The following is a 57,278-nucleotide window of genomic DNA, read 5'->3' as shown; positions in this document are numbered from 1 at the left end:
CGATCGCCGGCCGCTCCGCCCGGCCGAAGAGGCGGGCGGCCGCGACGATGTCGCCGGCGGGGACGCCGGTGACGGCGGCGGCCCGCTCCGGCGAGTAGTCCTCCAGCAGCGCGGTGAGCTCGGGCAGGCCGCTCGCCCGATGGCGCAGGAACTCCTCGTCGACCAGGCCCTCGGCGAGCAAGACGTGGGCCAGCCCGTGGAAGAGCGCGACGTTGGTGCCGGGCCGGGGCCGCAGGTGCACGTCGGCGTAGCGGGCCAGGCCGACCGCCCGGGGGTCCGCCACGACGAGCCGTGCCCCGCGCAGGGTCCGCTGGAGCAGCCGCGCGCCGACCACCGGATGCGCCTCGGCCGGGTTGGCGCCCACCAGCAGCAGGCAGTCCGCGGTCTCCACGTCGTCGAAGCCGTCGGTGCCGCCGGACAGGCCGAACGTCGCGGTCAGCCCGGCGGCCGAGGGGGAGTGGCACAGCCTTGAGCAGTTGTCGACGTTGCTGGTGCCGATCACGACCCGCATGAACTTCTGGAGCAGGTAGTTCTCCTCGTTGGTCGCCCTGGCCGAGGAGATCGCCGCCACCGCGCCGGGGCCGCCCGCGGCGACCGCGGCCCGTAGCCCCCGGGCGACGTGGTCGAGCGCCTCGCGCCAGCTCACCGGCCGCAGCCGGCCGGCGTGGCGCAGCAGCGGCCCGGTGAGACGCTCGGGCGAGCGGAGGAAGCCGTGGGCGAAACGTCCTTTGACGCACGCGTGCCCGCGGTTGACCGGGCCGTCGTGGGCGGGCGACACCGCGATCACCTCGCCGTCGCGCGTGAGCACGTCCAGCGAGCAGCCCACCCCGCAGTAGCCGCACGTGGTGCGGGTGCGGGCCGCCTCCGGCGCTCGGCCGCCGCCGGGCAGGCCGGGCTCGGTGAGCGCCCCGGTGGGGCAGGTGTCGACGCAGCCGCCGCAGGAGACGCAGTCGGACTCCGCCCACGGCCCTCCCGTGCCGGGCGCCACCACCGTGTCGGAGCCCCGTCCGGTCAGGGTGAGGGCGAAGGTGCCCTGCACCTCGGCGCACATGCGCACGCACCGGCCGCAGGCGATGCACAGGTCGCGGTCGAGGTGGACGTACGGGTGGCTGTCGTCACGTCCCCGGCCGCCGGTTCCCCGGGCCAGGTCCGGGGCTATCCCCAGCGAGTGACAGAGTGTGGCCAGCTCGCTGCCGCCGTCGAGAGCGTACGGCGGCAGCGCCGAGACGATCAGTTCGACCGCCTCGCGGCGCGATGTCCGCAGATCCTCGGCGGCGACCTCGATGCGGGCGCCGTCGGCGGCCGGAGTGACGCAGGCGGCCACCACCGAGCCGCCGGATCTGACCAGGCAGGTGCGGCAGGAGCCCACGGAGGTCAGCCGGTCGTCGTCGCACAACGTGGGCAGCTCGCCGCCGGCCGCGCGCACGGCGTCGAGCATCGAGGCGCCGTCCGCCACGTGCGCGGTCACCCCGTCGACCAGAACCCTCACCGGTCCCACCCCGCCAGCCGGTCGCCGTAGGCGCGGGCGAGGCTGCGCACCGCCGCCGGCACGCGACGTCCGAAAGCACACAGGCTGGCCTCGCCCATGACGCGCAGCAGCCGCGCGTACTCGTCGCCCGCCCGCGCGGCGGTCCGGGCGATCTCCAGACCCCGGCGGGACCCCACCCGGCACGGCGAGCACGCCCCGCAGCTCTCCGCGGCGGCGAACTCCCACACGTGCCGCAGCACGTCCTCGGGCTCGACGTGCTGGTCGAAGGCGACGAGCCCGGCGTGTCCGAGCGCCGCGCCGCGACCGGCCAGGGCCGCCTCCGACAGCGGCACGTCGAGTTCGCCGGCGGCGAGGAAGCCGCCGAGAGGCCCGCCGACCTGCACCACGGCCAGCTCCGAGCCCTCGCGCAGGCCGCCGCCCAGTTCCTCGACGATCGCGAGCACGGACGTGCCGAGTTCGACCTCGTAGCAGCCGGGCCGGGCGAACCGCTCGGACAGGCAGACCAGCTTCGTGCCGGTCTCCGAGCGCGTGCCGCGCGCGGCGTAGGCGTCTCCGCCCCGCTGGACGATCCACGGGACCGCGGCCAGCGTCTCCACGTTGTTCACCACGGTCGGGGCGTCCCACAGGCCCTTCCTGGTCGGGTACGGCGGGCGCGGCCGGGCGCAGCCACGCCCGCCTTCGAGCCCAGCGACGAGGGCGGTCTCCTCGCCCGCGACATAGGAGCCCGCGCCCTCGGCCACCTCGATGTCGAGATCGACGCCGGTGCCGTGGATCCGCCGTCCCAGATGCCCGTCGGCGCGTGCCCGCTCCACCGCGGCCCGCATGCGGGCCAGCGCCCGCGGATACTCCGACCGGACCAGCACCACGCCGCGGCGGCCTCCGGCCGCGTGACAAGCCAGCGCCAGCCCTTCCAGCACCCGTCCCGGATCGGCCTCCATCAGCAGCCGGTCGGCGTACGAGCCCGGGTCGCCCTCGTCGCCGTTGGCCACCACCACGGTGTCGGGCGAGCCTTGGGCTGCGGCCCACTTGGCGGCCACCGGGAAACCGGCTCCTCCGCGCCCGCGCAGCCCGGAGGCCGCCACCTCGGCGAGGACCCGGTCCGGGGCGAGCGTCCGCACCACGCGGGGCCACACCTCCCAGGGATCCTCTCTCCCGACGACGCCGGCCAGCACCACGGGGGCGCCGGTGGCGTCGGCGGAGGGTATCGGGGGAGCGTGGGCCCGCGCGCGGCCGGAGAGCTGGGCGGCCGGCTCCGGGCCGGTGCACGGCGTGTCGCCGTCGAGGCAGGCCGGGCCCGCGTAGCAGTAGCCGAGGCACCGGACGCTCTGCAGCGAGACCCGCGCCTGTGCGTCCACGTGGTCCGCCGCGACGCCGAGCGCCTCCTCCACCTCCTGGACGTGGCGGCCCGACCCGGCCGCGAAGCAGGCGGCGGCGGTGCAGACCCGGACGTGACGGCGACCGCGGGGAGCGGCCAGATCGGCGTAGAAGGTGGCCGGTCCGAGCCCCGCCGCGGCCGGCAGGCCGAGTCGCCGGGCCACTTCGGGCGCCCGCTCCTCGGCGGATCCTTGTCCGGCTCTCGCCGCCTCCGACAGGGAATCCAGCATCCGCGGACGCCCGCGACGCTCGGCCAGCGCGCGAAAAGCGTCGAATCTGCTGGTTGAACCCACATTCCCATCATGAACCCGTGCCGGTGACTGTCCTACGAAGGCGCTGGTCATCATTGGGCAAGGGCACATTCACGGAACCGCCGCGAGGCCGATCACAGCGGCTGGGCCTCCCGGCGGCGCAGCAGCCACCGGCGGATCTCGTCGGCGCCCCAGACGATCAACGGGAACGGGGCGACGAAGGCGAGCATGTCCACTGTCAGGGCGGCGGTGCCCAGCAGCGCCTGGAACGGCGGGGTGTAGATGAGCACGGCGGCCAGGGCCAGCTCGAAGGCGATGCCCCACAGCAGCAAGGGGTTGGAGGTGACGCCGACCGAGCGCAGGGAGGCGCGTTCGGTGCGGGCCGCGAACGCGGTGCCGATCTGGCACGTGATCATGCCGAGGAAGGTCATGGTGGTCGCCTGCCGGTAGGCGTGGTGCAGCGGGCTCCCGGGACCGGTCGGATCGCCCGGGTGCCAACCGGCTTTCAGGAGTACGTAGAAGAACCCGGACATGGACAGGACGGCGCAGATCACGCCGAGGAACAGCCAGGCGCGCAGCAGCATCGAGGTGCGGATCACGCTCTCCGAGCGCTCGCGCGGCGGGCGCCGCATGAGGCCGGGCTCGGCGGGTTCGCGGCCGAGCGCCAGCGCGGGCAGGGTCTCGGTGCCGACGTCGAAGGCGAGCAGCTGCAGCACCGTGAGCGGGAGCGGGACGGCCCCGCCCGCCAGAGCGAACACCAGAAACGGGACGATCTCGGGGGTGGTGTGGGCGAAGATGTAACAGATGAACTTGCGGATGTTGTCGTAGACCTGCCGGCCTGACCTGATGGCGGCCACGATGGTGGCGAAGTTGTCGTCGGTGAGCACCATCGTGGAGGCTTCCTTGGCCACGTCGGTGCCCGAGCGCCCCATGGCGACGCCGATGTCGGCGCGGCGCAGCGCCGGCGCGTCGTTGACCCCGTCACCGGTCATCGCCACCACGTGCCCCTCGGCGCGCAGCGCGTCGGCGATCCGCAGCTTGGCCTCGGGCGAGCTGCGCGCGAAGATCAGCTGACGGTGCTCGCGCAGCAGCGCGTCGAGGTCGTGCTCGCTCATGGCGTCGAGCCGCTCACCGGTGACGACCACCGGGTGCTCGCCGGCGATGCCCACCTGCTGGGCGATCGCCGCCGCGGTCAGCGCGTGGTCACCGGTGACCACGATGATGCGGATGCCGGCGGCATGGCAGTACGCGACGGCCTCGGCGACTTCGGCGCGCGGCGGGTCGTGCATCGCCACCAGGCCCAGCAGGGTCAGTTCGCGTTCGGCGTCCACACGCTCCTGGGGCGCGGGCCCTGCCGGATCGAGGCGGCGTGCGGCCAGGGCGAGCACGCGCAGGCCCCGGCGGGCGTGGGCGTCCACGACCTGTTCGACGTCGTGGCGCCGGGCCGCGGTGAAAGGCCGGACCTCGCCGCCCTCCATGATCGCGGTGCAGAGCGGCAGGACCGTCTCGGGAGCTCCCTTGGTGTCCACCCACGTGCCGCCGTCACGTTCGTCGACGGTCGACATCCGCTTCAGCACCGGGTCGAAGTGGAACAGGCGCAGCCGCCCGCCGGACCGGCCGGGTGCGCCGAGCCGGTCGGCGGCCGCGAGCATCGCCATCTCGGTCGGGTCGCCCGTCAGGGTCCCGGCGAGGTCGCGCTGGGCGTTGTTGCACGCCACCATGACGGAGAGCAGCCCTCCGAGCGCCGGGTCTCGGGCGTCCCCGGCCGCCGGGCCGTCCTCCGGTTCGTAGGTCCCGGCGGCGGTCCAGATCACGGTGACGCGCATGCGGTTCTCCGTGAGCGTGCCGGTCTTGTCGGTGCAGATCACCCCCGTCGCCCCCAGCGTCTCCACCGCGCTCAGCCGCTTGACCACCGCTCCCCGCCGCGCCAGGTCGCGCACGCCCAGGGCCAGCGCCAGGGTGATCACCGGCAGCAGACCCTCCGGCACGTTGCCCACCAGCAGCCCCACGGCGAACACCGCGGCCTCCGGCACCGGCAGGTGCGCGCCGAAGGTCGCCAGCGGGACGAAGGCCGCCCCGGTGACCACCGCGATCGCCGCGATCAGCCACGCCACCTTGCGGACCTGCCGCTCCAGCGGGCTCTCCTCGCGCTGGACGCGTTCCGACAGCGCCGCGATCCGTCCCAGCTCGGTCCGCATCCCGGTGGCGAACACCACGGCCCGCGCCCGGCCCTCGGTGCACATCGTCCCGGAGAACACCAGGTCGCGAGCCCGCAGCAGGCTCACCCCGGTATCGAGCAGCTCCGCGGACCGGAAGACCGGCATGGCCTCGCCGGTCAGCATCGACAGGTCGATCTCGACACCGCCCTCGACCAACCGGGCGTCCGCCGAGATCCGGTCCCCCTCGTCGATCACCAGGACGTCGCCGGGCACCAGCTCGGCGGCGGGCACCACCGCCGGACGCCCGTCGCGCAGCACTTTCGCCTGCACCGGCAGGTACGCGGCCAGCGCCTCGACCGCCCGCTCGGCCTGCAACTCCTGGACGAACGCGAACGCCGCGTTGATGACGATCACCACCACGATCGCCACCGCCACCGGGATGATCCCCGCCACCCACGCCAGAGCCGCGGCCGCCCAGAGCAGCAGCGCCAGCGGGTGGGTGAACTGCCGCACCAGCTCCCCAGGCCACCGATGACCACCACGGCGGTGGAGCTCGTTCGGGCCGTACTGGACCAGCCGCCGCTCCGCCTCCCGCGAGGTCAGACCGGACCGGGCGCTGCGCAGATCACGCAGCAGCAGCTCCAGCCGCTCAGTCGGATCGACCTCCCGGCCCTGGGCCGGCTGCTCCGCCTGGCTCATCGATCACATCCCCCGCACTGGATCGCCTTCCCGGCTCCTTCCAGGGGCGGTTGATACCCAGAACGTGCGGGGCGGGGGTCTGGAGAAGGCAATCCGCGGGGCGGCCCTTGGGACGGAATCAACCGCATCAACCTGGGGAGATACGGAGAGGGGCAGCACGGTGGCCGGCTGAAGGGGAGGGCGTGTCATGGCGGGAAAGATCATGGCCGGAGTGGACGGTTCCGTACCGGCGACCGCGGCCGTCGAGTGGGCGGCCGCCGACGCGCACCGCCGCGGGCGCTCGCTCCACCTCGTGCACGTGCACGAGCACTGGCCGCTCGTCCTGGACGAGGCCGAGTCGCGGTACGGCGCCGATGCGCTGCGGGCCGCCGCCGCCCGGGCACACGAGGTGGCGTCAGACGTGGAGGTGACCACGGAGGTGCGGAGCGGCAACGTCGTCGAGCAGCTGATCACCGAGTCGGCCTCGGCCGAGTGCGTGGTCCTGGGCAGCCGGGGACGGGGCGGCTTCGCCGCGATGTTGCTCGGCTCGGTCAGCGCGGCCGTGGCGGGATACGCCGCCGTGCCCGTCGTCGTCGTGCGCGGCAGGGCCGAGGCGACGTACGGGCGGGTCGTGGTCGGCTACGACGGCTCGAAGTGCTCCCGGACGGCGATGAGGTACACCATCGAGCAGGCGCGCGCCCGCCGGGCCCGTGTCCACGCGGTGTTCGCCTGGCAGGTGCCGATGTCCGTGCCGTACGCCGCCGCCTACGTCGGTGTCCTGGACAGCGCCTTCGAGGAGCAGCAGCGCAAGGCCCGCGAAGCGGTGACGCCGTGGCGGGAGGAGAACCCGGACGTCGAGATCACCGACGAGCAGGTGTGCGAGCATCCCGTCGCCGCCCTCATGAAGGCCTCGGCTTCGGCCGATCTGGTCGTGGTGGGCTCGCGGGGGATGGGCGGCTTCGCCTCGGCCGTGCTCGGCTCGGTGAGCCGCGGCGTGCTGAACCACGTCACCTGCCCGGTGGCGGTCGTCCGGCCCTCGGCGGCGGACGACAGGTGACACGGCCGGTCACAGCTGCTGACCGGTCTTCGGGTCGTACTGCACCTCCACCGCCACCACCTGGTCGGTGGGCAGCACCTCGACCCATTGGTCGAAGACCTCGTACGGCTTCGCCGGGCGGAAGCCGCCGGCGAGGGGGTCGAAACCGGTCTCGAAGACCTCCTCCGCGGCGAGGGTGTTGCCGGTGAGCGTGTTGGACGTCTGCAACTGGGACGCGAGGATGTCCAGGACTTCTCCCACCTTCTTGCCCTGATAGGCCGGGGGGTCGCCTTCCTGGAACTCGTACGGGAGGTCGAGTGCCGCCTCTCCCTCGACGTTCGCCTGCCGGAGCCACTCCAGTGCGGCGCTCTCGCGTCCGGGCCGTACGGGCAGGACCGCCTTGGCCCACGCGGCGTTGAGGAACTCGTTGCGGCGGGCGTCGCCGTCGATCTGGATCAGCCAGCCGAGTGAGCTCCCCAAGGGCGCGGGCTGTGTCTGCTCGGTGATGAGGTAGTCGACCCGCCACTCGTCGGTGGCGTGGCCGCCCGGATCGATCGCGTTGGTGCGGTCGGTGTGGGAGTACCAGCCCGGGGCCACGAAGTACAGCATCTCGTCCACGTCGAAGATCTGCCGGAGCAGCTCCGACCCCAGATACTGGTTCTCGAACAGCTCGAACGGCTTGAGCTTGTGGATCAGGCTGCCGTAGATCACCTGGCGTTCCTCGCCGCGCAGGTCCTGCGACGCGGCGCTCAGGCCGAGCCCCTACGACGCGCACCACACGGTGCCCGCCATCGCCTTCGGGCACGCCGCGCGGTTCGCCCTTCCCTGACTCCGGTGGCAGTCAGTGGACGGCTTCGGGCACGGGCTCGCGGTGCAGGATGCGGTCCAGCCGGGCGGCGGCGTAACCGAGGACCGACAGCGCGGTCACGACGAGCAGGTCTCCGGCGGCGAGGGGTTCGGTGCTGAGCAGGTCGCGGAGCAGCGGCACGTACAGGCCGGCGAGCTGCAGCAGCAGCGCTCCGGCCACGGCGACCAGCAGCGCCGGGTTGGCGAGGGAGCCGGGGCGCGCGCGGGACCCGAGCGCGACGCCGAGCTGGACGGCGCCCAGGGTGAAGAACGCCATGCTCTGCCAGGGACGTCCGGTGTGCAGGGCCCAGACGGCGACGCCGAGCGTGACGACGGTCAGGACGACCGCGATGCGGATCACCCGCTGCCACAGGCCCGCGCCGAGGATGCTCTGGTCCGGCGGGCGCGGCGGGCGGCGCATCGCGGCCGGTTCGGCGGGCTCGCCGCCGAGCGCGACGCCGGGCAGGCCGTGGGTGAGCAGGTTGACCCAGAGGATCTGGGCGGGCAGCAGCGGCAGCGCGAGCCCGAACGCCGGGCCGATCAGCATGACGGCGATCTCGGTGGCGCCACCGGACAGGCCGTAGACCAGGAAGCGGCGGATGTTGGCGTAGACGCGGCGGCCCTCGTCGACGGCGGCGACCACGGTGTCCAGGTCGTCGTCGGCCAGGACCAGATCCGCGGCCTGGCGGGCGACCTCGGTGCCGCGTCCCCCCATGGCGACGCCGATGTCGGCGCGGCGCAGGGCGGGGCCGTCGTTGACGCCGTCGCCGGTCATCGCGACCACCTCGCCGTCCGCCCGCATGTCCTCGATGAGGGCGAGCTTCTGCTCGGGGGTGGCGCGCGCGTACACGGAGGCGCCGGAGTGTCCGTCGGAGGTGGCGAGGGCGCGGCAGTCGACGACCGGCTCGCCGGGTGTGATGATGCCGAGTTCGGTGGCGATGGCGCCGGCGGTGCCCGGATGGTCGCCGGTGATCAGGATCGGCCGGATGCCGGCGCGCCGGCAGGCGGCCATGGTGCCGGCGGCGGCCCGGCGGGGCGGGTCCAGGATGGCGACCAGGCCGAGGAGCCGCAGCCCTTCCTCCGGCACCTCCTCGGGGATGCCGGGCAGGTCGGCCTCGGCCACGGCCAGGACCCGGTAACCCTCGAGGGCGAGGCGCGCCGCCTCGGCGGCGGCGTCGTCCAGGAGCGCACGGTCGTCGGCGAGGGCCGGCGCGCGCAGCAGCACCTCAGGCGCGCCCTTGCAGATCACCTTCGACCGGCCCTCGGGCAGCCGGTGCAGGGTGCTCATCCGCTTGCGGGCGCTGTCGAAGGGCCGTTCGGCGAGGCGGGGGTAACGGCGGTTCAGCTCGCCGCGGTCCAGGCCGAACTTGGTGGCCGCGGTCAGCAGCGCGGCCTCGGTCGGGTCGCCCAGGGCCCGCCACTCCTCGCCGTCGCCCCGTATCAGCCGCGCGTCGTTGCACAGCGCGGCGGCCGTCAGCAGGCCGGCGAACGCCTCGGGCGCCGCGTCGCCCTCGACCTCCCCGTCCGGCCCGTAGCCGGTCCCGGTGAGCGCCGCGCGCGCGGCGGGTGTCCACAGCCGGCGCACGACCATCTGTCCCTCGGTGAGGGTGCCGGTCTTGTCGGTGGCCAGGACGGTGACCGAGCCGAGCGTCTCGACGGCGTGCAGGCGGCGTACGAGGGCGCGCCGCGCGGCCATCCGCCGGGCACCCAGCGCCAGGCTGAGAGTGACCACGGCGGGCAGCGACTCCGGCACGGCCGCCACCACCAGGCTGATCGCGGTGATCACCATCAGCTCCAGCGGCTGCCCGCGCACCAGGCCCAGCGCCCCGACCACCACGCACAGGAACACCGTCGCCCCGGCCAGCAGCCGCCCCACCCCGACCAGCCGCCGCTGCAGGGGCGTCAGCCCGGCCGCCGCCACCATCAACGCCGCGATCCGCCCGGTCGCGCTGGCCGCGCCGGTCGCGCTCACCTCGCCCCGGCCGCGCCCGCGCAGCACCACTGTGCCCGCGGCGATCTCGTCACCGGGGTTCTTGTCCACCGGCACCGACTCGCCGGTCAGCGCGGACTCGTCGATCAGCAGGGCCGCGGCCTCTCCCAGGCGGGCGTCGGCCGGGACGATGTCGCCTTCGGCCAGCACCAGCACGTCGCCCTGGACGACCTCGGCCGCGGGCACCTCCCGCTGGGCGCCGTCCCTGACGACCCGGGCCGTGGGCGCGGTGAGCGTGGACAGCGCGGTTATGGCCCTGTCGGCGCGCACCTCCTGGGTCACGCCGACGCCGGTGTTGACGACGATCACCAGGAGGATGACGGTCATGTCCGTCCAGTCGCCGGTGAACGCGGTCAGCGCGGTGGCCACCAGCAGCACGACGATCAGCGGGTCACGGAGCTGCCCGGCCACCCGCCGCCACAGCGGCGTGGGCGGCTTGGCGGGCAGCAGGTTGGGCCCGTCGCGGTCCAGCCGTACGGCCGCCTCCTCCGACGTCAGCCCCGGTGATGCCAGCGTCATCGGTTCACCCATCTCTCCCGGCTCGCACGACCTCTCCCTCATCTTCGCTGGTCACAGTCGGGTGGCCAGGGCCGAAGGTCACACAGTCCGGCCTCGATGACCTATTCCCAGGACCCCCGGGACCTACGTGCCCGAGCCCGATTTGCGGAGAAGGGTACCCCTAGGGGTATGCTGCGGGCATGGAGCTGAACGAGAGCATGGTGGGCGACGCGCTGACTCGACTGAAGCGGGCGCACGGCCAGCTCGCCGGGGTGATCGCGATGATCGAGGCGGGGGAGGACTGCACGAAGGTGCTCACCCAGCTCGCCGCCGTTTCCAAGGCGCTCGACCGCGCCGGGTTCAAGATCGTCGCCTCCGGTCTGCGGCACTGCCAGGACGCGCAGAACCGCGGCGACCAGCCGCCCATGAGCGTGGCGGAGCTGGAGAAGCTCTTCCTCGCGCTCGCCTGAGACCCGCGGCCACGTCGTGGCCGCGTTTTTCTGACTCTCCTATACCCCCAGGGGTATTTGATGGGAATGGACGCACGATGGACATCACCTCTTTCCGGACGCCCGGCCTGGGCGACCAGACCTACCTGCTGACGTACGAGGGCAAGGGCGTCCTCGTCGACCCGCAGCGCGACATCGGCCGCTTCCTGGACGCCGCCGCCGAGCGCGACGTCGAGCTGCGGTTCGTGCTGGAAACCCACATCCACAACGACTACGTCTCCGGCGGCGAGCAGGCCGCGCTGCGCACCGGCGCCGAGCTGGTGCTGCCGGCCGCCGCGACGCCCGCCTACCGGCACACGCCCGCCTTCCACCTGGAGGACATCGACGGCGGCGCCGGCCTGACCCTCCGGCCCATCCACACGCCCGGCCACACGCCCGAGCACACCAGCTACCTGGTGCTCGTCGACGGCGAGCCGGTGGCGCTCTTCTCCGGCGGCAGCCTGCTGGTCGCCTCGGCGGGCCGGCCCGACCTGCTCGGCCCCGAGCGCGCCCGCTCCCTGGCCCGCCTGCAGCACGGCTCGCTGCACCGCCTGGCCGCGCTGCCTCCCGGCGTCGGGCTGTACCCGACCCATGGCGAGGGCTCGTTCTGCACCGCCAGCGGCGCCGGCCGGTTGACGTCGACCATCGGAGCCGAGCGCGAGGGCAACCCGATGCTGGCCATCGACGACCCGGAGGAGTTCGCCGACGCCATGCTCACCGCTCCCATGCCCATCCCGGCCTTCTACCGGCACATGGGCCCGGCCAACACGCTCGGCGCCCCGCCCATGCCGGCCGTGCGCGTCCCCGAGCTCGACGCCGCGCCGGAGGGCTCCCACGTCGTGGACATCCGCCCGCGCGGGGTGCAGGCCCGCGGCATGCTGCCCGGCTCGACCGGCATCGAGCTGGACGAGGACTTCGGCAGCTGGACCGGCTGGCTGCTGCCGTACGCCGAGCCGATCACGCTGGTCGCCGAGCCCGGGCAGGACGTCACCGAAGCCGTCACGCAGCTCGCCCAGATCGGCATCGACACCGTGCGGGGCGTCGTCCGGCATCCCGGCCCGGACGCCACGCAGACCTACGAGCTCGCCGGGCTCGACGTCTTCGTCAAGCGGCTCGCCCAGCCGCGCGCGCAGCTGCTGGACGTCCGGATGCCCAGCGAGCGGGAGCAGGTCCGGCTGCCGGGCACGGTGGAGCGCTTCCTGCCCGACCTGTTCGTCCAGGGCGTGCCCGCCGAACTCGACCCGGAGCGACCCGTACTCGTCGCCTGCGCCTCCGGGCGCCGCGCGGCCATCGCCGCCGGCTTCCTCGCCGGCCGTGGCTACCGGCCGGTCGCGCTCAACGGCGCGGGCATCGCCGAGGTCGCCGACGCCCTCCGCCAGCACCACACCGCCTGACAACCTTCCCAGGAGAGAACCTTCGTGTCCCACATCGACACCGCCACCGCCCGCGCACTGATCACGACCGACCCCGGCGTCCTCGTCGTGGACGTCCGCACCCCGTCCGAGTTCGAGTCCGCCCACATCGACGGCGCCGTCAACCTGCCGCTCGACCAGGTGGACGCCCACCTGCGACGCATCGTCCAGGACGCCGGCGGCCGCATGGTGCTCGTCTGCCAGTCCGGCGGCCGGGCCGAGCGGGCCCGCAAAGCGCTCAGCGAGGCCGGACTGCCCGGCGTGGCGGTGCTGGACGGCGGCATGAACGCCTGGATCGCCTCCGGAGCACCCGTCAACCGCGGCCGGCCGCGCTGGCCGCTGGAGCGGCAGGTCCGGCTCGTCGCCGGGAGCATCGTGCTCGTCTCGGCCGTGACCAGCCTGTGGGTCCCGGCCGCCGTGTTCGTCGCCGCGTTCGTCGGCGCGGGCCTTACGGTCGCGGCGCTCACCGGCACCTGCGCCATGGGCATGCTGCTGGCCAGGCTGCCCTACAACCGCGCCGGCGAGGTGGACGTCGAAGCCGCCGTCGCCCGTCTGCGCGGGCCTTCGGCCCCTTGACCAGGCGCTTTCTCGTATCCTTTACATACCCCCGGGGGTATTCGTGATCGCCTTGACCCTCGCCGCCGCCGTCGTGGTGGGCATGACGCTTGGACTCTTCGGCGGCGGAGGGTCCATCCTCACCGTTCCCCTGCTGGTCTACCTGGCGGGTGTCCCGGTCAAGCAGGCCATCGCCATGTCGCTGTTCGTCGTGGCCGTCACCAGCGCCGTCAGCGCCGTCGGCCACGCCAGGGCCGGGCGCGTCCGCTGGCGCACCGGGCTGATCTTCGGCGCCGCGGGCATGGCGGGCGCGTACGGGGGCGGCCTGATCGGCCCGCACCTGCCCGAGACGCTGCTCATGGTGGCCTTCGCGGCCATGATGCTCGCCACCGCCGTGGCCATGATCCGTGGCCGTCGTGTCACCCGTGCGGTCCCGCGAGAGCTGCCCGTCCCGCACGTGGTCGCCGAAGGCGCCGTGGTCGGCCTGGTGACCGGGCTCGTCGGCGCGGGCGGCGGCTTCCTGGTCGTGCCCGCGCTGGTGCTGCTCGGCGGCCTGCCCATGGGCGCGGCGGTGGGCACCTCACTGGTCGTCATCGCCATGAAGTCGCTGGCCGGCCTGGCCGGATACCTGCACTCCACGCCCGTCGACTGGTCCCTGGCGCTGTGGGTGACCGCGGCGGCCGTGGCCGGCGGGCTCGTCGGCGGCGCCCTCGCGGGCCGCCTCGACGCCGACCGGCTGCGCAGCGGGTTCGGCTGGTTCGTCCTGGTGACGGGCGTCGTCGTCCTCGTCCAGCAGGCGCCGCTGTAGGCGGATGGAGCACCCTGGCGCCGGCGCCGGGTGGCTGCTTCTATAGAGACGAAACCCCTGGTACGGCGACCGTATCCGCTCGGGTCGGCCGGATAATATAGCCGATCGGGGTGTCGTGCGGGACGCTGCACGTCTAGGATCTTCAGCGCGACACGCGCCGGGGGAGCCGAGACGAGAGGTGGTGCGATGGGCGCCAGGGCGGCAGAGGCGGGGCGGCCGCAGCTCAGCGACGACGCCGCCGCCTACGTGCGAAGCATGATCATGTCGGGGCAGTGGCGCCCGGGCGACTCCGTCCGGCCTGAGGCGGTTGGCCAAGCGCTGAGCATCTCCGCCACCCCGGCCCGCGAGGCGCTGCACGTGCTGCGCGTGGAGGGCTTCCTGGAGCTGCTGCCCCGGCGTGGGTTCCAGGTGGCGCGGCTGACGGGGCAGGACATCCGCGACCTGTTCGAGGCGCACGCGCTGATCTCGGGGGAGCTGGCCGCCCGGGCGGCGGTCCGGGCGACCCCTGACGAGCTCGACGAGCTCGACGCCCTGCATCACGAGCTGCTCGCGGCGGCGTACCGTAAGGACCTGGCGCTGCTGGAGGAGAAGAACCACGCCTTCCACCGCCTGATCAACCTGGTCGCGGACGCCCGCAAGATCACGTGGGTGCTGACCCTGACCGGGCGGTACATCCCCACCCGCTTCTACTCGGAGATCGAGGGGTGGCCGCAGGCCACCCTGCACGACCATTCGAAGATCCTGGAGGGCCTGCGCGCCCGGGACGCGGAGGCGGCGCGGGCGGCGATGCACGATCACATCGCCAACGCCGGGGATCTGCTGGCCAGGCAGTTCGACAAGCGCGCGGCGGGCGAGCAGGACCCCGCCTAGCCCGTTCATGGAGCCAGGTGTCGGCCGGGCTCTATAGAGTTTCGCGCCCTCGTGTGTGGGCGGAACTCCTGCTCAGCTACGAGATTCATGAGACATCTGGTGATTCGAGCATAAATAATATATTTTATATCGGGACGAAAGGGGAGACGTGCTGCCACTTACAGGGATCACCGTGGTCGCGCTCGAACACGCGGTGGCCGCGCCGTTCGCGACGCGCCAGCTCGCCGACCTCGGCGCCCGGGTGATCAAGATCGAGCGGCCCGGCTCCGGCGACTTCGCCCGGCGCTACGACGAGTCGATCAACGGACAGTCCAGCTACTTCGTCTGGCTCAACCGTTCCAAGGAGTCGGTGACGCTGGACGTGAAGTCGCCGCGCGGCCGGGAGATCCTGCACGAGCTGGTCGGCCGGTCCGACGTGCTGGTGCAGAACCTCGGGCCGGGCGCGGCCGACCGGCTCGGCCTGTCGGCCGCCGCCGTGCGGGCACGGGACCCCCGCAAGATCGTGCTCGGCATCACCGGGTGGGGCAGCGACGGCCCGTGGGCCGGCCGCAAGGCGTACGACCTGCTCGCCCAGTGCGAGGCCGGCCTGGTCTCGCTGACCGGGTCGGCGGACGAGCCCGCCCGGGTCGGCATCTCGGTCGCCGACATCGCCGCCGGGATGTACGGCTTCAGCGCCGTCCTCGCCGCCCTCTACCAGCGGCGGCTCACGGGCGAGGGCGCCACCCTGGAGGTCTCGCTGTTCGAGGCCCTGGCCGAGTGGATGGGCCAGCCGGCCTACTACACCGCCGGGAGCGGCCGCCAGCAACCGCGCGCGGGCGCCCGGCACGCCACCATCGCCCCGTACGGGCCGTTCACCGCGGGAGACGGGCGCACGGTCCTGATCTCGATCCAGAACGAGACCGAGTGGGTGCGGTTCTGCGCGGAGTTCCTCGGCGCGCCCGAGCTCGCCACCGACCCGCGCTTCGCCACCAACACGCTGCGCGTGGCCAACCGCGACACCCTGGAGGCGATCGTGGACGCCCGCTTCGCCGCTTTCGGCGCGGCCGAGGCCTCCGCCCTGCTCGACCGGGCCGGGATCGCGAACGCCGGCGTCAACACGGTCGGCGACTTCCTGGACCACCCGGTGCTGCGGGAGCGCAAGCGGTGGCGGGACGTCGACACCCCCGGCGGCGCCATCCGCGCGCTGCTCCCCCCGATCTCCCTCGGCGACGAGGAGCCGCGGATGGACCCGGTGCCGGCCGTCGGCGAGCACACCGCCGCCGTCCTCGCCGAGCTGGGCCGCTCACCGGGGGAGATCGCCGGCCTGGCCGACGAGAAGATCATCTGACGCGGGGCGGCACCGCGAGATCAGCGAAGGAGTACCGATGACGTTGAACGCCGAAGAGACGGCCATGGTCGAGGCGGTGCGCGACTTCGTCGACCGCGAGGTACGGCCGGTCGCGAGGGAGCTGGAGCACGCCAACGCCTATCCGGGCGAGCTCATCGACCAGATGAAGCGGATGGGCGTCTACGGTCTCGCCATCCCCGAGCCGTACGGCGACGTCCAGGTCTCCACCCCGTGCTTCGCGATGATCACCGAAGAGCTGGCACGTGGATGGATGAGCCTCGCCGGGGCCATGGGCGGGCACACCGTGGTGGCCAGGCTCATCCTCGCGTACGGCACCCAGGAGCAGAAGGACCGCTACCTGCCGCGGATGGCGACGGGCGAGCTGCGCGCCACGATGGCGCTCACCGAGCCGGGCGGCGGCTCCGACCTGCAGGCGATGCGCACCGTGGCCAGGCGCGACGGCGACGGGTACGTGATCGACGGCACCAAGACCTGGATCAGCAACGCCCGCATGTCGGGTCTGGTGGCGCTGCTGTGCAAGACCGACCCCGCGGCCGAGCCCCGGCACCGCGGCATCTCCGTCCTGCTGGTGGAGAAGGTGCCGGGGGTCACCGTCACCGCCGACCTGCCCAAGCTCGGCTACAAGGGCGTGGAGAGCTGTGAGGTGGTCTTCGACGGCGCGCGGGTCCCGGCGGACGCGCTGCTCGGCGGCGTGGAGGGCGCCGGGTTCACGCAGATGATGCGCGGCCTGGAGATCGGCCGCATCCAGGTGGCGGCGCGGGCGACCGGGGTGGCCAGGGCCGCGTTCGACGACGCGCTCGCCTACGCCCAGCAGCGGGAGTCGTTCGGCAGGCCGATCTGGCGGCACCAGGCCGTCGGCAACCACCTCGCCGAGATGGGCACCAAACTGACCGCCGCCCGCAGGCTGCTGCTGTACGCGGCCGAGCGCTACGACTCGGGTGAGCGCAGCGACATGGAGGCGGGCATGGCGAAGCTGTTCTGCTCGGAGGTCGCGATGGAGATCGCCCTCAACGCGATCCGGGTGCACGGCGGCTACGGCTACTCCACCGAGTTCGACGTCGAGCGCTACTTCCGCGACGCCCCGCTGATGATCGTGGGCGAGGGCACCAACGAGATCCAGCGCGACGTCATCGCCCGGCAACTCGTCGAGCGCGGCGGCCTGCCCTTCTGACGGCGGCGCCGTACGGGCCGGGTAACGCCGGGCCGTCATCCGGCGCACGCCGGGATAACGCCGCGCTCGTAGCCTCCCGGCATGGCTGAAGCTTTCATCATCGATGCCGTCCGTACCCCGGTGACCAAGCGGGGCGGGCCGCTGAGCACCGTCCATCCCGCCGACCTCGGCGCCCACAGCATCCGCGCCCTGGTCGAGCGGACCGGGATCGACCCGGGACTCGTCGACGACGTCGTGTTCGGCAACGTGGACTCGGTGGGTCCGCAGTCGTTCGACATCGCCCGCACCTGCTGGCTCGCGGCGGGGTTCCCGTTGCACGTGCCGGGGGTGACGATCGACCGGCAGTGCGGATCGGCCCAGCAGGCCGTGCACTTCGCCGCGCAGGCCGTGATGAGCGGCACGATGGACCTCGTCGTCGCCGGCGGCGTGCAGAACATGAGCATGGTGCCGCTGATGTCGGCGGCGAACGCGGGCCGGGCACTCGGCTTCGACGACCCGTTCTCCACCTCGCCGGCGTGGACCGGCCGGTTCGGGGACGGCGAGGTCAGCCAGTTCCGTGGCGCGGAGATGATGGCCACCCACTGGGACATCTCCCGCGAGCAGATGGAGGAGTTCGCCGTCGAGTCGCACGAGCGGGCGCTGCGGGCGAACGCCGACAAGCTCTTCGAACCGGAGATCGCGCCGCTCGACGGCGTCGGCGCCGACGACGGCCCGCGCGAGCCGAACTGGGAGAAGATCAGGTCGCTGCCCACGCTGCTGCCCGGCGGGCGCATCACCGCGGCCTGCGCGAGCCAGATCAGCGACGGCTCCGCAGCCCTGCTGATCGCCGGCGAGCGCGCGGTGAAGCACCTCGGGCTGACCCCCCGGGCGCGCATCCACCACATGAGCGTGATGGCCGACGATCCGATCATGATGCTGTCCGCCCCGATCCCCGCGACGGAGCGGGCGCTGCGGCGGGCCAAGATGACGCCGGACGACATCGACGCCGTCGAGATCAACGAGGCGTTCGCGCCCGTGGTGCTCGCCTGGCTGAAGGAGACCGGCTTCGACCCGGCCAGGGTCAACCCCAACGGCGGGGCGATCGCGCTGGGCCACCCGCTCGGCGCGACCGGCGCGCGGCTGATGACGACGCTGCTCAACCACCTGGAGCGCACCGGCGGCCGCTACGGCCTGCAGACGATGTGCGAGGGCGGCGGCCAGGCCAACGTCACCATCATCGAACGCCTCTGAAGCAGAGCGAGGAACGAAACGGCCGGGCCGGCGGGATCACCGCCGGCCCGGCCGTTCCCACCTGGCCACCTGAGGTCGCGTCAGGCCAGGTAGGTCTCCAGCAGCCGGTTCTCGTCGAGGTCGGCGCTGTTGCCGGAGGTCACGACGTCACCGACGACCATCACGTAGGCCCGGTCCGCCACCTCCAGCGCCAGCCCGGCGTTCTGCTCCGCCACCAGCACGGCGGTGCCGGTGGCCACGACCCGCTTCAGCGCCTCCAGCACGTCCCCGACGATGCGCGGCGCGAGCCCCATCGACGGCTCGTCGATCATGAGCAGGCGCGGCTTGGCCATGAGCCCGCGCGCGATCGCCAGCATCTGCTGCTCGCCGCCGGAGAGCACGCCGCCGAGGTCGTCGAGCTTGCGCCCGAGCACCGGGAACAGGTCGATCATCTCGGCCATGCGCTCCTCGACCCCGCCGCCGGGCAGCCGGTAGCCGCCCATCAGCAGGTTGTCCCGCACGGTGAGCGTGGACAGGATGGCCCGTCCCTCGGGCACGTGGCTGACGCCGAGCCGGGCGATCCGGTGCGCGGCCGTGCGCCCCATCACCCGGCCGTCGATCTCGACGGTGCCGGCGGCGGGCCGTACCAGGCCGGAGATGGTCCGCAGCAGGGTGGTCTTGCCGGCGCCGTTCGGGCCGACGATGGCGACGGCCTCGCCGGTGCCGACCGTGAGGCTCACCCCGTGCAGCGCCTCCACCGCGCCGTAGCGGGTGACGAGGGATTCAACGACCAGCATCGGGTGCCTCCACTGCGTTACGGTCGTGGGTGCCGAGATAGGCCGTCTTGACCCGTTGGTCCTGCCACACCTCGGTGGGCCCGGCCTCGGTGAGGACGCGGCCCCAGTCGAGCACGACGACGCGGTGGCAGACCTCGGTGACGAGCCGGACGTTGTGGTCGACGAGCAGTACGGTCACGCCCTCGTCGTTGATCGAGCGGATGAGCTCGCCGATCTCGTCGGACTCGGTGCGGTTCATCCCGGCGGTGGGCTCGTCGAGCAGCAGCAGCCGGGGTTCGGTGGCCATCGCGCGGGCGATCTCGACGCGCCGCCGCATGCCGTAGGAGAGCTCGGCCACGTCGGCGTCGATCACGCCGGTGAGTCCGACGCGGTCGATGAGCCGCCGGGCCACCTCGTGCTGCTCGGCCTCCTCCCGCCTGCGGGTCCTGCCCATCTGCCAGCGGCGGCCCTTGAAGGACAGGTGACGGCCGATGAGGACGTTCTCCAGGACCGTGCTCTCCTCGAAGAGCTGCAGGTTCTGGTACGTGCGGGCGACGCCCGCGGCGGCGAGGCGGTGCGGGCGCAGGTCGGCCACGTCCGCCCCGGCGAGCCGGATGGTCCCGGTCGTCGGCTTGAGATAGCCGCTGATGAGGTTGACGACGGTCGTCTTGCCGGCGCCGTTGGGCCCGATGAGGCCGCAGATGGCGCCCTGCCGCACGGTGAACGAGACGTCGTCCACGGCCTTCATGCCGCCGAAGTGCTTGCTGACCCCGGACAGTTCCAGGAGTGCGGTCATGGGCTCGCCACCTTCTCCGCAGGTTCGTCGATCTTGGGAGACGGCGGGTTCCCACGGTCCCGCCATCGTCGTCGCAACCCCCGGTAGAGCGACCGGTCGGACAGGCCGTTCGGCGCCACCAGCAGCACCACCACGAGCAGCACGCCGTAGACGATGTCCTCCCAGTGGCCGCCGGCGACCTGCAACAGGTCGCGCAGGATCGTCAGCCCCCAGGTCAGCAGGACCGGCCCTGCCCAGTGCCCGTTGCCGCCGACGAGCACGTACGTGAACACGATCACCAGCGTGGCGAAGCCGTACTGGTCGGGGCTGATCACCATGGTCCGGTGCGCCTCCAGCGCCCCCGCGCAGCCGGCGATCGCGCCGGCGGCGGTGAAGGCCACGAACCGCACCCGGAACACGTTGATGCCCAGGCCCTCGGCGGTGCGCTCGTCCAGCCGCACCGCCTTGGCGGCCCGGCCGAAGTGGGAGCGGTGACCGAGCTCCAGCACGAGGAAGGCCACGGCCAGGGCGATGATGAGGTACTCCGTTTTCACCTCGACCGGGATGCCGGCGATGCCGTTCGGCCCGTTGGTGAAGTCGCTGATCCGGATCAGCACGACGATGGCCTGCGCGAGCGCGAGGCTCCCGAGCGCCATGTAGATGCCGCGCAGCCGCAGCACCGGCGGCGCGAACAGCGCGCCGATCGCCCCCGCGAGCAGCGTCGCGGCGAGGAGCCCGACGGCGAACGGCAGCTCGGTCTTGGTGGAGACGAGGGCGGCCGTGTAGCCGCCGACGGCGGCGAATCCCATCGGGGCCAGCGACATGATGCCGACCCGGAACGTGACGTGCACGCTCACCACGAGCAGGGTGAGGATGAGCGCGGTGTCCAGCCGGAAGAGCTGGAGCGGTTCGAGCCAGTCAAACACGTGCGGCCTCCTTCTTGCCGAAGAACCCGGACGGCCGCGCGACCAGCACCGCGAGGATGGTCGCGAACGCGATGATCTCCCGGAACACGCTGGACACGTACGAGGTCGCGTACACCTCGATGACGCCGAGCACCAGGCCGCCGACGATCGCGCCCTTCACCGAGCCCATGCCGCCGAGGATGATCACCGCGAAGGCGACCAGCAGGAGGCCGTCACCCGATGAGTAGGACACCTGAGCCGCCGACGCCGCGACGAAGATGCCGGCCACGGCGGCGAGGCCGCCGGCGACGAAGAAGCAGATCGAGAAGACGAGCTGGCTGTTCACGCCGAGCAGTTCGGCGGTCTCCCGGTTGTGGGCGACCGCCCGCACCGCCCGCCCCGACTTGGTGCGGTTCAGCCAGAAGGCGAGTCCGGCCATCGCCACGATCGCGATCGCCAGCATGACGACCTGGAGCCGCGGCACGTTCTGCCCCGCCACCTCGAAGGCCCCCACCGGGAAGCCCTGCCGGGGGAACGCCTCGGTCTGCGCGTCGGTGTAGGTGCGCAGGATCGTGGTGAGCACGAGCGAGACGCCGATCGTCGCGACGACGAAGGAGAACTCGGGCGCCTTGCGGGCCCGGAGCGGGGCGAGGACGGCCAGGTCGAGGAGCACCGACAGCACGCCGGCCGCCACCATGCCCACCAGGATGGCGAGCGGCACCGGCACTCCCAGGTGCAGGGCCGCCAGGGCGGCGAAGCTGCCCCAGGTCAGGATCTGCGCATGCGCGAAATTCAGGATGCCGAGGACACCCCACACCAAGGTGACGCCTACGCCCAGCAGGGCGTAGGTACTTCCCAAGGCCAAGCCGTTAATGGTCTGCTGCACACCATCCTCCGCTCCCTCTCACAGCCTTGGGGGACCAGGCTGACTTCGGTGTGACGAGATAGGTGCCCAGCGTTCCGTCAGCTCGTTAACGCCACCGTTACGTCCCGATACGGGCGTTAACCACGGCCGGATCCGAGCTCCGGGAACTCCATGAGGTTCAGCATGGTTCCGTCCGGGTCGCGGATCGTGAGCACGTGGCGGTGCCGGCCCGGCATGGGGGTGAGCGTGACCGGCCCGGCCACCACGGGCACGTCGTGCTCGCGGATCCGGGCGAGGGTGGCCGTCATGTCGCGGACGCGCAGGCCCAGCCGGGCCAGGCCGGGCTGCTTGGCCGTACGGGGGACGGGCTCGCCGCGCTCGTCGGCGAAGCACAGCAGGTCGAGGTAGGTCGCGGCGTCGTCGTCGCTCCAGGTCAGCAGCGCGGCCTTGCAGCGCACCGAGCCCGTGACGTCGAGGATCGCCTGGAAGTCCGCGGCGGCGTCGAACTCGAAGACCTGCCCGATCAGGCGGGCGCCGAGCACGCGGGTGTAGAAGTCGAACGACCGGTCGAAGTCCGCGCAGACCACGTTGGCGTGGACGAGGTGGGTGATGCCCAGGGTCATGGTGGAGGTCCTCTCTCCGTGCGAGTGACGACGCCGCCCCGGCACGCTGGTGGCGTGCCGGGGCGGCGGCTTCTCTGAAGGGACGGGTTATTTGCAGGCGGCGGCCGTCTGCGGGTCGAAGAGCGTGATCTTGCTGTCCACGATCTGCAGCTTGGTGCCCTTGACGCTGGCGGTGCGGTTGTCGGTGAAGCCGATCTTGCCGAACGGCGTGTCGATGTCGCTCAGCCCGGCGAGCGTGTCCCGGACGGTCTTCTTGTCCGTGGTGCCCGCCTCCTTGAACGCGTGCGCCATCGACCAGAGCGACGCGTAGCCGGCCGCCTCGAACACGGTGGCGGAGCGCTTCTCGCCGTGCTGCTTCCAGTAGTCGAGGAAGTGCGCGTTGTTCCCCTCGGTGCTCTGGCCGTTCCAGGCGGTCACGTACACGAAGCACTGCATGGCCTGGCCCGCCTGCTCCATGGTGGCGTCGCTCACGTCCGGCGCCATGAACACCGGGCCGTCGTAGCCGATCTCGTCGAGCTGCAGGTAGATCGTGCTCATCATGCCGGGCAGGGGCATGGTCACCAGCACGTCAGGGTTCGCCTGCTTGAGCTTGGTGAGCTGGGCCCGCACGTCGGTGTCGGTGCCGACGAAGGTCTCCTCGCCGACGGTGGTGATGCCCGCGGCCTCCAGCGTCTCCTTGCGCTTGCCGATGACGATCTTGGCCGCCTCGGAGTCGCTCTGGTACAGGTACGCCGCGGTCTTGAGCCCGGTGAACGTCTCGGCGAACTCCTTGTCGGCGGGCGGCATCACGTTCGCCATGTCCGGATAGAGACGGAACATGTAGTCGCCGACCTCGGTGACGCCGGCCGCGGAGAGCCCGACCGCCATCGTCGGGATGCCGTTCTGCTGGAGCTGCGGCCCCGCGGCGAGGAACGACGGGGTGAGGGTGAAGCCCACGACCGCGTCGACCTTGTCCGCCGCGAGCTTGAGCACCGCCTGCACGGCCTCCTGCTTGTCCGCCTTGGTGTCGATCTCCACGAGCTCGATCTTCGAGCCGCCGAGGAAGCCGGTGTCGTTGATCTCCTTGGCGGCGAGCCGCACGCCGTCGCGCTCGCTGGTCCCCACGCCCGCGATGCCGGCCGCACCGCTCAGGTCGAGCGGGACGCCGATCTTGATGGTGGAGGGCAGCCCGGCCGCCTGCGCGGTGTCGCCGCCCTCGTCACCGCCGGAGCCGCAGGCCGCCGCCAGCAGTGCCGCACAGAGGATTATCCCGAGTTTGCTCTTTCGCATATCAACCTTCCGGGGGGTCGACGACTCCGGCGGAGTCACCAGCATGTGACGGCGATGCGTCAGGGGGACCTGATCCTGCGGAGACCTCGTTAACGGGTCCGTTACGCTCGGTCGCCGCAGGGCGGGTTCACAGGCCGAGCAGGTTCTCGGCCGGCCGGTTCGCGGTCGCCAGGATCTCCGCGGCGCGGGCGAGGGTCTCGTCGTCCAGGTCGGCGGACAGCCCGCTGAGGCCGTCCGCCACCTCCGCCGCGTCGCGGCAGCCGAACAGCGCGACATCGGAGTACGGCTGGCGCACCGTCAGGGCCAGGACGAACGCGGCGAGCGAGAGCCCCAGCGGGTCGGCGAGCGCGCGCAGCCGCCGGGCGATCGCCAGATTGGCGGCGAACGCGTCACCGGCGAAGAACACGTTGCCCGACGTGCCGGAACGCCCCTCGCGGCGGCTGCGGCCCCGCCAGTCGTCGGGGTCGAACTCGTGGTCGTCGGTGAAGTCCTCCGACAGCAGGCCGTGCACGTACGAGCCATAGGTGATGCGCAGGCCGCCGCGCTCGCCCGAGGCGGCGAGCTCGTTCAGGTAACGGTGGTCGAGCAGGCTGAAGCTGTACTCGACGGCGGTCGGGATGCCGGTGGCCAGCGCCCGCCTGGCCGCCTCGGCGCCGAAGTTGCAGAAGCCGACGTCGCGGGCGAGCCCTTCCTCCTTGAGGCGCAGCAGGTTCTCCATCTGCTGCTCGGGGGTGAGGGCCGGATCGAACTGGTGCAGCAGGTAGACGTCGACGTGGTCGGTGCGCAGCCGGGTCAGCGACTCCTCCATGAACCGGCGCAGCGCGTCGTAGGAGGAGTCGCAGACCAGGGTCAGCAGGTTCGTCGGGTCGGTGTAGCGCACGCCGCCCTTGGTGCACAGCCGCACCTCGTCGCGCCGGCCCTGGAGGATCTCGCCGACGATCGCCTCCGACCGGCCCGAGCCGTAGAAGTGCGCCGTGTCGTAGAAGCGCACCCCCGCCTGGTAGGCGGCCTCGACCGCGCCCCGGGCCGCGTCCTCGTCCACCTGTCCGTACCCTTGCGCGATCATGGTGCCGCTGCCGAATCCGACACGGCCGATCAGCGGGTTTTCATCCGGCATGACAACGTCTCCTCGATCCGCGGAGGTCATTTCGCTTCTGCGGACGCGCGCACGACGGCGTTCCCCGTCATCACCACCGCGTCCTGCCCGTCGGTCACGGTCAGCGCGACCGCGGCCGTCCCGTCGCCGTGCACCGACTCCACCCGGGCGCGGGCGGTGAGCGTCGCCCCCGGGAACACCTGGGCGCGGAACCGCGCCTCGTACCGCAGCAGCGACTCGGGCCCGAACCAGTCGGTCAGCACCCGGCCCGCCATGCCCATCGTGAGCATCCCGTGCGCGAACACCGACGGGTAACCGGCGGCCTCCACCGCGAACCGCTCGTCGGTGTGCACCGGGTTGAAGTCGCCCGAAGCTCCCGCGTACTGGACTATCTGTGTCCTCGTCAGATCGCGGACGAGCACCAGCTCCCTGGTGTCGCCCGCCGCCACGGCCGTCATCCGCCCGCCCCCACCGTGGTGGAGGTGGTCACCGTCACCATCGTCGCGGTTACGACGGGCTCGCCCTCCTGGTCGCGGTACTCCGTGATCTTCTCGGTGAAGGTGAGCGCGCCGCCCCGCCGTCCCTCCTTCCGCCAGGTCCTGCCCGGACGGTCCACCGCGCTGAGCACGTCACCCTCGCGCACCGGCCGGTGGTACTCGTACCGCTGCTCGGCGTGGAGGCCGAGACCCGCGCCGTCGGCGGGGGGCGCTCCGGAGGGCGTCGCGCCCGAGCCCAGCCAGGGCTCGTCAGGCTTCGGCCGGACGGCGCTGTCCGGGTCGTAGTGGTCGGCCGCCCAGACGAACGTGGGCGGGGCGATCGCCGGAGTGCCGGTGATCGCGCCGTGGTAGGCCGGGTGGGGATCCCCGACGGCCCGCGCGAACATCATGATGTGGCCCCCCTCGACCGGGAACCGCTCGACTGCCATGCTCGTGCCTCCTGGTTGTCGGCCGTGACTCTCCCGCCTCGCCGTTCGCCCCGGGGTTACGAGCCCGGTTCGTAACGTCGCAGGTAACGGCGCGCCCGGCACGCTGGCGGCCCTCTGTCCGCGACGGCGACGCCCTCGCCGAGGAGGTCCACGTGCCCGCCGCCCCACGCCCGCGCATCGGGCTCAACCTGCCGCTGAGCTTCGCCGGCGCCGCCCCCGCCGCCATCGCCGCCTGGTTCGGCGGCGTCGAGGCCACGTCCGTCGACGCGCTGTGGACCCTCGACCAGCTCGCCGGGCGCATGCCCACTCCGGAGCCGATCGCGCTGCTGGGCTTCGCCGCCGCGCACACGACCCGCGTACGGCTCGGCATCGCCGTCCTCGTCGCCCCCGGCCGGGGCCCGATCGCGGCGGCCAAGCAGCTCGCCTCGCTCGACCACCTCACCGGCGGCCGGCTCGTGGTCGGCGTCGGCAGTGGTGACCGCCGTCTGTTCCCCGCGCTCCGGCTGGGCGACTGGGAGGACCGGCCTGGCGCGGTCCTGGACGAGTTCCTGACGGCGGTGCACCGCCTGTGGACCGGGACCGGCGTCACCCACGACGGCCCCATCTGGCCCTTCGCCGACGTCACGGTGACCCCGCGCCCGGTCGCGCCGCCCCCGCTGTGGGTCGGCGGCGGTTCGGTCCCGGCGCTGCGCCGGGCGCTGCGCCTCGGGTCCGGCTGGGTGGCGGCCGGTCGGCAGCCCACCGCCCGCTTCGCGGAGCTGGCCGTCCGCCTGGACGAGGTCGCCGAGCAGGAAGGCCGAGCCCGCGACTCCTTCAGCGTCGCCAAGCGCGTGTACCTGCTGGTCGAGCCCGACCGCGCCCGCGCCCACCGGACGATCGACGCCTGGTTCGGCGCCTTCTACGGCACCCCAGACCACGGCCGCGAGGCCACCGTCCACGGCGACGTGGCGACCTGCGCGGAACAACTCGCCGAGCTGGCCGGCCTCGGCGTCACCGACCTGATCCTGCACCCGCTGGACGAGTCGCCGCGGCACCAGGCCGCCGTGCTCGGCGGGCTCCTGCCCGCGATCACGGCGGCCTCGACCGGCTAACCGGCTGGCCGGCGCGCCGCCGAACGGGCGAAGTCCCAGCTCGCCCAGCGGTCGGCATGCACGACGATGCCGACCCGCGCGCCCGACAGCGCCATCTCCCGATAGTCGGGCCTGCCCCGCTCCGGGAAGTTGCGCGAGACGATCGCCTCACCGATGCGCAGCATCCCTTCGTCGTGCTCGACGAGCTCCGCGCGGCCGGTCACCGACAGGCCCTTCAGGCTGCCGTAATCCTCTCCCGAATCCACCAGGCACGCCACGCGCGGGTCGTTGCGCAGGTTGCGCGCCTTCACCGACGTACGCTGCGTCCACATCACGATCTCGCCGTCGAGCACCCCGAACCACATCGTGGCCAGATGCGGCGCCCCGTCCGGATCCAGCGTCGCGAGCTGCAGACTCTTACGCGACAGCAGGTAGTCCAGCCGTTCACCCGGCTCGATCGGCAGCGGCCTGTCACCCATGGCGGGCTCCTTTCTCCCGCGCCCACTACAGCCGCCAGGGCATACCCCGGGGCGGCGGCACACGGCGTAACGCGGGAGGTAATGGGGGATCGCGTTACGTGTCAGCGGTGAGCCCCGAATCCATGAGCCCCATGTTGATCAGCCCCGCTCTGACCCGGACGGGAGCCCTGCCACGATGATCGTCCCGGCCGACAACGAGATCCGGCTCGACCTCCCGGACGGTCCGCGGGTCGACACCGAGATCGTGCACTTCTACAGCGACGGCCTAAGGCTGACTGGCGTCCTGGTCACGCCGCGGGAGCGGGCGGGGGCCATGCCCGCCCTCATCGCCAGCCACGGCTGGAGCGGCGCGGTGAACTTCCGCGTCCTGCCGCTCGCCGGCCGCCTCGCGCGGCGTGGCTACGCCGTGCTCGCCCTCGACCATCGCGGCTTCGGCCGCAGCGAGGGCGCCCGGCTGCGCTGCGACCCGTACGAGCAGGTCCGCGACGTCTCCAACGCCGCCACCTACCTGGCGGGCCGGCCGGAGATCGACGGCTCCGCGCTGGGCGTGATCGGCGCCAGCTTCGGCGGGGCCATCGCGGTCGCCGCCGCGGCCGCCGACGAACGCCTCCGCGCCTGCGTCGCCCTCGTCCCGCTCGCCGACGGCCGCCGCTGGCTACGCGACCTGCACGCGGGCCCGCATGGCGGCCCGCACGGCGACCTGCACGGCGGCCCGCACGGCGGCCCGCACGGCCCGGGATCCTGGCCCGCCTTCCTGGACCGGGTCGCCCGGGACGAGGCGGAACGGGTGCGCACCGGCCTCGGCGAGCGGGTGCCGCTCGGCACGCTCATGCCGCTGCCGCCGAGCCCGGCCGCCGACGCCGAGGCCGCGCTCATCGCCACCGCCTATCCCGAGGGCTACCCGCTGGAGAACGCCCGGCTCGCCCTCGGCTTCTCTCCCGAGCAGCTGGTCTCCGCGATCGCCCCCCGCGCCCTGTGCCTGATCACCCCCGGCGACGACACGGTCATCCCGGCCGAGCACTCCCTCGCCCTGCACGCCCGCGCCGGCGAGCCCAAGGCGCTGCACCTGCTGCCGCACGGCGGTCACGGCGGCCCCATGGGCGAACTGGTCGACACCACCGCCGACCTGGCCGGCGCGTTCCTCGCCGAGCACCTGCCGCCCGGGGCGGCGTCATGACCGGCCCCCTCGACGGCCGGGTGGCCGTGGTCACCGGCGGCGGCTCCGGCATCGGCCGCGCCACCGTCGAACGCTTCGTGGCCGACGGCGCGCGCGTGGTGCTCGCCGATTACGCGGACTCCGCGGCCGGAGCGGCCGCCGAGATCGACCCCTCCGGTGCGCGGGTGGTCTTCCAGCGCACCGACGTCCGCCACGCCGACCAGGTGGACCGCGCGTTCCAGGTCGCGATGGACCGCTTCGGCCGCTGCGACATCGCGGTGAACAACGCCGGCGTGATCGCCGGCGGATCCCTCCACGAGGACGACGCCGACGACGAGTTCGACCAGGTCTGGCGCGTCTGCGTCGCCGGCGTCTGGCACGGCTGCCGGTCCGCCGTGGCCCGCATGCGCCCCAACGGCGGCGGCGTCATCCTCAACACCGCGTCGACGGCCGCGCTCTGGCCCACCCCGGCCTTCCCCGCGTACGGCCTGGCCAAGGCCGCGGTCGTCCACCTGACCCGCTCACTCGCCGCCGCGTACGGCCGCGACGGCATCCGCGTCAACGCCGTCCTGCCCGGCCCCACCCGCACCGGCATCTTCGCCGCCGCGACCGGTGACCTTGACATGGCGGACCTGGCGGACCTGGAACAGCGGTACACCGCGACGATGTCGCTCGGCCGCATGATCGAGCCGGAAGAGACCGCGTCCGCCTTCGCCTACCTCGCCTCCGACGCGGCGCGGTCGGTCACCGGCGCCGCCCTGCAGATCGACGGCGGTTTCCGGCCCGGCGGCTGACGCCCGGCCACCCCAGCATCCCGCGTTCCCCCGCCTCACCCATCAGGAGACCCGCAATGACCTATCTGGTCACCGGCGCCACCGGATTCATCGGCTCGTACGTCGTCGACCGGCTGCTGCGCGACGGCCACCCGGTGATCGCGCTCGACCGCCGCCCCGACTGGGCCCGCGAGCCGGCCGCCCCCGACCCGTCCGCTCTCACCTTCGTCGAAGGCGACGTCACCGACTTCTCCCTCGTCGCCGACCTGGTGAGCACCCACCGCGTGGACCGGATCATCCACCTGGCCGCCGAACTCCACGACCGCTCCGCCGGCCAGCGCGGCCAGTGCATCCAGTCCAACGTCGTCGGCACCTACAACGTCCTGGAAGCCGCCCGCCTGCTCGGCGTGTCACGCACCGTCCTGGCGAGCAGCGCGGCCCTCTTCAGCCCGGCACACCACGACCCCGCCCGCCCCATCGCCGAGGACGCCCGCATCCACGGGGGCGACGTGTACGAAGGCAGCAAGATCTTCGGCGAGACCATGGGCGAGTACTACCTGCGCACTCTCGGCGTCACCAACACCTCCATCCGCATCGGCCTCGCGTACGGCGCCGCCTGCCTCATCGGCACCGCCCGCCGGCTCGTCGACGAACTGGTCACCAAGCCGCTCGCCGGCGAGCCGGGCAGGCCCGCCTACCACGGCGGCTCGATGATGAACATGGTCTACATCCACGACACCGCCGACGCGTTCGTCCGCGCGAGCGAGGGCCCGGTCCCGTCGAGCCACGTCTACCACGTACGCGGCGACTACCGCAGCATCGGCGACATGGTGGAGGTCGCACGCAAGCTCATCCCCGGCGCCACCATCGAACCCGGCGACGCCGACCACCGCTGGCCCATGAACTTCGACGACTCCCTCTTCCGCCGGGAGTACGGCTACACGACCCGCTGGTCCCTGGAGGACGCGCTCGCCGACATCGTCAAGGAGAAGCGCTCCGAGACCGCCTGACCACGAGACGAACCCCGCGTCGCCCGAACGGCGGCGCGGGGTTCGTTGTCGAGGATCAGGCCCTGTTCAGACGCTGTCCCGGCGCGGGAAGCCGGTCAGCGGTTCCCGGCTCTCCAGGGCGGTGACGTCGCCGGGATCGGCGCCGATGTAGACGGCGCGGGCGACGCGGCGCATCACCTTGCCGTTGCGGGTCTTCGGCAGGGCCGCGACCGCGTGGACGGCCTTGGGACGGGTGGCCTTGCCCTCGCGGGCCACGATCGACTGCTCCAGGCGCGGGAGGACCTCGGCCGGGTCGGCGTCCCCGGTGAGGACGACGAAGCAGACGAGGGCCTCGCCCTTGAGGTCGTCGGGGACGCCCACCGCGGCGGCCTCCACGACGGCGGGGTCGTCGACGAGGAGGGACTCGATCTCGGCGGGGCCCACGCGCTTGCCGGCGAGCATGATGGTGTCGTCGGAGCGGCCGAGCAGGAACCAGTGGCCGTCGGGGTCGACGTAGGCGAAGTCGCCCTGCTGCCAGTTGCCGGGGAAGCGGCTCCAGTAGGTGGACAGGTAGCGTTCCGGGCCGTCCCACAGGCCCTTGGTCATGCCGGGCCAGGGGGCGCGGACGACGAGTTCGCCGACCTGGCCGCGGACGGGGCGGCCGTCCGGGTCGAAGACGTCGGCGGCCATGCCGAGCGAGGGGGCGGAGAAGCCCGCCGGCTTGATCGGGCGGTGCACGGAGCCGCTCACGATGGAGGCGCCGCATTCGGTGCCGCCGCTCATGTTGACGATGGGGGTGCGGCCCTTGCCGACGTGGCGGAAGCACCACCACCAGGGCTCCAGGTTCCACGGCTCCCCGGTGCTGCAGATGACCCGCAGGTCGGGGAGCGCGTGGGCGTCCGGCCACCGGTCACCGAGACCGGCGAGGACCCGGATGAGGGTGGGGGAGACGCCGAGCGCGGTGACGCGGTGACGCTCGACGACCGACCAGAGGCGGTCGGGGGTGGGATGGTCGGGCGTGCCCTCGTACAGGACGGCGGTGCCGCCGTTGGTGAACGCGGCCGTCACCACGTAGGCGCCCATGACCCAGCCCATGTCGGTGACCCACATGAGGCGCTCGCCGACGTCCATGCCGAAGCCGTGCCGGGCCTCCTGCGCGAACTTGAACGGCAGCCCGGCATGGGTGTGCAGGCAGCCCTTGGGCCGGCCGGTGCTGCCGGACGAGTACAGCAGGACGCAGGGGGTCTCGGCGTCGAAGACCGGGGTCTCGGTCATCGGCTCGGCGGCGGCCGTCGCCTCGTCCCACCACTCGTCGCGGCCGGGCACGAGCGGGATGTCGCGGCCGAGACGGCGGACCACGAGCACGGTGCGCAGGCCGGGGGCGTCGGCGGCGGCCTCGTCGGCGGTCTCCTTGAGCGGCACGAGCTTGCCGCGCCGCTCGAACCCGTCGGCCGTGACCATGAGCTTCGCCCCCGAGTCGAGCAGCCGCTCGCGGACGGGTCCGGGGCCGAACCCGCTGAAGAACGGGGCCACGACGGCGCCGATCTTCGCGGCGGCGAGCATGACGACGGCGGCCTCCGGCACCATCGGCAGGAACAGCGCGACCACGTCGCCGACGCCGACCCCGCGCGCGGCGAACGCGCCGGCGGCGCGGTCGATCTGCTCCTTCAGCTCGCCGTAGGTGAGGGTGCGCACCGCGCCGTCGTCGCCCTCCCAGACGATCGCCTCGGCGCCGGCGCGGCCCTCGTCGATCCAGCGGTCGACGGCGTAGTCGGCCCAGTTGAGTCCGCCGCCCTTGAACCAGTGCGGGAACTCGGGGCCGTCGGACAGGTCGAGGACCTTCTCGTACGGTCGCCGCCAGCGCAGCCCGACGTCGTCCGCGGCGGCGGCCCAGAACCATTCGGGATCGGCGGCGGCGCGGTCGGCGACCTCGTCGACCGAGGTGAGGCCGTGCCGGGCGGCCATCCGGCCGAGCGGGGTGCCGGGGAAGGCGGCGGGGTCGGGCTCCCACGCGATGGGGAGCCGGTTCAGCTCGTCGACGTTCACGGGAATCTCCGGAAGGCGGGCGGGGTCATTTGATCGCCAGCGGGTTCAGCGGGGACCCGACCGCCTTGGTGAACGGCAGCGGCCCGGCGGCGAACATGAACTCGTAGACGCCGTCGGCGGCGCAGTCGTCGGCGAGCTTCTCCAGGTCGAAGATCTCGCCGATCAGCAGGCCGGCGTTGACGAGCAGCACGATGTGCACCGGCTGGAAGATCTCGTCGGTCTCGTTGGGCCGGACCTCCATGCCCCAGGTGTCGGTGGCGACGCCGGCGATCTCGTTGCCGCAGATCCAGTGCGCGGAGTCCAGCGAGAGGCCGGGGGCGTCGCCGGCCGCGTAGTCGCCCCACGAGCCCCGCGCCCGGCACATGGCGATGTGCCCGGTGCGGACCAGGACGAAGTCGCCGCGGCCGACGGTGACGCCCTGCGCCTCGGCGCAGGCGGCGAGTTCGGCGCTGTCGATGCCCTGACCGGGCTCCAGCCACGGCACGCCGCGGTGGCGGGGGATGTCGAGCAGCACCCCCCGGCCGACGACCTTCTCGGTGGTCAGCTCGATGCCGCACTTGCCCGCTCCGGTGCTGGAGACGTGCTCCTGGCCGAAGCCGTTGTACATCTTGCCCTCGTAGAACACGTGCGACAGGGCGTCCCACTGGGTGCCTGACTGCAACGGCATGTAGACGGCGTCGTCGGCGTAGCGGAGCCTGGCCATGTGGTCCTGGGCGCCGATGGCGGCGTCGCCGCCGTCCTGCAGCATGAGGTGGATCGGGTTCACCCGGCCGCCCCAGCCGTTCTGCGGGCCGTCGCCGTCGTACGGCAGCGCGCAGGAGATCACCTTGCCCTGGCGGACGAGCGCGGAGGCGGCGACGACCATCTCCGGCTCGATGTAGTTGAGCGTGCCGATCTGGTCGTCGGGGCCCCACTTGCCCCAGTTGCGGTATCGCTCGCACAGGGCGTGGACGTCGTCCAGCGTCACCTTTCCGCGGCCGTCCCCGGCGGTGCCGGTGCTCACGTCAGTGTCGGTGCTCACGTCAATGTCTCCCCATCGTCGCGGAACGGGACTCAGGACTGCGCGGGCAGCGTGCCGAAGCGCTGGGCGAACCAGTCGGCGATGAGCTGCCGGGCGGGGTCTGGCTCGTCGGTCTGGCAGTGCTCGGCGCCGCCTTCCGCGACGGTGAAGATCCGCAGGGTCTTGTCGGCCGAGCCGGCCGCCTCGTACGCCTTGTGCGCGTCCTCGACGGCGACCTGGCGGTCGTTCTCGCCGTGCACGATCAGCAGCGGCTGGGTGAGCTTGGGCAGCACGTCGACGAGCGTCCACTGCCGCACCCGCTCCAGGCCGGCCTCCATCGTGTCGGTGCCCATCACCCAGGGGAGCTGGAACCACGGCACCGAGACTGTCTTGGACCGGGTGGCCCAGCGCTTCTCCCAGGTGGCGCCCCAGTCCCAGATGCCGCCCCAGGCCGCGCACGCCTTGATCCGCGGCTCGAACGCGGCCGACCGCGGCGCGTAGTAGCCGCCGAGGCTGATGCCCATGACGCCGATGCGGTCGGCGTCCACGTCCGCGCGGGTCTCCAGGTAGTCGATGACGGCCCCGGTGGGGACCTCGTAGTCGGGCCGGGAGGGCACGTTCCGCAGCCGGAGCGGCTCGCCCACGCCGGGGCTGTCCATCACCAGGCAGGTGATGCCGCGGCGGACGAACTCCTCCTCGACGAAGCCGTACAGGATCTCCTTGGTGACGTCGAAGCCGCCGTAGAAGATCACGACGGGGGCGGGCTCGGCGGTGCGGGCGGGGATGAGGTAGCCGGGCAGGACGCCGTCGGGAGAGGGGACCTCGATGCGCTCCACGTTCAGCGGCGCCAGCTCGACGGCCTTCTCGAACGCGTCGAGCGCGGCGCGGTAGCTGGCCGTCTTCTCGGGGCCGGGGGCGATCTGCCGCTCGCCGCTGGCGTGGTAGACCGAGGCGCGCAGATAGCGCAGGCCCGCGCTGCGGCGCAGCCCCGCCTGGAGGTCCTTCTCGGCCTGCTCCTCCTGCTGGCCGGCCATGCCCGCCCACGCCTTGCCCCAGGCCTCGGGCTCGGGCTCGCCGTCGCGCAGCGGCGCGAGCCAGCGGTGCATCTCACCGAGCGAGCCGCCCGCCATGAGGGCGAGGTTGAAGGCCGATGACCACATGTAGTTGTCCGGGAAGTAATAGAACACCGTGCGGGCTCCGTTCACGTGCGGTGGGGGCAGAGGGCTCCACGAGCCACCTCATCCGGCCCGCGTTACCACCGTCGTTATGGCCCTGCCGGGATCCGGAGAGGCGGTCCGGGTGACGCCCGGAGAATGCCCGGGTGGCACGATCGGTGCCTGGCGAACGACCGCCCTAAGTGATCTCTATGGGGATATATCGCCCAAATGACATTAAATGGCCAAGAAGTCTTGACTTTGGTCGTCCCGTACCACTTTATGGAGAGACCACACCGCCGTAACGCGGGGATTTCGGCGGCCTTGCGTGACGTTACACTTCCGTGAACTGAGGTCGGCATGATCTTGAGTCACAAGGTCCTCCCCCCGGGACTACCACGTGGCACCATCGCCCGAGACCGCCTTGACGAGCAGTTCGCCACCCTCCTCGATGTCTACGAGACCATCGTGATCTTCGCCGCGGCAGGGTCCGGCAAGACCGTCCAGACCCGGATGTTCGCCGCGCGGTTCGGCTGGCCGCTCGCCTGGCTGACGCTCGACGCCGGCGACCGCAGCCCGTCCCGGCTGATGACCTACCTGGCCAAGGCCCTCGCCGAGGTGAACCCCGAGGCGCCGCGCACGGTGGAGACCGCGCTGGAGGAGGGCTTCCCCGCGGCCGAGGTCGCGGCGATGCTCGCCGAGGGCATCCACGACACGTCCCTGCTGCTCGTCCTGGACGACTGCGAATGGCTGGTGGAGGCGGACGAGGCGGTCGACGCGCTCGGCGTCTTCCTCGACTACCTGCCGCCGAACGTCCGCACGATCATCCTCAGCCGCGAGGACCTGGGCGGCCCGATCGGCCGCATGATGCTGCAGGGCCGGATCGCCCGGGTGAGCGGCGAGGACCTGGCGCTGAGCATGGACGAGGCGCGCACCCTGCTCGCCGCGCACGGCCAGGGCGGCCGGGACCCGGCGCCGCTGATGGAGGCCACGAAGGGCTGGATCGCCGCGGTGGCCTTCGACATCGTCCCCGGGCTGCAGTCGGGGAACGGGCCGGACGTGCTGGCCGGCTTCGTCTCCCGGGAGATCCTCGCCCGCCTCCCTGAGGAGGAGCAGGACTTCCTGCTGCGTACGTCGATCCCGGCCGGCGTCACCGCCAGGGCCGCCGTCGCACTCTGCGGCGAGAAGGGCTACCGGCTGTGGCAGTCGCTGGGCTCGCGGCACCTGCCGGCGACCAAGGTCGACCGGGCGCTCGTCTACCACCCCCGGTTCCGGCAGCATCTGCGTGAGCAGTTGCAGGCCCGCCTGCCCGGGGAGCTGCCCGAGCTGCAGAGCCGCTACGCCCGCCTGCTGGAACAGTGCGGCATGCACGAGGACGCCGTCGAGACCTACCTGGAGGCGGGAGAGCTGGAGAAGGGCGCGGACGCGGCCGAGCGCGCCGTGGCCGCGCTGGCCGCGCGCGCGGACTGGCAGGTGCTGCTGCGCTGGCTGGAGGCGTTCGGCCCGGCGGCGGTCGAGTCCCGTCCGGTCCTGCTCGGCGCCGCGCTGCGGGCGCTGTACGGGGTGCGGCGCATCCCCGAGGCCCAGGCGCTCATCCTCCGGCTGCACCAGGAGGGCGTGCTCAGCGACGTCGCCAAGGCCGACCCCGGTGCGGTGGCGTTCGTCGGTTACGCCATGCAGTGGCGCCCGGCCGATGCCCTGGAGCTGGTGCGCGGCTACGAGGGCGACTTCCGGGCCGAGGCGGTCCGCTACGAGCTGGAGGCGGTGGCGGGCCGCGAGCCGGTGGCGCCGCCGCCCGGCCGCGACTGGGTGGACAGCGAGCGCGTCTACTCGTGGGGACTGCTCGTGCAGGGGCGGCTCGACCAGCTCCTGCGGATGCTCCCCGACGAGGGGGACTGGCCGCCGCGCTCCTTCTTCCGCACCCCCCACCCGCTGCTCGCCCTGGTGTGGCGGGGCGAACTGGCACTCGCCCGCGAGCTGCTCGACGAGGTGCCCGAGGCGATCAAGTTCGGCGCCCACACCGACCTGTGGTTCTTCCACGAGGCATGGCTGCTGTGGGCCGAGGGGCACGTCGAGGAGGCGCTGGCGGCCGCCGAGGCCGCGGTCGACCACAGCCGCAGGACCCTGTTCGGCTGGGAGCCCTGCTTCGAGGTCGTGGTCGGCGTCCTGCAGCTCGCGCTGGGCCGGGTGGACGACGCCCGCATGACGCTCGCCGACGCGATCAGCCGTTCGGCGGCGAGCGGCAACCGCTGCTACGCCGAGTGGGGCCAGACCTTCCAGGGGCTCGCCTACCTGCGCATCGACCGGCCGGAGGACGCCGCCCGGGTGCTGCGCACCGCCACCGAGGCGATGCGGGCGGCCGGCCGCACGCTCATGCTGCCGTTCGCCGCGGCCTACCTCGCCGAGGCCGAGGCCCGGCTGGGGCGTGCCGAGGCGGCGTCGGCCGCGGTCGAGCTCGCCTACGCGACCGCCAGCTCGATCGGCTGCCTGTTCGTGCTCAAGAACGCGCTGAACGACGTACCGGGCGTGCTGCGCCGCCAGATCGAGAACGACGCCGGCGGCACCCGCTGGCGTCAGCTCGTCGGGCAGCAGCCGCCGGAGGTGCGCAAGCGGCAGCCGGCCGTCCCCTCCGAGCGGGTGATCGTCGTGGACGTGCACACGCACGGCCCGGTGGTCGACCTGATCGTGGACGGCGTGCCCCGCTGCTCGCGCCGCACCAAGGTGCTGGAGCTGGCCGCCTATCTCGCGCTGCACCCGGAGGGCGTGGAGCGGCACCGGCTGCAGGAGCGCCTGTTCCCCGACGCGGACCCGCGCCGCGGCGGCAACTACTTCCGCCAGGTGGTGCACAAGCTGCGCCAGGCGACGGGGGTGAACCTGTCCAGGACCGCGCACGGTCACGTCCGCTGGGCGGACGGCCTGTACGTGGACAGCACCGACCTGCGCTTCGAGCGGATGATCGGCGAGGCGTACCGGCTGCGGGGCGAGGAGCGGCTGGACTGCATCGAGTCCACGCTGGAGATGGTCGAGGGACCGTACCTGCCCGAGAGCGAGCTGGAGTGGGCCGAGGAGCGCCGTCACGAGCTGGAGGTGATGATCGTGAACGCGGCGGTGGACGCGGCCCAGGTGGCGGTGTCCCTGGGCTATTTGGAGCGTGCCAGGCAGGCGGCCACGTTCGCGATCAACCGCGACCCGTTCTGCGAGTCCGCCTACTGCGTGCGGATGCGGGTGGAGGGGGCCCTGGGCTCACCGCACGCGGTCCTGGCCGAGTTCCAGCGGCTCACCACGGCTCTGGCCGAACTCGGGGTCGAGCCGACCCCGGCGACCCGGCAGCTCGTCCGCGAGCTTCGGGCGACCTGACCGCGGGCCCGACCCGCGCGAAAACGGTGCGGCGGCGGCCGGAGGGGGCCGCCGCCGCACCGTTCGCCGTCAGGAGCTGACGAGGCGGGGGATGTCGAGGCCGAACAGGTCGATCGCGTTGTCGTGGGTGATCGCGGACACGACGGCGTCGTCCACGTCCTGGAAGTCGTGGGCGACCTGCTCCTGGGCGAAGGGGAAGTTGCCCTCGGTGTGCGGGTAGTCGCCGGCCCACATCAGGCGCTTCTCGTCGAGCATGGGCAGGGTGAGGATGCCGGGGCGGTCGTCCTCGAAGGTGGCCCAGAAGTTGCGGTTGAAGTACTCGCTGGGCTTCATCGACAGCTCGGGCACGGTCCAGCGGTGGTGGTCGGTGAACATGTGGTCCATCGTGTTGAGCTGGAAGGCGATCCAGCCGATGCCGCCCTCCACGAGGATGAACCGCAGGTTCGGATGCCGCTCCGGCACGGCCCCGTAGACGAGCTGCATGAACACCCAGCCCAGGCTGATCTTGTTGCCGATGGCGGTGGTCCAGAACACGCCGGGCGTGGTCTTGTCGTTGAAGATGGCGACCTGACCGGCGGCCTGGTGGAACCCGACGGGCACCCCGATCTCCTCCAGCACCGCCCACAGCGGCTCCCAGTGGGCGTCGCCCCAGGCCATGCCGGGGACCGCCTGGGGGAGGAGGAAGGTCTTGGCGCCGCGCGCGGCCCAGCGCTTCGCCTCCTCGATCGCGGGCTCGACCGGGCCGTTGCCCACGGGGAGCGCGACGGCGCCGATCAGCCGGTCGGGGGCGTGCGAGCAGAACTCCTCGAACAGCCAGTCGTTGTAGGCGCGGACGCAGGCGACCTTGAGGTCGAAGTCCGGGATGCTGTGCACGATCAGCCAGCCCGGATAGACGACCTCGGCCCGGACGCCCTGGCTGTCCTGGTCCTCCAGGCGCGCGACCGGGTCGTACGCGCCCGCCCGCTGGTCCTCGAAACGGTAGCCGGTGGGCTTGGTGATCACACCGTTGATCTTGGTGTTGATCATCGCGCCCTCGGTGCCGACCGGCTTCGGCGACATCCCCGTGTTCGGCACGATGAAGTAGTCGCCCTGCTCGGTGGACTGCACCTGCGGGGCCTGGTGCTGGAAGCGTTGCGGCAGCCTCTTGAGCCAGAGGTCCTTCGGCTCCACGACATGGGAGTCGACCGAGATCAGCGGACGGGGGTTACCGGTAGACATCGTGAGCTCTCTCCAGGTGGTGGGCGGTCGTCGGATCTGTTCCGGCTGGTGCGGGGCACGCTAGGCGGCGCACCGTTAAGCCGGTCGTTATCGGGAGGTGGCGGACGCGCCGAGCCGGTCGGCCAGCCACCGGTTGATCTCGGGTACGGCGATCGACAGGTTGTCCATCTGGCAGTGCTGCGCGCCGCCCTCCTCGGCGGTGAAGATCCGCAGCGTCTTGTCCGGCGAGCCGCACGCCTCGAAGAGCAGGTGGGCGTCGGACACCGGCACCTGCTGGTCGTCCTCGCCGTGCACGAGCAGGAACGCGCCCTTCATCCGGGGCACCACGTCGGCCAGCCGGAAGCCCTCCAGGACCTTCAGCGCCTCCTGCGTGGAGCCGGTCCCGGTGGACCACACCAGGTGCTCGCCGGGCACCGGGAGCTGCTTGGCGAACGCGGCCTCGATGCGCTCGCTCCAGACCCGGTGGTAGTCCCAGATCGCGCCCCAGGCGGCGCACGCCTTGAACCGGGGGTCCATGCTCGCGCTGCGCGAGGAGTAGTAGCCGCCGAGGCTCAGCGCGAGCACGCCGATCCGCTCCGGGTCCACGTCGTCGCGGCCCTGCAGCCAGTCGGCGGCCGCGCTGCCGGCCACCTCGTAGTCGTGCCGCAGGGAGACGCCGCGGAAGCGCACGGCCTCACCGACGCCGGGGCTGTCCAGCGACAGCACCGAGACGCCCCGGGCGAGCAGGTCCTCGACGCCGAGGAACCAGTTGTGCTCCTTGTTGCCGTCGAAGCCGCTCATGAACAGCACGGCGGGCGTCCGCTCACCGGGCGAGCGCGCGGCGGAGACGAAGAAGCCGGGCAGCGCGGTGTCCTCGTACGGGACGTCCACGTACTCGACCCGGTACCGGTCGTCGAGCTCGGCGGACAGCCGGAAGCAGTCGACCATCGCGCGGTAGGCGTCGAGCGCCTCGTCGTCCTTGGGGAAGCGGAACCGCTCGGCGGCGAAGTAGTAACTCGTCGCCCGCCGGTAGTGCGCCATGGCGGCGCGCCGGTCGCCGAGCTCCCGCGCCTCCTCGGCGAGCGCCCGGACCTGGTCGCCCATGGCGCGCCACTCGCGGAACCAGCGCTCGTCGTCCCCCACGTGCCCGGCGAGCCGCCGGCATACCCTGTCGACCTCGCCGACCTCGGCGCCGCCGGCCGGGATCACGGCGAGCACGAGCATGACGTTGTACGACCATCGGTAGTCCTCGGGAAACTGCGCGTGCCATTCGGCCTGGCGGATCGCGGCTACCACGTGTGTCCTCCTGTACGTTCCGGGTCAGTGATCGCGGGTGGGCGTCAGAACAGCCGGTAGGCGCTGCGGTAGAACAGCAGCGGCGCGGCCTCGGTGTCGGCGTCGAGATCGAGCACGCGGCCGAGCACCACCGTGTGGTCGCCGGCCTCGTACGTCTCGACGATCTTGCATTCGATGTGCGCGTGCACGTCGCGCAGCACGGGCGCGCCGGTGATGCCGGGGGTGTGCGTCACGCCCGCGAACCGGTCGCCCTTGCGGGCGAACGCCCGGGCCAGCTCCTCCTGGCCGGCCGCGAGCACGTTCGCGCAGAAGTGCCCGGCGGCGCGGATCGCCGGCCACGTGGACGAGGTGTGCGCGGCGCAGAACAGCACCAGCGGCGGGTCCAGCGACACCGACACGAACGAGTTGACCGCCATGCCCACCGGCGGCCGGCCGGGCTGGGCGGCGGTGATCACGGCGACGCCGGTCGCGAAGCAGGCCATCACCCCGCGCAGGTCGTCGCGGGCGATGCCCGGGAGCGTGCTCACAGTCCCACCCCGTCCGCGTACCGGGCCCGGTGCCGGTCGGGGTCGCCGAACAGCAGCGCCGACGACATCGCCCGCTTGACGTACAGGTGCGCCGGGTGCTCCCAGGTGAATCCGATGCCGCCGTGGACGTGCACGTTCTCCCCGGCGACCATCGTGTAGGCCTCCGAGCAGTACGCCTTGGCCAGGCTGGCGATCACGGGCAGCTCCGGCAGGTCCTCGCCGGCGGCGTACATCGCGTAGTGCGCCGCGGACCGAGCTGTTTCGACCGCCATGAGCATGTCGGCGCACTTGTGCTTGATCGCCTGGAACGACCCGATCAGCCGGCCGAACTGGCTGCGCACCTTCGCGTACTCGACCGCCATCTCCAGGCACCGCTGCGCCCCGCCGACCTGCTCGGCGGCGAGACCGGCCGCGGCCAGGTCGAGCACCCGCTCCAGCACCGGCCCCGCGCCGCCCTCGGGCCCGATCAGCCTGGCCGGGCTGCGGTCGAACTCCAGCACCGCCTGCCTGCGGGTCTGGTCCATGGTGGGCAGCGGCTTCCTGGTCACCCCGGCGGCCTCCCCGAAGACCGCGAACAGCGACAGGCCGGCGCCGGTCCTGGCGAAGACCAGCAGCAGGTCGGCCACGTGCCCGTCCAGGACGAACGACTTGACGCCCGTCAGCCGCCAGATGCCGTCCTCCACGGCCGCGCGCGCCTCGACGTCCTCGCCCCACCACGACCCGGAGCGCTCGGTGAGCGCCACCGTGGCGATCGTCTCGCCGGCCGCGATGCCCGGCAGGAAATCGTCCTTCGCCTGCTCGTCACCGGAGTGCAGCAGCGCGTTGGCGGCGAGCACCACGGTGGAGAAGAACGGGGCGCACATCACCGCCCGGCCCATCTCCTCCAGCACCACGCCGAGTTCGAGGAAGGTCGCCCCCGAGCCGCCGAAGCGCTCGGGCAGGGCGAGCCCCTGCAGGCCGAGCTGCTCGGCCATCTGCCGCCACACCAGCGGGTCGTAACCCCGCTCGTCCTCCATGAGGCGGCGTACCTGTGTCTCCGGTGAGACGTGCTCAACGAACGACCGCACGCTCTCCCGGAAGTCCTCGTGCTCCTCGGCGAGGCCGGTGAACGACGCGGTCGCGTCGGCTAGCTGTTGAAGTCCGCTCATGTCAGGGGACGGTAGGCCGCGGGCGTGCACCGGCCATGAGCGGCGGAAGCCGTAACGCCCGCAGTAACTCCTCGCGCGCAAGAGTGCGGCTGGTGCCGACGCCGGTGCGTGCCCCGCCCCGAGAAGGAGGAAATTGCCGTGGATCTCAGCTTCGACGGTCGTGTCGCCGTCATCACGGGAGCAGGTGGAGGGCTCGGCCGGGCCCACGCTCTCGAACTCGGGCGCCGCGGTGCGAAGGTGGTCGTCAACGACATGGGCACGTCCCTGTCCGGGGACGGGGTGGAGCAGGACCGCGCGGCGATCGTGGTCAAGGAGATCGAGGAGCTCGGCGGCATCGCGGTGGCCGACACGAACTCGGTCGCCACCGTGGCCGGCGGCCAGGCCGTGATCGACACGGCGCTGTCCGCGTTCGGCCGGGTCGACGTCATCGTGAACAACGCGGGCATCCTGCGCGACAAGACCTTCCACAACACCAGCACCGACGACGTGGACCCGGTGCTCGACGTGCACCTGAAGGGCGCGTTCAACGTCACCCGCCCGGCCTGGGCGCACTTCAGGGAGCAGGGGTTCGGGCGGGTCGTGGTGACCTCGTCGTCGGCCGGGTTCTTCGGCAACTTCGGCCAGTCGTCGTACGCCGCGGCGAAGCTCGCCCTGGTCGGCCTGATCAAGGTGCTCGCGATCGAGGGCCGCAAGTACGACATCAAGGCGAACGCGATCGGCCCGGTGGCGCAGACCCGCATGACCGAGGGCTTCGACAACCCGCTCGCGGACCACCTGGACCCCGCGCTGGTCTCGGCGGTGGTCGCGTACCTGTGCCACGACTCCTGCGAGCCGTCCGGCGAGATCCTCAGCGCGGGAGGCGGGCGCGTGGCGCGCGTGTTCGTCGGCGTCACCCGCGGATACCTGAACGGCGACCTGACCGCCGAGGACGTCCGCGACAACCTGACCGAGATCTTCGACGACGCCGGCTACGTGGTGCCGGAGAACAGCATGGCCGAGATGACCCTGCTCGCCGAGATGCTGGGGAAGTGAGATGACCGCGCAGCGCCTCCGCCCGGCCTCCCTGACCGGGCGGCGCCTGTCGAGGACGCAGATCGGCGAGTGGATCGACATGGCGGCCAAGCGCTCGCCGCACCGGGACTGCTTCGTCACCCCGTCAGGCACGCGCACGTTCGCCGAGGTGCGCGACCGGGTGCACCGGCTCGCCTCCGGTCTGCAGGCGATGGGCCTGGCGCAGGGGGACCGGGTCGCCGTGCTCGACACCGACTCGCCGGAGTACGTGGAGACCTTCCTCGCCCTGTTCAAGCTCGGGGCGGTCGCGGTCCCGCTCAACTTCCGGCTGTCACCCGCGGAGATCACGACGCTGCTGCGCAGCTCCGAGGCGTCCTGGATCTTCGTCGGGGACCGGTACGCGCCGGACGTGCTGGCGGCCAGGGACGACCTGGAGCATCTCGACCACGTCGTGGGCTTCGGCGGGAGCGAGGGCACGACGCCCTTCGAGGAGGTGCTCCGGCGCGGGGCCGGAGGCGCGCCGCGGGAGGCGGTCGTCGACGACGAGGACATCGTCGCGCTCGCCTACACCAGCGGCACGACCGGCCTGCCCAAGGGCGTCATGCAGTCGCACCGCATGTGGAAGACGATGGTCTCCAACGCGGTCCTGGAGTACCGCTTCCTGCGGGACGAGTTCCGCTACTCGGCGTCCCCGCTCTACCACGTCGCCGGGCTCAGCCTCGTGCTCAACGCGATCTGCCGCAGCTCGGCGTCCCTGATCGTCCCCCAGTGGGATCCGGCGGAACTGCTGCGGTGGTGCCGCGAAGGGCTCACCGACGTGTTCCTCGTCCCCACCATGATCAGCGCCCTGCTCCGGCAGCCGGATGTGAGACCGGACGACTTCGCCACGCTGCGTTCCGTCTTCTACGGCGCCGCGCCGATGTCGCCCGGCCTGCTCACCCAGGCCATGTCGATCATGCGGTGCGACTTCTACAACGGCTTCGGCGCCGGCACCGAGGCGGGCATGCAGACCGTGCTCACCCCCGAGGACCACGTGCGCGCCCTCGACGGCCACCCGCACCTGCTCGGGTCGGTCGGCCGCCCCGGCTTCAACATCGACCTGCAGATCTGGGACGCCGCCGGCAACGAGGTGCCGGTGGGCGAGGTCGGCGAGATCGTCACCCGCAGCGACATGGTGATGAGCGGCTATCACGGGCAGCCGGAGAAGACCGCCCAGGTCGTCTCCGGCGGCTGGTTCAAGGGCGGCGACCTCGGCTACCTCGATGAGGACGGCTATCTCTACCTCGCCGGCCGCAAGGACGACATGATCATCCGGGGTGGCGAGAACGTCTACCCGCTGGAGATCGAGACCACCCTGTTCGCCTACCCCGGTGTGGTGGAGTGCGCCGTGGTCGGCGTCCCCGACCCGCACTGGGGCGAGACCGTGCGGGCCCACGTCGTGCTCGCCGAGGGGACCGAGGCCACGCCGGAGGAGCTCCAGCGGTTCTGCCGCGAGCGCCTGGCCAAGTACAAGGTGCCCGACCACATCCGCGTCCACACCGAGACCCTGCCCAAGAACGCCAGCGGCAAGGTGCTCCACCGCCTGCTTCGGGAGCAATCGTGAACGACCAGCGCCGGAACCCGGACGAGACCGCGTTCCAGGACGCCGTCCGGGCCTTCCTCGACACCCACGCCAAGCCCCTGCCGGAATGGGAGGAGGGCTGGGGCAACGGTCCCGACGAGCTCAGCGCGGGCGCGGAACCGACCCGCGAGGAGGAGCTGAGCATGGTCGCGGCCGCGGTGGCCTTCCGCCGCGAGCTGTTCGACGCCGGCTTCGGCTGGCTCACCGGCCCCGTGGCGTACGGCGGGGCCGGCCGGGACCAGCGCTACCAGGAGCTGTTCGACGAGGTCGCGGCCGACTACGAACTGCCGTCCGAGGCCTGCTTCATCGTCGGCCACCACATCGTCGCCCCGACGCTGCTCGCCTGGGGCACGCCGGAGGTGAAGGAGAGGTACCTGCGGGCGCTGTACCGGGCGGACCTCCTCGCCTGCCAGCTCTTCTCCGAGCCCGAGGCCGGCTCCGACCTCGCCGGCGTGAAGAGCAGGGGAGTCCGCGACGGCGACGGCTGGCGGGTCTCCGGGCAGAAGGTGTGGACCTCCGGCGGTCACTACAGCGACATCGGCGAGATGCTCGTCCGCACCGACCCGGACGCGCCCAAGCACGCCGGGCTCACCATGCTGATGGTCGACATGCACGATCCGGGGGTCGAGGTCCGCCCGCTGCGCCAGCTCACCGGCGGCGAGGCGTTCAACGAGGTGTTCGTCGACGACGTCTTCGTGCCCGACAGCCACGTGCTCGGCAAGCCGGGCGACGGCTGGAAGGTGGCGATGACCACGCTCGGCAACGAGCGGGCGTCGATGGGCTACCGCACCGCCTCGCCCGCCACCGACCCGGTCGAGCGGCTGCTCGGTCTCATCCAGCACTTCGGCCTCGACGGCGACCCGCACATCCGCCAGGAGTTCGCGCGGATCGCGATCCGGCGGGACGTGATCCGGTGGACCGCCGCCCGCGCCGCCGGCCGCGGCGAGCCGGGGGCCGAGGCCTCGATCATCAAGCTGATGGACTCGGAGAACGTCCGCGCCATCGGCGAGCTCGCCGGCCGCGTGCTCGGCCCGCGCATGACGGCCGACACCGGCGAGTGGGGCACCTACGTCTGGGCCGAGCTCGCGCTCAGCGCGCCGTCCCGGCGCATCGCCGGCGGCACCGACGAGATCATGCGCAACATCATGGCCGAGCGCATCCTGGGCCTGCCCCGCGAACCCCGCCCTTCGACCTGACACCGCGGGCGCGCCGCCCGCAGGCGGCGCGTCATCCCTTCGCGCATCCGAGGAGACAACACATCCATGGCTGACCGTACGCCAGTGATCGCCGGCATCGGCCTGAGCGATTACCCCAAGGCACCGCACCTCGACGCGGTCGGGCACCACGTGCTCGCCACCCAGCGGGCGCTCGCCGACAGCGGCCTGCGCAAGAGCGACATCGACGGGTTCATGTGCGCCCAGGGCGACTTCGCCCAGCCGGACAACGCCGGCACCATGGCGGAGATCCTGGGCATCAACCCCCGGTACTTCGACGGCACCGCCGTCGGCGGCTCCAGTTTCGAGCTGCACGTCCAGCACGCGAAGGCGGCGATCGAAGCCGGCCTGTGCGAGACCGTGCTCATCGTCTACGGCTCCGACCTGTACACCAAGTCGGGCACCAACCCCGGCTTCGGCGCCAAGAAGCCGGGCGAGCAGGTCGCGGGCGTGCTGCAGTACGAGGCGCCCTGGGGCAACACCCTGATCGGCGCGTACGCGATGGCCGCCCAGCGGCACATGCACGAGTACGGGACCACCTCCGAGCAGCTGGCCGCGATCGCCGTGGCCTGCCGCACGCACGCCGGGCTCAACCCCAACGCCCAGTACCGCAAGCCGCTGACGGTCGAGGACGTCGTCAACTCCCGCATGATCGCCGACCCGCTGCACCTGTTCGACTGCTGCGTCGTCTCCGACGGCGGCGGCGCGGTGATCGTCACCACCGCCGAGCGCGCCCGCGACCTGCGCCAGCCCCCGGTCCACATCCTCGGCGCGGCGTCGGCCCAGACCCACTGGAACATCAGCCAGATGCCCGACTACACCCGCACCGCGGCCGAGCGCAGCGGCAAGGAGGCGTTCGCGCAGGCCGGTCTCACCCCCGACGACGTCGACACCGTACAGCTCTACGACAGCTTCACCATCACCGCGCTGCTCATGCTGGAGGACCTGGGCTTCTGCAAGAAGGGCGAGGGCGGCCCGTTCGCCGCCTCCGGCGCGCTCCAGCTCGGGGGCAGCCTCCCGATGAACACCGACGGCGGCGCGCTCAGCTCCTGCCACCCCGGCATGCGCGGCATCTTCCTGCTCATCGAGGCCACCAGGCAGCTGCGCGGCCAGGCCGGCGACGCCCAGGTGGCGGGCGCCGAGGTGGCCCTCGCGTGCGGCTCGGGCGGCTGGCTGTCGGCGATGGGCACCGTGATACTCGGAAAGGACAAGGCATGACGAACGTGACCACCCCGCCGACGGAGGGCCGGCCGGTCCCGCTGCTCGACGCGGCCGGCCGCCCGTACTGGGAGGCCACCCTCCGCGGCGAGCTGCTAGTCCAGGAATGCCCCGGCTGCGGCCACCGCCAGTTCTACCCTCGCCAGATCTGCGTCGAGTGCGGTGACACGCCCGGCTGGCTCACCACGGAGGGCCGGGGCACCGTGCACACCTTCTCGGTGGTGCGCCAGCAGGGGGCCTACCCGTTCAACCAGTGGACCCCGTACGCGGTCGCCGTCGTCGAGCTCGACGAGGGCCCCCGCATCATGGGCAACGTGATCGGCTGCGAGGTCGACGAGGTGCGCATCGGGATGCGGGTCGAGGTCGAGTTCGTCCCGCTGAACGAGGAGGCGTCGCTGCCGTTCTGGCGGCCGGCGGCCACCTGAGCCGCTCCCCGGGAACGCGGAAGCCGGGAGGGGATTCCCCTCCCGGCTTCCGCGTGTCCGGGGCGCTCAGGCGAGCGCGGGCACCGGCGGCTCCGGCAGCACCGGCATGCGCAGGGAGAGCCACTCGGCGATCAGGTCGAGGGCGGGGGCGGGGTCGTCCGACTGGATGTGCTCGGCGCCCCCGTCGGCGGCGGCGAAGACGTGCAGCCGCTTGTCGGCGGAGCCCGCGGCCTCGAAGGCGCGGCGCGCGTCCGCGACCGGGATCTCCCTGTCGTTCTCGCCGTGCACGATCAGCAGCGGCTGCGTCACCCGAGGCCAGACGTCGGCCAGCGTCCACAGTTCCAGCCGCTCCAGCGCCTCCTCGATCGTGCCGGTGCCCGTCACCCAGGGCAGGAACCACGACGTCGGCTCGGCCTCGGCCTCGTCCCAGCGCCGCCGCCAGAGCGCGCCGCAGTCCCAGCTGCCCGCCCACGAGACGCAGGCCGAGACCCGCGGCTCGAACGCCGCCGAGCGGGCCGCGTAGTAGCCGCCGAAGCTGACGCCGAGCACGGCGACGTGCCGCGCGTCCACGTCGTGGCGGGCCTGGAGGTGGTCGATGATGGCCGCGGTCGGCACCTCGTAGTCGGGGCGGGACGGCACGCCGCGCAGCCGGATCAGCTCCCCGGTGCCGGGGGTGTCGATGACCAGGCAGGTGATGCCCCGGCGGGCGAACGCGGCGCCCACGGTGGCGTAGAGCATCTCCTTGGTCAGGTCGAGCCCGCCGTACACGATGACCACCGGCCGCGGGTCGGCGGCGTCCGGCGCGATCAGGTAGCCGGGCAGCGTGCCGTCGGGGGAGTCGACGTGGACGCGCACCAGCGGCAGGGCCCCGCAGTCCATGGCGTTCCCGAAGGCCTGCAGGGACGCGGCGTAGCTCTCCGACTTCGTCGGCCCCGGCGGGATCTGCCGCTGGGCGGTCGCGTGGTACACCGACGCGCGCAGATACCGCCGGCCGGCCGCCGCCAGGTATCCGGCGCGGACGTCGCCAGCGGCGAGCGCCTCCTGCTGGTGCGCCATGCCCGCCCAGGCGGCCGCCCAGGCGTCCAGGCCCGCCTCCGGCGTGTCCCGGAGCGGGCCGAGCCAGCGCCCGATGTCGGCGAGCGAGCCGCCGGCCATCAGGGCCAGGTTCACGCTCGACGACCGGACGTGGTCGCCCGGGAAGAACTCGAACACGGCGACTCCTCATGGAACGGTATGACAACGCGCGGCCGGGGCCGTGCGGTTCTCTCTGGTCAGTACAGTACAAGCGGTTGCATTACGGATGGCGTTACCCGGCGCGCCCGCCGCCGCGCGACAGGCGCGGGCCGGCGCGCCGGGCGGGTCAGGTGGTGGCCCACTGCGCCCGCGGACGCTCCTGCGGGCCGGACAGGCCGCCGATCTCCGGGTAGACCTTGGTGGCCATCAGCTCCATCTCGCGGATCAGGTCGTCGGTCGGCTGCTGCGCCCAGTGCCAGATCAGCACGGAGTACTCGTACGGGACCTGCTCCCACTCGGCGGCGAACTGCGCCTTCGCCTGGTCGACGGTGCCGCCGAGGAACAGGCCGGAGTCCTTGATGGCCTGCACGACGTCGCCGTTCACCGGCATCTTCTTCTTGAAGAACTTCGCGTAGAAGTTCTCGAACATGTCCGCGTCGTAGTCGCGCAGGGCCTGGTCGTACGCCGCCGCGGACTCGGTGACGTGCGGCCAGCGCACGGGCGCCTGGTTCGCGCCGAGCGGCACCGGGTGGCCCACCTTGGCGGCCTCGTCGACGTAGATCTTCGCGAACTCCTCGGTCTTGGCCGCGGGGGAGAAGCTGGTGACGACGAAGCCGTTGCGCGCGCAGTACCGGATCGACTCCTCCGAGCTCGACGACGCCACGAACACCGGCGGGTGCGGCCGCTGGTACGGCGGCGGCGTGACCGAGATCTTCCGGATGACGCCGTTCTCGTCGACCTCGTCCACCGCGCCCATCAGCGACGCGGTGTCGGTGGCCGGATAGGTGGTGATGCCGGCGTCGTACGGGAACGGGACCTGGTACTTGGCGCCGTTGAAGTCGAAGGAGTCCTCGGTCCAGGCCTTGAGCATCAGCTCGACCTGCTCCTCGAAGATGACGCGGTTCTCCTTGTCGGCGGAGCCGCCGTCGGAGAGCGTCGCCGGGGTGCCCAGGTGCTGGCCCAGCACGTCGGTCCAGCGGGACTGGTAGCCGCGGCTGACCCCGGCCCAGAACCGGCCTTCGAGCATGTGGTCGAGCATCGCGCACTCCTCGGCGACGCGGATCGCGTCATGGGTGCCGAGCACGTAGCCGTTGGTGCCGACGTTGATCCGGCTCGTGTGCGCCGCGAGCCACGCGTTCACCACGCCGGGCGACGGGGCCACCTCGTAGCCCTCGGAGTGGAAATGATGCTCGATCCCGGCGATGCCCCAGTAACCCAGGTCCTCGGCGGCCTTGGCGATCCTCGCCCAGTCCCGCATCACCTTCTGGAACTCGTCCCGATCCCGCCCGAGCGGGCGCCGGGCGGCACGCCCAGCGGCACCGCCTTCGGCCGGAATGACCGGATAGAGCTGCACGATCGCCTTGACACTCAAAATCTCGCTCCTCAGCAGCTGGCTGACAGAATCCTTCGCCGTCATCCAACGGGCGCGCAGTTACCGGGCCGTTCCGCGCCGCCGTTAATGAGGGAGTAACGGCCTCGGAAATAGAACCTGCCGCACGACAAACCCGGCAGCCGGCCATGATCTACGGAGGGTTCCAGATGAGGATTTGCCGCTTCACGCCGCACGGCTGGCCGGACGCGGAGGTGCGCGCGGGGGCCGCGGTGGGGGCGCTCGACGCGCCGGTCATCGTCGACCTCGCCGCGCTGCTGGCCTCCGAGATCGTCGCCGACGGCGGCGAGCCCGGCCGCGCCGCGGAGCTCGCCCGCGCCACCTTCCCGGGGAGCACGGTCGCCCTGCTCGGCTCCGGCGGACGCGCCCAGCGTGAGGCGGAGCGGCTCCTCGGCGCGCTCGGCGACCCTGAGGCGGCGCGGCGGCAGACCGGCCCGCTCGGCCCGCACGCCCACGCGCGCGAGGCGGTCCGCCTGCTCGCCCCCGTCGACCGCCCGCCGGCGCTGCGCGACTTCTTCGCCTTCGAGGACCACATGGTCAACGCCCTGCGCAACCTGGGCAGGGAGGTCCCGCCGGCGTGGTACGAGGCGCCCTCCCACTACGTGACCCGCAGCGCGTCGGTGTTCGGCCCTGACGAGGTCGGACAGTGGCCGGCGTACACCGAGAAGCTCGACTACGAGCTGGAGTTCGCGATCGTCATCGGCAGGAGCGGCCGGGACATCCCGCCCGAGCGGGCCTGGGACCACATCGCCGGGCTCACCATCTTCAACGACCTGTCCTGCCGCGACGTGCAGCGCCGCGAGATGGGCACCGCGGTCGGCCCGGCCAAGACCAAGGGCTTCGACCGCGGCTGCGCCACCGGGCCGTACCTCGTCACCGCCGACGAGATCCCCCGCCCCTTCGAGGCCGGCATGCGGGCCTTCGTCAACGGCGAGCTGTGGTCGCGGGGCTCCGCCGGGTCGATCCACTGGTCCATCGAGCAGATCGTGGCGCACGCCTCGGCGGGGGAGACGCTGCTGCCCGGCGACATGCTCGGCTCCGGGACGGTCGGCACCGGCGCCGGGATCGAGATCGACCGCTGGATCAAGCCGGGCGACGTCATCCGGCTGGAGATCGACGGGCTCGGCGCGCTGGAGACCCGCGTGGAGCGCGCGGGGGAATCCTGATGCGCCCGGCGATCCTGCGCGAGCGGGACGTGCCGATCCCGCTCCCCGACGGCGTCGTGCTCCGGGCCGACGTGTACCGCGACCCGGCGGCGGGGCCGCGGCCGGTGCTGCTCCAGTACACCGCCTACGACAAGGCGAACTGGGCCTCCGTCTACGGCGTGATCAACCCCGAGCGGGCGGTCGACCACGGCTTCGTGGTCGTCGTGGCGGACGCCCGCGGCCGGTTCCGCTCCGGCGGCGACGAGCCGTTCCGCCCGTTCGCCGGCTCAGGCGAGGACGCCGCCGCGTGCGTCGGCTGGGCCGCCGCGCAACCGTGGTCGAGCGGCCAGGTCGGCATGTACGGGGCGTCGAACAACGGCGTCCCGCAGTGGCAGGCGCTGCGCCGCCGGCCGCCCGCGCTGCGCACGATCGTGCCGCACTTCACCGCGTCCGAGTACGACAGCGGCTGGGTCTGGCGCGGCGGCGCGTTCCAGCTCGGCTTCAACCTGTGGTGGAGCCTGGCGAACCTCGCCCCCGACCAGCTCCGCCGCGCGACAGCCCGCGACGGCGCCGCCGCGCACCAGGACACGGCGCGGGCGCTCGCCGGCGCCCTGCGCGACCCGGACGCCGCCTTCGGGAGGCTGCCGCTGACGGACGCGCCGGCCCTGGACGGCATCGCCCCGCACTACCGCGAATGGCTCGCCCACCCGCCCGGCGACCCGTACTGGCACGCGCTCAGCGCCCGTGACGCGCTCTCCGCGACCGACCTGCCCGTGCTGCACGTCGCCGGCTGGTACAACGTCCACCTCGACGGCAACCTGGCCGCGTACGAGGCGATCAAGGCCGCGGGCGGCCCGGCGGCCGAACGGCAGCGCCTGATCATCGGCCCGTGGACGCAGTGGTCGCCCGCCCTGTTCGGCGACGCCTGCGGCCCCGAGCGGCGTTTCCCCGCCGCGATCGACATGGAAGGACTGCAGCTCGCCTGGTTCGCCCAGCATCTGTCCGGCGCCGGCGGTCCCGAGCTGCCGCCGGTGCGCGTGTTCGTCATGGGCGTGGACGAGTGGCGCGACGAGCGGGAGTGGCCGCTCGCCCGCGCCCGCGCCACCCCTTGGTATCTGCACAGCGGGGGAGCCGCCAACTCGCGCCACGGCGACGGCCGCCTGTCCCGCACACCTCCCGAGGGGCCGCAGCCGCCCGACACGTTCCGGTACGACCCGCGCGACCCCGTGCCCACCCGCGGCGGCGCGACCTACCTGCCCAACCCGGCGGCGAACTCCGGCCCGATGGACCAGAGCGCGATCGAGGACCGCGACGACGTCCTCGTCTACAGCAGCGACCCGCTGACCGGCCCGGTCGAGGTGATCGGCCCCGTCCACGCCGTCCTGCACCTGGTCACCAGCGCCCCCGCCACGGACGTGACGGCGAAGCTCGTCGACGTCCACCCCGACGGCCGGGCGTTCCTGCTCTGCGACGGCATCCGGCGGGTGACCGCGGCGGAGGTCGCCGCCGCCGGGTCCGGGCCGGTCCGCGTCGAAGTCGACCTGATCGCCACCGGCAACGTCTTCCTGCCGGGCCACCGGATCCGGCTGGAGGTCTCCAGCAGCTCGTTCCCCAAGTACGACCGCCACGCCGGCACCGAGGACGGCACCGCCACCGCGCCCGAGGACCTGCGCCCCGCGCGGCAGACCGTCGTCCACGACGACCGCCACCCGTCGGCGCTCGTCCTCCCTCTCGTCCCCGCCGAGGACCCGGCCGAGGAACCCGCCCCGTGACCTGTCGCGGCGGCCCGGTAACGGAGTCGCCGCAGGCCACTCCGCCGTGGCCGCCCCGATCGTCCGCCCCCGCCCGCGCGCCGGTAACGAGGCCGATAACGGCGTTCGGGTGAGGTCGAGCAACGCACGCGAATCCCGCCTAGGAGTTTCGATGCCCCCCACCTGTGCCGCCCGTGCCGCCCGTGCCCTTCGGATCCTCGCCGCGACAGTCCTGTTGGTGACAGCCGGAGCGTGCGGCGCCGGCGAACCCCCCGCCGCCACTCCCGAGACGAGCACGGCGGGCGCCGCCGGGCCCGAGGTGGACAAGGTGACCTTCAGCGGCGTCACCGCCAACGCCGGCAACTGGGCCATCCAGGTCGGCGTCGAGTTCGGCATCTTCAGGGAGCACGGCCTGGACGTGTCGATGATCTACTCGCAGTCCAGCCCGAACGCGCTCGCCGCCATGATCGGCGGCTCGGTGCAGTTCACCTCCACCGTGTACGACGCCGTCGTCCTCGCCCACCAGAAGGACCCGCGCGTCATCGCCGTCGCCGAGGGCTACCGGTCGTACCCCGAGTATCTGGTCGTGCCCAAGGAGGTCCGGTCCTTCGAGGACCTCAGGGGCGCGACGTGCGGCGCGCAGAACCCGGAGGGGATCGGCGACGCCCTCTACCTGTCGAAGATGATGGAGCACGGCGGCAAGCTGAAGGTGGGCGCCGACTTCAAGCTCACGAACGTCAACCTCAACGCCGGCCCCGCCCTCGCCGCCCTGCAGTCCGGCCAGATCAAGTGCATCGCGGTGCTGCCGCCCACGTCCACGCTGCTGGAACGGCAGGGCTACAAGATCCTGTACGACCTGCAGCAGGTGCCCGAATACCAGGACCTGTCCTTCTTCGGCATCATCGCCCTGAAGAACTGGGTCGCCGAGCACCCCAACGCCACGCGCGCCTTCCTCAAGGGCTATCTCGCCTCCATCGCCTTCCTCTACGACCCGGCGAACAAGGACCGGGTGATCGACCTGCTGGCCAAGAACGCGCAGGTCGAGCCGGACGTCGCCGAAGCCTCCTACACCTGGGTGACCTCCGGGGCGTACCCGCGCGACGGCGTCATCGCCGACGAGGTGATCCCCCGGACGATCTCCTTGATGAAGTCCGGCGGCTCCCTGGACGCCTCCGTGCCGTCCGACATCGCGGGACTGATCGAGAACTCCCACGTCAAGGCCGCCTTCGACGAACTCCCCGACTCGGTGAAGAACGGCCCGGGCCCCAAGGGCCTGCTTCCCGAGGGCCAGACGGCGGCATGAGCGGCGTGACCTCCCGCGAGCGGCGGGCGCGGCACACCACCACGCCCCCCGCGCCGGGGCCGCGCCGGCGGAAGGGCTCCGGCCGCCGATGGCGCGGCTACCGGGCCGTCGTCAGCTTCGCCGGCTTCCTCGTGGTCTGGCATGTCGCGGCCGAGTATCTCGTCGCCAACCCGCTCTTCCTGGCCGGGCCGATCAGCACCGTCCAGGCGGTCGGCACGATGTGGGCGGACGGGACGCTCCAGCAGGACCTGCTCGTCAGCGCGGACGAGTTCCTCAAGGGGTTCGGCGCCGGGCTCGTGGCCGGGGTGCTGCTCGGGCTGCTCCTCGGCACCAGCCGCCGCGCCAAGGACTACATCGACCCGCTCATCAACGGGCTGTACGCGACCCCGCTCGTCGCGCTCGCGCCGCTGTTCATCCTCTGGTTCGGCATCGGCGAGACCAAGACCGTGCTGCTGGTGTTCATGCTCGTCGTCCTGCCCATCGCGATCAACACCGACGCCGGCATCCGGGCGACGGACCCCCAGCACCTGGAGGCGGCGCGGTCGTTCGGCGCGAGCCGCCTGCAGCTGTTCACCATGGTCCGGTTCCCGACCTCCGTCTCGTTCCTGGTCGCCGGCATCCGCATGGGCATCGGGCGTGGGCTCATCGGCGTCGTCGTCGGCGAGCTCTTCGGCTCCCAGAGCGGCCTCGGTTACCGGATCCTCGTGTCCTCTCAGTACTTCCAGACCGACGTGCTGCTCGCCGGGGTGCTCATCTTCTCCGTCACCGGCGTGCTGCTCGTCAAGATCTTCGAATGGTTGGAACGGCGGGTCGCCCCCTGGCAGTCAGGCCAGGGATGACCCGCACCCACGACAGGGAGACCACGGCTATGCCGACCGACGAACCCCAGGGCCTGATCCCGATGCTCCCCGTCGAGGAGGCGGCGCGGATCGCCGTCGAGGCGGGCATGCGCGAGGAGATGTCGCGCATCTTCTTCTACCGGCTGCTGCTGAACTCGCCGCAGTCCGCCCGCGTCGAGAACGAGATCAACGACCGCATCCTCTGGGAAGGGAGACTGACCCGCAGGCCCGAGGCGACCCGGCTGCGCGAGCTCGCGATCATGCGCGTGGCCTGGGTGACCGGCTCCACGTACCTGTGGGCGCACCACTACGCGCCGACCGTCGACGTCGACCTGCCGGGCAAGCGGCCTGCCGACGTGCTCGGCGTGCGCGAGGGCGCGGCGTACGAAGGATTCGGGCCCGCAGAACGCGCCGTGATGCGCGCGGTCGACGAGATGGCCCGCGACGACCGGGTCTCCGAGAAGACCCTGGGCGACCTGAAGGAGGTGCTCGCGAACGACGGCGAGGTGGTCGAGATCTGCTACGTCATCGCGATCTGGCGGGCGCTGACCATGTTGATGGACACCTTCCAGGTGCCGCTGGAACCCGGCTACCAGCCGTGGGCGCCCGACGGCCGGCGGCCCGGGGAGGAGGGGCGGTGAGCAGGTTCGAGGAGTACCGGGACCGCTTCGGCGACGTGCGGATGGCGCGGGAGGACGGCATCCTCCAGGTGACCCTGCACACCGACGGCGGATCGCTGAAGTGGTCGGAGCGGGCGCACCGCGAACTGCCCGAGGCGTTCCGGCAGATCGCCACCGACCCGGACAACCGCGTCGTCATCCTCACCGGCAGCGGCCCCGACTTCCTCACCGAGATGGCCTTCGAGAAGCGCAACACCACCCCGCAGGGCTGGGACCGGGTGGCGCACGAGGGGCGGCACATGCTCTTCGACCTGCTCGACATCGAGGTGCCGATCATCGCCGCGGTGAACGGCCCGGCCACCGAGCACGCCGAGCTCGCCCTCCTCTCCGACATCGTCCTCGCCTCGGAGACCGCCGTCTTCGCCGACCACCAGCACGTCGTCGCCGGGGTGGTGCCCGGCGACGGCGTCCACGTCGTCTGGCCGTGGCTCCTGGGCATGAACAGGGCCCGGCATTTCCTGCTCACCGGGCGCACCATCGGCGCCCGCGAAGCCCTGGAACTCGGCCTGGTGGCGGAGGTGCTGCCGCCGGACCGGCTGCTCGACCGGGCCTGGGAGCTCGCCCGCGAGCTCGCCGCCAACACCACGCTCATGCTCCGCTACACCCGCGCGTGCCTCACCATGCTGATCCGCCGCGAGCTGCAGTTCGGTCTCGCCCACGGACTCGCCCTGGAATCCCTCGCCGCCGTCGACGCCCGCTCTTTCTCCCAGGATGCCCGCGACTGACATCGGCCGTGCCCGGCCGCTCCGGGAGCCGAGTTCGAGAGAGGAAGCCGTATGCTCCGGTCCTTCCGCCGTCGCCCCGCCGGCGGCCAGAACCCCATCGAAGCTCCCCTCCCGCCGGGGGCGTCGCCGCTGCTGGAGATCGACGGGCTGTCGGTCGGCTACGAGGTCGGCGGCGCCTTCACCACGGTCCTCGACGGTGTCAGCCTCACCGTCGAGGACGGGGAGTTCGTCTGCGTCGTCGGCGCGAGCGGCTGCGGCAAGACCACGCTGCTCAAGACCATCGACGGGCTGATCGCGCCGTCGGCCGGCGAGGTGCGCGTGTCCGGGCGTACGGCGCATCCCCGCCACGGCGACATGGCGGTGGTATTCCAGCAGGACTCCCTCTACCCGTGGCGGACCGTGCTCGCGAACGTCCGCTTCGGCCTGGACGTCCGCGGCCGTCGCTCGGCGGAGACGGACGCGCGGAGCAGGGAGTGCATCGAGCTCGTCGGGCTGCGCGGGTTCGAGAACCACTACCCGCACCAGCTCTCCGGCGGCATGCGCCAGCGGGTCAACCTGGCCCGCGCCCTCGCGGTGGACCCGACCCTGCTGCTGATGGACGAGCCCTTCGCCGCCCTCGACGCGCAGACCCGCGAGGTGATGCAGACCGAGCTGCTCGACATCTGGACGAAGCAGCGCAAGACCGTGGTGTTCATCACGCACCAGCTCGACGAGGCCGTACTGCTCGCCGACCGGGTGATCGTGATGGCCGCCCACCCCGGGCGCATCCGTGAGGAGATCCGCATCGACATCCCCCGCCCCCGCGATCTGCACACCAAGCGCGGGGAGAGGTTCACCGGCTATGTCGACCACATCTGGAACCTCATCGAGGAAGAGGTCCGGCGGTCCCTCATCCCCGGCACGGCCCAGGACACGCGGACCGGTGCCTGATCACGTACGTCCGTCCCGGCCCCTCGCGCCGGCGGGCCTGGTGCGGCGGGCTCCGTCCCTCGCATCGGCGGGGCGGGGGGGGGGGGGGCCGGGCCCCCCCCCCCCCCCCCCCCCCACCCCCCCCCCCCCCGGGGGCCGGGCCCCCCGGGGGGCGCCCCGGGGGGGGCCCGGGGCACCGGGGCGGG

Annotated in this window: 50 protein-coding genes (1 of these 50 running past the window's edge); 26 read left to right on the top strand and 24 right to left on the bottom strand. The window is 72.5% G+C overall.

Going from position 1 to position 57,278, the window contains the following annotated elements; translation table 11 throughout:
• The 3 genes from fdhF to ACIBF7_RS14600 form a co-directional block, all read right to left on the bottom strand.
• On the bottom strand, positions 1–1,489 hold the 5' portion of the coding sequence (gene fdhF / locus ACIBF7_RS14610; protein WP_397197275.1) for a formate dehydrogenase subunit alpha. The gene continues 1,208 nt to the left of window position 1, outside the view; the window shows 1,489 of its 2,697 coding nt (coding positions 1–1,489); it begins with the start codon at positions 1,487–1,489; its stop codon lies beyond the left edge, outside the window.
• Positions 1,486–3,093, bottom strand: coding sequence for an NAD(P)H-dependent oxidoreductase subunit E (locus ACIBF7_RS14605; RefSeq protein ID WP_397197274.1), 1,608 nt, complete (start codon positions 3,091–3,093; stop codon positions 1,486–1,488). Before ACIBF7_RS14605 ends, fdhF begins: the two co-directional genes overlap by 4 nt.
• 155 nt (positions 3,094–3,248) lie before the next feature.
• Positions 3,249–5,972 carry a cation-translocating P-type ATPase gene (locus ACIBF7_RS14600; protein ID WP_397197273.1) on the bottom strand — a complete coding sequence of 908 codons (2,724 nt, stop codon included), beginning with the start codon at positions 5,970–5,972 and terminating at the stop codon, positions 3,249–3,251.
• A gap of 187 nt (positions 5,973–6,159) precedes the next feature.
• Here ACIBF7_RS14600 and ACIBF7_RS14595 point away from each other — a divergent pair, with 187 nt between their 5' ends.
• Positions 6,160–7,008, top strand: coding sequence for a universal stress protein (locus ACIBF7_RS14595; RefSeq protein ID WP_397197272.1), 849 nt, complete (start codon positions 6,160–6,162; stop codon positions 7,006–7,008).
• A gap of 9 nt (positions 7,009–7,017) precedes the next feature.
• Here ACIBF7_RS14595 and ACIBF7_RS14590 read toward each other — a convergent pair whose 3' ends face one another.
• Entirely contained in the window at positions 7,018–7,698 is a 681-nt protein-coding gene (locus tag ACIBF7_RS14590; protein WP_397197271.1) for a hypothetical protein, read from the bottom strand.
• A 130-nt stretch (positions 7,699–7,828) separates the two neighbouring features.
• Positions 7,829–10,342, bottom strand: a complete 2,514-nt coding sequence (locus ACIBF7_RS14585; RefSeq protein ID WP_397197270.1) for a cation-translocating P-type ATPase — start codon at positions 10,340–10,342, stop codon at positions 7,829–7,831.
• Positions 10,343–10,521: 179 nt separating this feature from the next.
• On the opposite strand from ACIBF7_RS14585, the gene ACIBF7_RS14580 reads away from it, so the two are divergent.
• From ACIBF7_RS14580 to ACIBF7_RS14545, 8 genes are all read left to right on the top strand, one after another.
• Positions 10,522–10,791, top strand: a complete 270-nt coding sequence (locus tag ACIBF7_RS14580) for a metal-sensitive transcriptional regulator (RefSeq protein WP_148030934.1) — start codon at positions 10,522–10,524, stop codon at positions 10,789–10,791.
• A 77-nt stretch (positions 10,792–10,868) separates the two neighbouring features.
• Positions 10,869–12,203 carry an MBL fold metallo-hydrolase gene (locus ACIBF7_RS14575; RefSeq protein ID WP_219547156.1) on the top strand — a complete coding sequence of 445 codons (1,335 nt, stop codon included), beginning with the start codon at positions 10,869–10,871 and terminating at the stop codon, positions 12,201–12,203.
• 24 nt (positions 12,204–12,227) lie between these two features.
• A complete protein-coding gene (locus ACIBF7_RS14570) occupies positions 12,228–12,797 on the top strand; it encodes a rhodanese-like domain-containing protein (protein WP_364235521.1) in 570 nt (189 codons plus the stop codon).
• Between the two features lie 43 nt (positions 12,798–12,840).
• Complete coding sequence (locus tag ACIBF7_RS14565; protein WP_397197269.1) at positions 12,841–13,584, top strand: sulfite exporter TauE/SafE family protein; 744 nt, start codon at positions 12,841–12,843, stop codon at positions 13,582–13,584.
• Positions 13,585–13,770: 186 nt separating this feature from the next.
• Positions 13,771–14,454: a GntR family transcriptional regulator gene (locus ACIBF7_RS14560; protein ID WP_148030938.1), complete on the top strand. Its 684-nt coding sequence runs from the start codon at positions 13,771–13,773 to the stop codon at positions 14,452–14,454.
• Between the two features lie 148 nt (positions 14,455–14,602).
• Positions 14,603–15,781, top strand: coding sequence for a CaiB/BaiF CoA-transferase family protein (locus tag ACIBF7_RS14555; protein ID WP_271280312.1), 1,179 nt, complete (start codon positions 14,603–14,605; stop codon positions 15,779–15,781).
• A gap of 37 nt (positions 15,782–15,818) precedes the next feature.
• The gene (locus ACIBF7_RS14550; RefSeq protein WP_219547145.1) at positions 15,819–16,973 is read left to right on the top strand and encodes an acyl-CoA dehydrogenase family protein; all 1,155 of its coding nucleotides are present in this window, start codon (positions 15,819–15,821) and stop codon (positions 16,971–16,973) included.
• Positions 16,974–17,054: 81 nt separating this feature from the next.
• On the top strand, positions 17,055–18,203 hold the full coding sequence (locus ACIBF7_RS14545) for an acetyl-CoA C-acetyltransferase (RefSeq protein WP_148030941.1): 1,149 nt from the start codon (positions 17,055–17,057) through the stop codon (positions 18,201–18,203).
• Positions 18,204–18,283: 80 nt separating this feature from the next.
• Here the strand turns inward: ACIBF7_RS14545 and ACIBF7_RS14540 are convergent, their stop codons facing one another.
• From ACIBF7_RS14540 to ACIBF7_RS14500, 9 genes are all read right to left on the bottom strand, one after another.
• Entirely contained in the window at positions 18,284–18,979 is a 696-nt protein-coding gene (locus ACIBF7_RS14540) for an ABC transporter ATP-binding protein (protein ID WP_148030942.1), read from the bottom strand.
• On the bottom strand, positions 18,966–19,754 hold the full coding sequence (locus ACIBF7_RS14535; RefSeq protein ID WP_148030943.1) for an ABC transporter ATP-binding protein: 789 nt from the start codon (positions 19,752–19,754) through the stop codon (positions 18,966–18,968). Before ACIBF7_RS14535 ends, ACIBF7_RS14540 begins: the two co-directional genes overlap by 14 nt.
• Positions 19,751–20,659 carry a branched-chain amino acid ABC transporter permease gene (locus ACIBF7_RS14530; RefSeq protein ID WP_219547143.1) on the bottom strand — a complete coding sequence of 303 codons (909 nt, stop codon included), beginning with the start codon at positions 20,657–20,659 and terminating at the stop codon, positions 19,751–19,753. The genes ACIBF7_RS14535 and ACIBF7_RS14530 overlap by 4 nt, the downstream gene beginning before the upstream one ends.
• Entirely contained in the window at positions 20,652–21,503 is an 852-nt protein-coding gene (locus ACIBF7_RS14525) for a branched-chain amino acid ABC transporter permease (RefSeq protein WP_271280497.1), read from the bottom strand. The genes ACIBF7_RS14530 and ACIBF7_RS14525 overlap by 8 nt, the downstream gene beginning before the upstream one ends.
• Before the next feature lie 137 nt (positions 21,504–21,640).
• A complete protein-coding gene (locus ACIBF7_RS14520) occupies positions 21,641–22,126 on the bottom strand; it encodes a VOC family protein (RefSeq protein WP_271280498.1) in 486 nt (161 codons plus the stop codon).
• Between the two features lie 87 nt (positions 22,127–22,213).
• Positions 22,214–23,395 (bottom strand): ABC transporter substrate-binding protein, encoded by a 1,182-nt coding sequence (locus tag ACIBF7_RS14515; protein ID WP_148030947.1) that lies wholly within the window; start codon positions 23,393–23,395, stop codon positions 22,214–22,216.
• A gap of 127 nt (positions 23,396–23,522) precedes the next feature.
• Positions 23,523–24,512 (bottom strand): aldo/keto reductase, encoded by a 990-nt coding sequence (locus ACIBF7_RS14510; protein WP_397197268.1) that lies wholly within the window; start codon positions 24,510–24,512, stop codon positions 23,523–23,525.
• Between the two features lie 26 nt (positions 24,513–24,538).
• A complete protein-coding gene (locus ACIBF7_RS14505; RefSeq protein ID WP_397197267.1) occupies positions 24,539–24,949 on the bottom strand; it encodes a MaoC/PaaZ C-terminal domain-containing protein in 411 nt (136 codons plus the stop codon).
• Positions 24,946–25,416 (bottom strand): MaoC family dehydratase N-terminal domain-containing protein, encoded by a 471-nt coding sequence (locus ACIBF7_RS14500; protein WP_271279677.1) that lies wholly within the window; start codon positions 25,414–25,416, stop codon positions 24,946–24,948. Before ACIBF7_RS14500 ends, ACIBF7_RS14505 begins: the two co-directional genes overlap by 4 nt.
• Positions 25,417–25,568: 152 nt before the next feature.
• Between ACIBF7_RS14500 and ACIBF7_RS14495 the strand changes: the two genes are divergently transcribed.
• Positions 25,569–26,507, top strand: a complete 939-nt coding sequence (locus ACIBF7_RS14495; RefSeq protein ID WP_271279676.1) for an LLM class flavin-dependent oxidoreductase — start codon at positions 25,569–25,571, stop codon at positions 26,505–26,507.
• Here the strand turns inward: ACIBF7_RS14495 and ACIBF7_RS14490 are convergent.
• Positions 26,504–26,965: a pyridoxamine 5'-phosphate oxidase family protein gene (locus ACIBF7_RS14490; RefSeq protein WP_271279675.1), complete on the bottom strand. Its 462-nt coding sequence runs from the start codon at positions 26,963–26,965 to the stop codon at positions 26,504–26,506. The two genes, ACIBF7_RS14495 and ACIBF7_RS14490, sit on opposite strands and share 4 nt — an antisense overlap.
• A gap of 175 nt (positions 26,966–27,140) precedes the next feature.
• On the opposite strand from ACIBF7_RS14490, the gene ACIBF7_RS14485 reads away from it, so the two are divergent.
• From ACIBF7_RS14485 to ACIBF7_RS14475, 3 genes are read left to right on the top strand one after another with little or no spacing between them, the layout of a single operon-like run.
• Entirely contained in the window at positions 27,141–28,142 is a 1,002-nt protein-coding gene (locus ACIBF7_RS14485) for an alpha/beta hydrolase (protein WP_397197266.1), read from the top strand.
• Positions 28,139–28,915: an SDR family NAD(P)-dependent oxidoreductase gene (locus ACIBF7_RS14480; RefSeq protein WP_271279673.1), complete on the top strand. Its 777-nt coding sequence runs from the start codon at positions 28,139–28,141 to the stop codon at positions 28,913–28,915. The genes ACIBF7_RS14485 and ACIBF7_RS14480 overlap by 4 nt, the downstream gene beginning before the upstream one ends.
• A gap of 56 nt (positions 28,916–28,971) precedes the next feature.
• On the top strand, positions 28,972–29,904 hold the full coding sequence (locus ACIBF7_RS14475; protein ID WP_148030955.1) for an NAD(P)-dependent oxidoreductase: 933 nt from the start codon (positions 28,972–28,974) through the stop codon (positions 29,902–29,904).
• Between the two features lie 66 nt (positions 29,905–29,970).
• Here ACIBF7_RS14475 and ACIBF7_RS14470 read toward each other — a convergent pair whose 3' ends face one another.
• From ACIBF7_RS14470 to ACIBF7_RS14460, 3 genes are read right to left on the bottom strand one after another with little or no spacing between them, the layout of a single operon-like run.
• The gene (locus tag ACIBF7_RS14470) at positions 29,971–31,929 is read right to left on the bottom strand and encodes an AMP-binding protein (protein WP_271279672.1); all 1,959 of its coding nucleotides are present in this window, start codon (positions 31,927–31,929) and stop codon (positions 29,971–29,973) included.
• Positions 31,930–31,954: 25 nt separating this feature from the next.
• Positions 31,955–32,950, bottom strand: a complete 996-nt coding sequence (locus ACIBF7_RS14465) for a cyclase family protein (RefSeq protein WP_271279671.1) — start codon at positions 32,948–32,950, stop codon at positions 31,955–31,957.
• Between the two features lie 32 nt (positions 32,951–32,982).
• Positions 32,983–34,116 carry a S9 family peptidase gene (locus tag ACIBF7_RS14460; protein ID WP_271279670.1) on the bottom strand — a complete coding sequence of 378 codons (1,134 nt, stop codon included), beginning with the start codon at positions 34,114–34,116 and terminating at the stop codon, positions 32,983–32,985.
• Positions 34,117–34,443: 327 nt separating this feature from the next.
• Here ACIBF7_RS14460 and ACIBF7_RS14455 point away from each other — a divergent pair, with 327 nt between their 5' ends.
• Positions 34,444–37,440, top strand: a complete 2,997-nt coding sequence (locus ACIBF7_RS14455) for a BTAD domain-containing putative transcriptional regulator (RefSeq protein WP_345482681.1) — start codon at positions 34,444–34,446, stop codon at positions 37,438–37,440.
• A 69-nt stretch (positions 37,441–37,509) separates the two neighbouring features.
• On the opposite strand, the gene ACIBF7_RS14450 is transcribed toward ACIBF7_RS14455, so the two are convergent.
• From ACIBF7_RS14450 to ACIBF7_RS14435, 4 genes are all read right to left on the bottom strand, one after another.
• The gene (locus ACIBF7_RS14450; protein WP_148030959.1) at positions 37,510–38,658 is read right to left on the bottom strand and encodes an amidohydrolase family protein; all 1,149 of its coding nucleotides are present in this window, start codon (positions 38,656–38,658) and stop codon (positions 37,510–37,512) included.
• 87 nt (positions 38,659–38,745) lie between these two features.
• Positions 38,746–39,933: an alpha/beta hydrolase family protein gene (locus tag ACIBF7_RS14445; RefSeq protein WP_397197265.1), complete on the bottom strand. Its 1,188-nt coding sequence runs from the start codon at positions 39,931–39,933 to the stop codon at positions 38,746–38,748.
• Between the two features lie 44 nt (positions 39,934–39,977).
• A complete protein-coding gene (locus ACIBF7_RS14440) occupies positions 39,978–40,460 on the bottom strand; it encodes a flavin reductase family protein (RefSeq protein ID WP_261808478.1) in 483 nt (160 codons plus the stop codon).
• Positions 40,457–41,608 (bottom strand): acyl-CoA dehydrogenase family protein, encoded by a 1,152-nt coding sequence (locus tag ACIBF7_RS14435; protein ID WP_364235484.1) that lies wholly within the window; start codon positions 41,606–41,608, stop codon positions 40,457–40,459. Before ACIBF7_RS14435 ends, ACIBF7_RS14440 begins: the two co-directional genes overlap by 4 nt.
• Before the next feature lie 138 nt (positions 41,609–41,746).
• Between ACIBF7_RS14435 and ACIBF7_RS14430 the strand changes: the two genes are divergently transcribed.
• From ACIBF7_RS14430 to ACIBF7_RS14410, 5 genes are all read left to right on the top strand, one after another.
• Entirely contained in the window at positions 41,747–42,640 is an 894-nt protein-coding gene (locus ACIBF7_RS14430; protein ID WP_397197264.1) for an SDR family NAD(P)-dependent oxidoreductase, read from the top strand.
• 1 nt (position 42,641) lies between these two features.
• Positions 42,642–44,222, top strand: coding sequence for a class I adenylate-forming enzyme family protein (locus tag ACIBF7_RS14425; RefSeq protein WP_271279432.1), 1,581 nt, complete (start codon positions 42,642–42,644; stop codon positions 44,220–44,222).
• Positions 44,219–45,436, top strand: coding sequence for an acyl-CoA dehydrogenase family protein (locus ACIBF7_RS14420; protein ID WP_187281100.1), 1,218 nt, complete (start codon positions 44,219–44,221; stop codon positions 45,434–45,436). The genes ACIBF7_RS14425 and ACIBF7_RS14420 overlap by 4 nt, the downstream gene beginning before the upstream one ends.
• 66 nt (positions 45,437–45,502) lie before the next feature.
• Positions 45,503–46,672 (top strand): acetyl-CoA acetyltransferase, encoded by a 1,170-nt coding sequence (locus ACIBF7_RS14415; protein ID WP_148030965.1) that lies wholly within the window; start codon positions 45,503–45,505, stop codon positions 46,670–46,672.
• Positions 46,669–47,097, top strand: coding sequence for a Zn-ribbon domain-containing OB-fold protein (locus ACIBF7_RS14410; RefSeq protein WP_148030966.1), 429 nt, complete (start codon positions 46,669–46,671; stop codon positions 47,095–47,097). The genes ACIBF7_RS14415 and ACIBF7_RS14410 overlap by 4 nt, the downstream gene beginning before the upstream one ends.
• Positions 47,098–47,163: 66 nt before the next feature.
• On the opposite strand, the gene ACIBF7_RS14405 is transcribed toward ACIBF7_RS14410, so the two are convergent.
• Both ACIBF7_RS14405 and ACIBF7_RS14400 read right to left on the bottom strand, forming a co-directional pair.
• Positions 47,164–48,309: a S9 family peptidase gene (locus tag ACIBF7_RS14405; protein ID WP_148030967.1), complete on the bottom strand. Its 1,146-nt coding sequence runs from the start codon at positions 48,307–48,309 to the stop codon at positions 47,164–47,166.
• A 148-nt stretch (positions 48,310–48,457) separates the two neighbouring features.
• Entirely contained in the window at positions 48,458–49,702 is a 1,245-nt protein-coding gene (locus ACIBF7_RS14400; RefSeq protein ID WP_397197263.1) for an LLM class flavin-dependent oxidoreductase, read from the bottom strand.
• Positions 49,703–49,869: 167 nt separating this feature from the next.
• Here ACIBF7_RS14400 and ACIBF7_RS14395 point away from each other — a divergent pair, with 167 nt between their 5' ends.
• The 7 genes from ACIBF7_RS14395 to ACIBF7_RS14365 all read left to right on the top strand — a co-directional run bounded on the left by ACIBF7_RS14395 (position 49,870) and on the right by ACIBF7_RS14365 (position 57,093).
• Positions 49,870–50,886 carry a fumarylacetoacetate hydrolase family protein gene (locus ACIBF7_RS14395; RefSeq protein ID WP_397197262.1) on the top strand — a complete coding sequence of 339 codons (1,017 nt, stop codon included), beginning with the start codon at positions 49,870–49,872 and terminating at the stop codon, positions 50,884–50,886.
• Entirely contained in the window at positions 50,886–52,637 is a 1,752-nt protein-coding gene (locus ACIBF7_RS14390; RefSeq protein WP_397197261.1) for a CocE/NonD family hydrolase, read from the top strand. Before ACIBF7_RS14395 ends, ACIBF7_RS14390 begins: the two co-directional genes overlap by 1 nt.
• Before the next feature lie 217 nt (positions 52,638–52,854).
• Positions 52,855–53,919 (top strand): ABC transporter substrate-binding protein, encoded by a 1,065-nt coding sequence (locus ACIBF7_RS14385; protein ID WP_397197260.1) that lies wholly within the window; start codon positions 52,855–52,857, stop codon positions 53,917–53,919.
• Positions 53,916–54,758: an ABC transporter permease gene (locus ACIBF7_RS14380; RefSeq protein ID WP_271279437.1), complete on the top strand. Its 843-nt coding sequence runs from the start codon at positions 53,916–53,918 to the stop codon at positions 54,756–54,758. The genes ACIBF7_RS14385 and ACIBF7_RS14380 overlap by 4 nt, the downstream gene beginning before the upstream one ends.
• Before the next feature lie 29 nt (positions 54,759–54,787).
• Complete coding sequence (locus tag ACIBF7_RS14375) at positions 54,788–55,399, top strand: carboxymuconolactone decarboxylase family protein (RefSeq protein WP_219548122.1); 612 nt, start codon at positions 54,788–54,790, stop codon at positions 55,397–55,399.
• The gene (locus ACIBF7_RS14370; RefSeq protein ID WP_345482680.1) at positions 55,396–56,163 is read left to right on the top strand and encodes an enoyl-CoA hydratase/isomerase family protein; all 768 of its coding nucleotides are present in this window, start codon (positions 55,396–55,398) and stop codon (positions 56,161–56,163) included. Before ACIBF7_RS14375 ends, ACIBF7_RS14370 begins: the two co-directional genes overlap by 4 nt.
• A 51-nt stretch (positions 56,164–56,214) precedes the next feature.
• Positions 56,215–57,093 (top strand): ABC transporter ATP-binding protein, encoded by an 879-nt coding sequence (locus tag ACIBF7_RS14365; RefSeq protein ID WP_345482679.1) that lies wholly within the window; start codon positions 56,215–56,217, stop codon positions 57,091–57,093.
• Positions 57,094–57,278: the final 185 nt, after the last annotated feature.

The organism is Nonomuraea sp. NPDC050478, from assembly GCF_044458265.1.
In the GTDB taxonomy this organism is placed as follows: domain Bacteria; phylum Actinomycetota; class Actinomycetes; order Streptosporangiales; family Streptosporangiaceae; genus Nonomuraea; species Nonomuraea ferruginea.
Note: the sequence above shows the minus strand (reverse complement) of the source record. Positions and strands in the feature narration are given on the sequence as shown.

Excerpts from the sequence above, each read along its gene's own strand:
- ACIBF7_RS14490 (WP_271279675.1), bottom strand. The coding sequence starts at position 26,965 with ATGGGTGACAGGCCGCTGCCGATCGAGCCGGGTGAACGGCTGGACTAC.
- ACIBF7_RS14475 (WP_148030955.1), top strand. The coding sequence starts at position 28,972 with ATGACCTATCTGGTCACCGGCGCCACCGGATTCATCGGCTCGTACGTC.
- ACIBF7_RS14540 (WP_148030942.1), bottom strand. The coding sequence starts at position 18,979 with ATGCTGGTCGTTGAATCCCTCGTCACCCGCTACGGCGCGGTGGAGGCG.
- ACIBF7_RS14425 (WP_271279432.1), top strand. The coding sequence starts at position 42,642 with ATGACCGCGCAGCGCCTCCGCCCGGCCTCCCTGACCGGGCGGCGCCTG.
- ACIBF7_RS14560 (WP_148030938.1), top strand. The coding sequence starts at position 13,771 with ATGGGCGCCAGGGCGGCAGAGGCGGGGCGGCCGCAGCTCAGCGACGAC.
- ACIBF7_RS14545 (WP_148030941.1), top strand. The coding sequence starts at position 17,055 with ATGGCTGAAGCTTTCATCATCGATGCCGTCCGTACCCCGGTGACCAAG.
- ACIBF7_RS14450 (WP_148030959.1), bottom strand. The coding sequence starts at position 38,658 with ATGTCTACCGGTAACCCCCGTCCGCTGATCTCGGTCGACTCCCATGTC.
- ACIBF7_RS14535 (WP_148030943.1), bottom strand. The coding sequence starts at position 19,754 with ATGACCGCACTCCTGGAACTGTCCGGGGTCAGCAAGCACTTCGGCGGC.
- ACIBF7_RS14415 (WP_148030965.1), top strand. The coding sequence starts at position 45,503 with ATGGCTGACCGTACGCCAGTGATCGCCGGCATCGGCCTGAGCGATTAC.
- ACIBF7_RS14380 (WP_271279437.1), top strand. The coding sequence starts at position 53,916 with ATGAGCGGCGTGACCTCCCGCGAGCGGCGGGCGCGGCACACCACCACG.
- ACIBF7_RS14410 (WP_148030966.1), top strand. The coding sequence starts at position 46,669 with ATGACGAACGTGACCACCCCGCCGACGGAGGGCCGGCCGGTCCCGCTG.
- ACIBF7_RS14480 (WP_271279673.1), top strand. The coding sequence starts at position 28,139 with ATGACCGGCCCCCTCGACGGCCGGGTGGCCGTGGTCACCGGCGGCGGC.
- ACIBF7_RS14455 (WP_345482681.1), top strand. The coding sequence starts at position 34,444 with ATGATCTTGAGTCACAAGGTCCTCCCCCCGGGACTACCACGTGGCACC.
- ACIBF7_RS14390 (WP_397197261.1), top strand. The coding sequence starts at position 50,886 with ATGCGCCCGGCGATCCTGCGCGAGCGGGACGTGCCGATCCCGCTCCCC.
- ACIBF7_RS14365 (WP_345482679.1), top strand. The coding sequence starts at position 56,215 with ATGCTCCGGTCCTTCCGCCGTCGCCCCGCCGGCGGCCAGAACCCCATC.
- ACIBF7_RS14435 (WP_364235484.1), bottom strand. The coding sequence starts at position 41,608 with ATGAGCGGACTTCAACAGCTAGCCGACGCGACCGCGTCGTTCACCGGC.
- ACIBF7_RS14575 (WP_219547156.1), top strand. The coding sequence starts at position 10,869 with ATGGACATCACCTCTTTCCGGACGCCCGGCCTGGGCGACCAGACCTAC.
- ACIBF7_RS14580 (WP_148030934.1), top strand. The coding sequence starts at position 10,522 with ATGGAGCTGAACGAGAGCATGGTGGGCGACGCGCTGACTCGACTGAAG.
- ACIBF7_RS14375 (WP_219548122.1), top strand. The coding sequence starts at position 54,788 with ATGCCGACCGACGAACCCCAGGGCCTGATCCCGATGCTCCCCGTCGAG.
- ACIBF7_RS14395 (WP_397197262.1), top strand. The coding sequence starts at position 49,870 with ATGAGGATTTGCCGCTTCACGCCGCACGGCTGGCCGGACGCGGAGGTG.
- ACIBF7_RS14485 (WP_397197266.1), top strand. The coding sequence starts at position 27,141 with ATGATCGTCCCGGCCGACAACGAGATCCGGCTCGACCTCCCGGACGGT.
- ACIBF7_RS14510 (WP_397197268.1), bottom strand. The coding sequence starts at position 24,512 with ATGCCGGATGAAAACCCGCTGATCGGCCGTGTCGGATTCGGCAGCGGC.
- ACIBF7_RS14595 (WP_397197272.1), top strand. The coding sequence starts at position 6,160 with ATGGCGGGAAAGATCATGGCCGGAGTGGACGGTTCCGTACCGGCGACC.
- ACIBF7_RS14505 (WP_397197267.1), bottom strand. The coding sequence starts at position 24,949 with ATGACGGCCGTGGCGGCGGGCGACACCAGGGAGCTGGTGCTCGTCCGC.
- ACIBF7_RS14550 (WP_219547145.1), top strand. The coding sequence starts at position 15,819 with ATGACGTTGAACGCCGAAGAGACGGCCATGGTCGAGGCGGTGCGCGAC.
- ACIBF7_RS14605 (WP_397197274.1), bottom strand. The coding sequence starts at position 3,093 with ATGCTGGATTCCCTGTCGGAGGCGGCGAGAGCCGGACAAGGATCCGCC.
- ACIBF7_RS14585 (WP_397197270.1), bottom strand. The coding sequence starts at position 10,342 with ATGACGCTGGCATCACCGGGGCTGACGTCGGAGGAGGCGGCCGTACGG.
- ACIBF7_RS14515 (WP_148030947.1), bottom strand. The coding sequence starts at position 23,395 with ATGCGAAAGAGCAAACTCGGGATAATCCTCTGTGCGGCACTGCTGGCG.
- ACIBF7_RS14500 (WP_271279677.1), bottom strand. The coding sequence starts at position 25,416 with ATGGCAGTCGAGCGGTTCCCGGTCGAGGGGGGCCACATCATGATGTTC.
- ACIBF7_RS14520 (WP_271280498.1), bottom strand. The coding sequence starts at position 22,126 with ATGACCCTGGGCATCACCCACCTCGTCCACGCCAACGTGGTCTGCGCG.
- ACIBF7_RS14600 (WP_397197273.1), bottom strand. The coding sequence starts at position 5,972 with ATGAGCCAGGCGGAGCAGCCGGCCCAGGGCCGGGAGGTCGATCCGACT.